At 60.4% G+C, this 57,671-nt stretch carries 39 protein-coding genes (1 of these 39 cut by a window edge); 24 read left to right on the forward strand and 15 right to left on the reverse strand.

Annotation, left to right across the window (positions count from 1 at the left end):
- The first annotated feature begins 371 nt into the window (after window positions 1-371).
- From J3U87_RS26550 to J3U87_RS26560, 3 genes are read left to right on the forward strand one after another with little or no spacing between them, the layout of a single operon-like run.
- Window positions 372-1,163, forward strand: coding sequence for an outer membrane lipoprotein carrier protein LolA (locus tag J3U87_RS26550; RefSeq protein WP_272932523.1), 792 nt, complete (start codon window positions 372-374; stop codon window positions 1,161-1,163).
- Window positions 1,160-3,520, forward strand: a complete 2,361-nt coding sequence (locus J3U87_RS26555) for an MMPL family transporter (RefSeq protein ID WP_237378813.1) — start codon at window positions 1,160-1,162, stop codon at window positions 3,518-3,520. The genes J3U87_RS26550 and J3U87_RS26555 overlap by 4 nt, the downstream gene beginning before the upstream one ends.
- The gene (locus tag J3U87_RS26560; RefSeq protein ID WP_237378814.1) at window positions 3,517-4,137 is read left to right on the forward strand and encodes a DUF3261 domain-containing protein; all 621 of its coding nucleotides are present in this window, start codon (window positions 3,517-3,519) and stop codon (window positions 4,135-4,137) included. Before J3U87_RS26555 ends, J3U87_RS26560 begins: the two co-directional genes overlap by 4 nt.
- A gap of 1,866 nt (window positions 4,138-6,003) precedes the next feature.
- Here the strand turns inward: J3U87_RS26560 and J3U87_RS26565 are convergent.
- Both J3U87_RS26565 and selA read right to left on the reverse strand, forming a co-directional pair.
- On the reverse strand, window positions 6,004-8,571 hold the full coding sequence (locus J3U87_RS26565; RefSeq protein WP_237378815.1) for a PQQ-dependent sugar dehydrogenase: 2,568 nt from the start codon (window positions 8,569-8,571) through the stop codon (window positions 6,004-6,006).
- Window positions 8,572-9,024: 453 nt separating this feature from the next.
- On the reverse strand, window positions 9,025-10,368 hold the full coding sequence (gene selA / locus J3U87_RS26570) for an L-seryl-tRNA(Sec) selenium transferase (RefSeq protein ID WP_237378816.1): 1,344 nt from the start codon (window positions 10,366-10,368) through the stop codon (window positions 9,025-9,027).
- A gap of 228 nt (window positions 10,369-10,596) precedes the next feature.
- Here selA and J3U87_RS26575 point away from each other — a divergent pair, with 228 nt between their 5' ends.
- The 6 genes from J3U87_RS26575 (at window position 10,597) to J3U87_RS26595 (ending at window position 16,122) form a co-directional block, all read left to right on the forward strand.
- Window positions 10,597-10,902, forward strand: coding sequence for a hypothetical protein (locus tag J3U87_RS26575; protein WP_237378817.1), 306 nt, complete (start codon window positions 10,597-10,599; stop codon window positions 10,900-10,902).
- On the forward strand, window positions 10,793-12,175 hold the full coding sequence (gene mnmA, locus J3U87_RS26580) for a tRNA 2-thiouridine(34) synthase MnmA (protein WP_272932424.1): 1,383 nt from the start codon (window positions 10,793-10,795) through the stop codon (window positions 12,173-12,175). The genes J3U87_RS26575 and mnmA overlap by 110 nt, the downstream gene beginning before the upstream one ends.
- Before the next feature lie 153 nt (window positions 12,176-12,328).
- Window positions 12,329-12,544, forward strand: coding sequence for a 30S ribosomal protein S21 (rpsU, locus tag J3U87_RS26585; protein ID WP_237378819.1), 216 nt, complete (start codon window positions 12,329-12,331; stop codon window positions 12,542-12,544).
- Between the two features lie 289 nt (window positions 12,545-12,833).
- On the forward strand, window positions 12,834-12,959 hold the full coding sequence (locus J3U87_RS35055; RefSeq protein WP_272932425.1) for a hypothetical protein: 126 nt from the start codon (window positions 12,834-12,836) through the stop codon (window positions 12,957-12,959).
- 188 nt (window positions 12,960-13,147) lie between these two features.
- Window positions 13,148-14,104: a DUF58 domain-containing protein gene (locus J3U87_RS26590; RefSeq protein WP_237378820.1), complete on the forward strand. Its 957-nt coding sequence runs from the start codon at window positions 13,148-13,150 to the stop codon at window positions 14,102-14,104.
- Between the two features lie 182 nt (window positions 14,105-14,286).
- A complete protein-coding gene (locus J3U87_RS26595; protein WP_237378821.1) occupies window positions 14,287-16,122 on the forward strand; it encodes a methyl-accepting chemotaxis protein in 1,836 nt (611 codons plus the stop codon).
- Between the two features lie 120 nt (window positions 16,123-16,242).
- On the opposite strand, the gene J3U87_RS26600 is transcribed toward J3U87_RS26595, so the two are convergent.
- Window positions 16,243-17,415 (reverse strand): DUF418 domain-containing protein, encoded by a 1,173-nt coding sequence (locus J3U87_RS26600; RefSeq protein ID WP_237378822.1) that lies wholly within the window; start codon window positions 17,413-17,415, stop codon window positions 16,243-16,245.
- Between the two features lie 345 nt (window positions 17,416-17,760).
- On the opposite strand from J3U87_RS26600, the gene J3U87_RS26605 reads away from it, so the two are divergent.
- From J3U87_RS26605 to J3U87_RS26615, 3 genes are read left to right on the forward strand one after another with little or no spacing between them, the layout of a single operon-like run.
- The gene (locus J3U87_RS26605) at window positions 17,761-19,200 is read left to right on the forward strand and encodes a sensor histidine kinase (RefSeq protein ID WP_237378823.1); all 1,440 of its coding nucleotides are present in this window, start codon (window positions 17,761-17,763) and stop codon (window positions 19,198-19,200) included.
- A complete protein-coding gene (locus tag J3U87_RS26610; protein ID WP_237378824.1) occupies window positions 19,197-19,814 on the forward strand; it encodes a hypothetical protein in 618 nt (205 codons plus the stop codon). Before J3U87_RS26605 ends, J3U87_RS26610 begins: the two co-directional genes overlap by 4 nt.
- Window positions 19,811-21,160 (forward strand): sigma 54-interacting transcriptional regulator, encoded by a 1,350-nt coding sequence (locus J3U87_RS26615; RefSeq protein ID WP_237378825.1) that lies wholly within the window; start codon window positions 19,811-19,813, stop codon window positions 21,158-21,160. Before J3U87_RS26610 ends, J3U87_RS26615 begins: the two co-directional genes overlap by 4 nt.
- Window positions 21,161-21,554: 394 nt before the next feature.
- On the opposite strand, the gene J3U87_RS26620 is transcribed toward J3U87_RS26615, so the two are convergent.
- Window positions 21,555-21,782, reverse strand: coding sequence for an EF-hand domain-containing protein (locus J3U87_RS26620; RefSeq protein ID WP_237378826.1), 228 nt, complete (start codon window positions 21,780-21,782; stop codon window positions 21,555-21,557).
- A 1,571-nt stretch (window positions 21,783-23,353) separates the two neighbouring features.
- Here J3U87_RS26620 and J3U87_RS26625 point away from each other — a divergent pair.
- Entirely contained in the window at window positions 23,354-24,283 is a 930-nt protein-coding gene (locus J3U87_RS26625; RefSeq protein ID WP_237378827.1) for a hypothetical protein, read from the forward strand.
- Window positions 24,284-24,542: 259 nt separating this feature from the next.
- On the opposite strand, the gene J3U87_RS26630 is transcribed toward J3U87_RS26625, so the two are convergent.
- The 5 genes from J3U87_RS26630 to J3U87_RS26650 all read right to left on the reverse strand — a co-directional run bounded on the left by J3U87_RS26630 (window position 24,543) and on the right by J3U87_RS26650 (window position 31,110).
- Window positions 24,543-25,730, reverse strand: coding sequence for a hypothetical protein (locus J3U87_RS26630; RefSeq protein ID WP_237378828.1), 1,188 nt, complete (start codon window positions 25,728-25,730; stop codon window positions 24,543-24,545).
- A gap of 381 nt (window positions 25,731-26,111) precedes the next feature.
- Complete coding sequence (locus tag J3U87_RS26635; protein WP_237378829.1) at window positions 26,112-28,259, reverse strand: two-component system response regulator; 2,148 nt, start codon at window positions 28,257-28,259, stop codon at window positions 26,112-26,114.
- A gap of 319 nt (window positions 28,260-28,578) precedes the next feature.
- Complete coding sequence (locus J3U87_RS26640; RefSeq protein WP_237378830.1) at window positions 28,579-29,256, reverse strand: DUF2490 domain-containing protein; 678 nt, start codon at window positions 29,254-29,256, stop codon at window positions 28,579-28,581.
- Between the two features lie 267 nt (window positions 29,257-29,523).
- Window positions 29,524-30,330 carry an SRPBCC family protein gene (locus J3U87_RS26645; protein ID WP_237378831.1) on the reverse strand — a complete coding sequence of 269 codons (807 nt, stop codon included), beginning with the start codon at window positions 30,328-30,330 and terminating at the stop codon, window positions 29,524-29,526.
- Between the two features lie 198 nt (window positions 30,331-30,528).
- Entirely contained in the window at window positions 30,529-31,110 is a 582-nt protein-coding gene (locus tag J3U87_RS26650; protein WP_237378832.1) for an ArsR/SmtB family transcription factor, read from the reverse strand.
- 458 nt (window positions 31,111-31,568) lie between these two features.
- On the opposite strand from J3U87_RS26650, the gene J3U87_RS26655 reads away from it, so the two are divergent.
- From J3U87_RS26655 to J3U87_RS26675, 5 genes are all read left to right on the forward strand, one after another.
- Window positions 31,569-32,774 carry a lamin tail domain-containing protein gene (locus J3U87_RS26655; RefSeq protein ID WP_237378833.1) on the forward strand — a complete coding sequence of 402 codons (1,206 nt, stop codon included), beginning with the start codon at window positions 31,569-31,571 and terminating at the stop codon, window positions 32,772-32,774.
- 238 nt (window positions 32,775-33,012) lie between these two features.
- Window positions 33,013-33,177, forward strand: a complete 165-nt coding sequence (locus J3U87_RS26660; protein ID WP_237378834.1) for a hypothetical protein — start codon at window positions 33,013-33,015, stop codon at window positions 33,175-33,177.
- A 187-nt stretch (window positions 33,178-33,364) separates the two neighbouring features.
- The gene (gene fabD / locus J3U87_RS26665; RefSeq protein WP_237378835.1) at window positions 33,365-35,764 is read left to right on the forward strand and encodes an ACP S-malonyltransferase; all 2,400 of its coding nucleotides are present in this window, start codon (window positions 33,365-33,367) and stop codon (window positions 35,762-35,764) included.
- A 196-nt stretch (window positions 35,765-35,960) separates the two neighbouring features.
- Window positions 35,961-37,217 (forward strand): DNRLRE domain-containing protein, encoded by a 1,257-nt coding sequence (locus J3U87_RS26670; RefSeq protein ID WP_237378836.1) that lies wholly within the window; start codon window positions 35,961-35,963, stop codon window positions 37,215-37,217.
- Between the two features lie 249 nt (window positions 37,218-37,466).
- Entirely contained in the window at window positions 37,467-38,921 is a 1,455-nt protein-coding gene (locus J3U87_RS26675) for a hypothetical protein (RefSeq protein WP_237378837.1), read from the forward strand.
- 159 nt (window positions 38,922-39,080) lie between these two features.
- Here J3U87_RS26675 and J3U87_RS26680 read toward each other — a convergent pair whose 3' ends face one another.
- On the reverse strand, window positions 39,081-39,986 hold the full coding sequence (locus J3U87_RS26680) for a DMT family transporter (RefSeq protein ID WP_237378838.1): 906 nt from the start codon (window positions 39,984-39,986) through the stop codon (window positions 39,081-39,083).
- A 791-nt stretch (window positions 39,987-40,777) separates the two neighbouring features.
- Between J3U87_RS26680 and J3U87_RS26685 the strand changes: the two genes are divergently transcribed.
- From J3U87_RS26685 to J3U87_RS26700, 4 genes are all read left to right on the forward strand, one after another.
- Complete coding sequence (locus J3U87_RS26685) at window positions 40,778-43,306, forward strand: serine/threonine-protein kinase (RefSeq protein ID WP_237378839.1); 2,529 nt, start codon at window positions 40,778-40,780, stop codon at window positions 43,304-43,306.
- A 184-nt stretch (window positions 43,307-43,490) separates the two neighbouring features.
- The gene (locus J3U87_RS26690) at window positions 43,491-43,961 is read left to right on the forward strand and encodes a (2Fe-2S)-binding protein (RefSeq protein ID WP_237378840.1); all 471 of its coding nucleotides are present in this window, start codon (window positions 43,491-43,493) and stop codon (window positions 43,959-43,961) included.
- On the forward strand, window positions 43,958-46,174 hold the full coding sequence (locus J3U87_RS26695; RefSeq protein WP_237378841.1) for a molybdopterin cofactor-binding domain-containing protein: 2,217 nt from the start codon (window positions 43,958-43,960) through the stop codon (window positions 46,172-46,174). The genes J3U87_RS26690 and J3U87_RS26695 overlap by 4 nt, the downstream gene beginning before the upstream one ends.
- A 33-nt stretch (window positions 46,175-46,207) precedes the next feature.
- The gene (locus J3U87_RS26700) at window positions 46,208-46,915 is read left to right on the forward strand and encodes a DNA alkylation repair protein (RefSeq protein WP_237378842.1); all 708 of its coding nucleotides are present in this window, start codon (window positions 46,208-46,210) and stop codon (window positions 46,913-46,915) included.
- 24 nt (window positions 46,916-46,939) lie between these two features.
- Here the strand turns inward: J3U87_RS26700 and J3U87_RS26705 are convergent, their stop codons facing one another.
- The 4 genes from J3U87_RS26705 to J3U87_RS26720 all read right to left on the reverse strand — a co-directional run bounded on the left by J3U87_RS26705 (window position 46,940) and on the right by J3U87_RS26720 (window position 53,032).
- Complete coding sequence (locus J3U87_RS26705; protein ID WP_237378843.1) at window positions 46,940-50,110, reverse strand: hybrid sensor histidine kinase/response regulator; 3,171 nt, start codon at window positions 50,108-50,110, stop codon at window positions 46,940-46,942.
- A 243-nt stretch (window positions 50,111-50,353) separates the two neighbouring features.
- Window positions 50,354-50,956 (reverse strand): hypothetical protein, encoded by a 603-nt coding sequence (locus J3U87_RS26710; RefSeq protein WP_237378844.1) that lies wholly within the window; start codon window positions 50,954-50,956, stop codon window positions 50,354-50,356.
- Between the two features lie 352 nt (window positions 50,957-51,308).
- A complete protein-coding gene (locus tag J3U87_RS26715) occupies window positions 51,309-52,157 on the reverse strand; it encodes a queuosine precursor transporter (RefSeq protein ID WP_420038327.1) in 849 nt (282 codons plus the stop codon).
- A 95-nt stretch (window positions 52,158-52,252) separates the two neighbouring features.
- Entirely contained in the window at window positions 52,253-53,032 is a 780-nt protein-coding gene (locus J3U87_RS26720; protein ID WP_237378846.1) for a sporulation protein, read from the reverse strand.
- A gap of 276 nt (window positions 53,033-53,308) precedes the next feature.
- On the opposite strand from J3U87_RS26720, the gene J3U87_RS26725 reads away from it, so the two are divergent.
- A complete protein-coding gene (locus J3U87_RS26725; protein ID WP_237378847.1) occupies window positions 53,309-53,938 on the forward strand; it encodes a protein-L-isoaspartate(D-aspartate) O-methyltransferase in 630 nt (209 codons plus the stop codon).
- A gap of 1,727 nt (window positions 53,939-55,665) precedes the next feature.
- On the opposite strand, the gene J3U87_RS26730 is transcribed toward J3U87_RS26725, so the two are convergent.
- The gene (locus J3U87_RS26730; protein ID WP_237378848.1) at window positions 55,666-56,037 is read right to left on the reverse strand and encodes a VOC family protein; all 372 of its coding nucleotides are present in this window, start codon (window positions 56,035-56,037) and stop codon (window positions 55,666-55,668) included.
- A 463-nt stretch (window positions 56,038-56,500) separates the two neighbouring features.
- Between J3U87_RS26730 and J3U87_RS26735 the strand changes: the two genes are divergently transcribed.
- Window positions 56,501-57,671, forward strand: the 5' portion of a protein-coding gene (locus J3U87_RS26735; protein WP_237378849.1) for a CRTAC1 family protein. 1,001 nt of this gene lie beyond the right edge of the window; 1,171 of the gene's 2,172 nt are visible here — the first part of the coding sequence; it begins with the start codon at window positions 56,501-56,503; its stop codon lies beyond the right edge, outside the window.

Consider the following 57,671-nt stretch of genomic DNA (forward strand, 5'->3'; position numbering starts at 1 on the left):
AACAAAACAAAATTCGGAACATCGAGTCGCCAAAACCGGCGGAGTGGGGAAGCGGTAGGTGAGAGGCTCATTCCGGGCGGTGCTTCGATGCAACGGAGCTCGCTGAGGATCCGCCAAGCGGTGCCGGTCGCAGCGACGGTAGCGCGACCACGGTCCGGTAGGCGTCGTGCTTGGGCTAACCACCTGCGGGCATGAGTATTGCGAAGGCCGAGAGCGGCATCCCGTAGTCGAGTACCGGGTGCCGCCACGGCCCAGGCAATGGTGTTCCGCCGGTTCTGGCAGGGCACCGGTTGCGATGTTACAATCGTCTGCCGATCGCGACACCCACGTCGAAGTGTTGCAAATCTGGAGGTTTCCCATTGATTGCACGGATGGCATTTCGCTCGAAAGCAGAAATCCGGGAGCCCGACTCATCCTCGGCATCGTGCCGACACGCCGGCGCATCCAGGACATGGCCAAGGCTCGCGCGGCTCGGGTTCCTGCTTCTGGTGCTGAGTATCGGTTTGGTTTCGGCCTTCCCAGGAGATGATCTCCCGCCGTCGACGGCGTCAGAGGTCGATCTGTATCGAGGAGAGAAGGTATCCGGAGACCACGAGGCTTTTCAGCGCGTCGCTCGGCGATTACAGGCTGTTCGCGTGCTTCGGGCCCACTTCGATCAAACCAAGAAAATAACGGCCTTGCGGCGCCCCCTGCTGTCCAGTGGGCGGTTTCTGTTCTCGGCCGATCACGGCCTGTACTGGCACACCATCAAGCCCTTCGACAGCCTCTTTCTCGTCACCCAATCGGGGATCACCCAGCGCGAGGACGGTGAGACCACCTTGAACATCGCCGCTTCCGAGCAGCCCATCGTGCACGGTTTCACCGAGATCTTTCTCGCCCTGTTCGGGGGGGACACCTCGGCGCTGCAGCGTTCGTTCGATCTCTATTTTCAAGGGGACCAGGAGCATTGGACGCTTGGATTGAAGCCCAAGGACCGCGTCATGAAACGGCTCATCGATCACATCACCTTACGTGGTGTGGATACCGTTGCGCGCATCGATTTTCACGAGACCTCGGGTGATGTGACGCAAATCAGCTTGTCCGATGTGCAAACCGAACCGCCGCAGCTCACGGAGGCCGAACTCGACCTGTTTGGACTCCAAGAGGAGATGCCCCGACGGTGAAAACGCGCTTTTGGATTTGGAACGCGATCGTCCTCCTGCTGGTTGCGGCGCTGGTGGGCTCGATTCTGCGGGGCGTGCGCATCGAAACCAATATTTTGGCCCTGCTGCCCGCGACCGAGCAGGACCCCGTCGTGGAACAAGCGTTGCGCACCTATGCCGAGCACGTGGGGCGTACCCTGGTGGTGCTGGTTGGCCACGAACGCGAGCGGACGGCCCGGGCCGCAGCTACGTTGTTGGCGGATGAACTGGCTGGAACCGAGGGCATCGCCGAGCTGACCTTTCGGATCGACGAGGATCTGGAGCGCGCCTTTTTCGAACTATATTTTCCCTATCGCTTCGGCCTGTTGGACGGTCAGGCGCACACCTGGCTGACGGCCGCACCGCCGCAAACCGGGCGCCTGTTGCGCCGCGCCGAGCGCGCTCTGTATTCACCGCTCTCCAGCGCCTGGTCGCGTCTCCTGGAAGACGATCCGCTGTTGTTTCTGCCCCATTTCTGGCAGGCATTGCCGCGTCCGCCAGGTTCGTTCACACTGGACGACGGCTTGCTGCGCGGCACTCACGAAGGCAGAACCTACTACCTCATGACGGCCAATTTGGACGGCAGCGCCTTTTCACGCAGGATCCAGCAGGATGTATCGGGTGCGCTCGACGACCTGCGCCGGCGCGTGACCTCCGAACACCCGGGTAGCGACATCCTGGCCACGGGGGTCGTGCTCTACGCAGCCGATGGCGCCGCATCCGCAGAATCCGAGGTGTCCACCATCGGCGTCGGCTCGCTATTGGGCGTCGTGCTTTTGGTCTTGTTGATCTTCCGTTCGGGTCGCCCCATTTTGTTGTCCCTGCTGCCGATCGCGGTGGGGCTGCTGACCGCCTTTGTCGCCTGTTTCGCCGTATTCGGCGAGATTCACATGCTGACGCTGGGTTTCGGTGCCAGCCTGATCGGCATTTGCATCGATTATTCGTTCCACTTTTTCGCCGAACAACTGACCGCGGAAGATCCCTGGACGCCGGCCAAGGGGTTGCGCCACATCTTTCCCGGGATCACCTTGGGCGCGGTCACCAGCGTCTTGGGCTATCTGGGGCTCTTTGTGGCACCCTTTCCCGGCCTGCGCCAAATGGCGCTTTTCTCGTCGGTCGGCCTGATCGCCGCCTACCTCACGGTCGTGTGTTGGTTCCCCGCGATGGCGTCGCCACAACCGGGTTTCCGCCGCCCCTGGCTGTGGTACCGCTGTCGAGACTTCCTGGATGGCTGGCAGCGATTGCGCGGCCGCCGGGGTCCGAGGGTGCTTCTCGTGGCGCTGGTACCTGTCGCGTTGATCGCCTCCTTTTCCCTCACGCCGAACGACGACATTCGCATCCTGCAACAGCCTTCCTCGGCGTTGCGGCACCAGGAAGGGGTGATTCGCACGCTGAGTGGCGGGGTCGACACCAGCCGATTCTTGGTCGTGCGCGGTGCGACGCCCGAAGAAGTCCTGCAACGCGAGGAAACCCTGCAACCGGATTTACAACGGCTGGTGGCCGAGGGTGCCCTGGGTCACGCCCAGGGGATCACCACCCGGGTGCCTTCCGCGCGACGTCAAAACGAGAACCTGGATCTCCTGCGGCAAGCCCTGTTTGCCGGGGAAGGGGAGCCGGAGGCGATCACGCCACTGGCGGCGTTCACCGAGCGCATGGGTTTCGACCCGGCGGTGGCCGACGGTGTGAAGCACGCCCTTTTCACCCGGGAACCCGAGCTTCTGACGGTGGAGGCATGGCTGGCGAGCCCGGCATCCAAGGCGATGCGGCACCTTTGGCTGGGAGAGATCGAGGATGCCCACGCCGCCGTGGTGTTCTTGAGCGATGTGCACGATGACGCGGCGCTGGCGAAGCTGGAGGCCCGCCGCGAAGGGGTCGCCTACGTGGACAAGGTGCGCGATACCAACAACTTGTTCCAGCGATACCGGGTCCTGGCCACACGGCTGGTGACCCTTTCCTACGTGGCGATCTGGCTCCTGTTGATGTGGCGCTACGGTCTGGCCTACGGATCCCGGGTCATGTTGCCGCCGGTATTGGCCGCGTTGGCGACGTTGGCGATCATGGCGATCGCGGGCAAGACCCTCAACCTGTTTGGGGTTCTGGCCTTGTTGCTGGTGCTGGGCATCGGCGTCGACTACACCATCTTTTTCGCCGAATCCAGAAAGGAACACACCACGACCATGATGGCCATCTTCCTGTCCGCCTGCACGACCGTGCTTTCCTTCGGGCTCCTGGCCCTGAGCCGCACGCCGGTATTGCACCTGTTCGGTTGGGTGGTATGGTGCGGGATCATGTGGGCGTTGCTGTTGGCGCCACTCGCGGGAGGTCGGAAATCACCATGAACGCCTCACGAGGAAGGTACCGATCGGAACGACTGGATCTCGCGTGGCGCTTGGTGATCCTGGCGTTTTGGCTTCTGTGCCTGTCGGGGTGCGCCGTCAAGCGCGACACCTCCGCGCGCGTACGTCTCGATCGAGGTGCCAAGATCGATTTGTCCACCTTCGAAGGATTCGGCGAACCCTTTGCCGGCCTGCAGCGGATGGTCATCCAACCGAACTCTGGCGATCCGTTCCGCATGCAGTTGGCGGTGGAGGTGGAGGGAGACCGACATGCCCTGGTGGGGCTGACCCCAATCGGCAATCGCGCCTTTTCCATCGTTTTGGAAGAAGGCCGGCTGCGGTACGAAGCGTTGCCCTTCTTTCGGTTACCGGTACCGGCCCGCGAGCTGTTGGGCTGTTGGGTGTTGGCGCATTACCCCGAAGAAGCGCTGCGTGCCGAAGCCCTATCCGCGAAGTGGACACTGGAGACGTTGGCGGAGGAGGGACGCGAGTTGCGTCGCTTCGCCGATCGACACGGGGTGGTGTTGGAGATCCGGATCCAGGGCGACCCACCCGAGCGGTCGCGTGTGCGGGTGATTCACTATCGAAAGGGTTACCGAATCGACTTCACGTCGCGCTGATTCCCGGGTGTGCCAAAGCGCCGGTGCGAAGAACCCGAATGGGTGTCAGAGACATCGAAGCAATGTTTGGAGAAGAAGTGGGTTACGCTCAAGAGCGAAGCCGAATATCTCCCTCGCGGCGCACCATCGACGTCGGAACCTTCACAGTTCTCGCATCGCGAGAGGGGCGGGCCGGCACATCGAAGTGACACGAGTCGGGAGTCCCCGCATTGCGAGAGGGGCGTTTGGCCGGTAGGTTGGCCCGCTGGGCCGACGCGTCGAAGCAATCCAAGCAACAGAAATCAATTGCGCCAAAGAGCGAAGCCGATTTTCTCCCCTGTACCACCGAAGTCGTAACGTCCAGGGTCCCCGCATCCGGAGAGGGGCGTCAGGCCTGTAGGTGGAGCAGCCTGCTCCACCAATCGAAGCAACACCAGAAACAGCAGCAGGTTATGCCCAAAAGCGAAGCCCCGAACCTCCCTGAGCCCTCACCCACGAAGTCATCAATCTCCGCAGCTTAAGAGATTCGTCGCGCCGTTAAAATCCGGGCTGCGTAAGCTGGCTGCTCCACCAATCGAAGCAAGGTCTGGAGCAGGGGGGCTACTTCAAAGAGCAAAACCAATTGGGCCCCTGACAGAATCCGCCATCCCTGACGGGCCCAACCGGCTCTGCACCACGCCTCTCCATGGAGTCGGGAATTTCGCAACCCGGCGACTTCGGTGGCAAATCCTTCAGCGAAACACACTGCTTCGCTCCTGAACATTGCACTTCATCGCGGGTTGCATCGCTTTGATTGGTCGGGCACGGCCGGTATGGCTGGCGGCCCAACCTACGGGCCCGACGCCCCTCCCGCGATGCGGGTACTTTGAACTTGGCGACTTCGGATCGGGGGCGCGAGGGAGATTTCGGGCTTCGCTCTTTGGCTCAATTGATTGTCATTGCTTGAGTTGCTTCGATTGGTTCACCAAGCTGGTGAACCTACAGGCCCGACGCCCCTCCCGCGATGCGGGTACTTTGAACTTGGCGACTTCGGATCGGGGGCGTGAGGGAGATTTCGGGCTTCGCTCTTTGGCTCAATTGATTGTCATTGCTTGAGTTGCTTCGATTGGTTCACCAAGCTGGTGAACCTACAGGCCTTACGACCCCAATTGGATGCGGGTGCTTTGGACTTCTCGACTTTCGATTGGGGTCGTGAGTGAAATGATCGGCTACGCTCTTTGGCGCAATTGATTGCTGTTGCTTGAGTTGCTTCGACGCGTCGGCCCAGCGGGCCAACCTACAGGCCAGACGCCGCTCTCCGGATGCGGGAACCCTGGACGTTACGACTTCGGAGGCACAGGGAGGGGGAGAAAATCGGCTTCGCTCTTTGGCGCAATTGATTGCTGTTGCTTGGATTGCTTCGACGCGTCGGGCTGGCAGCCCAACCTACGGGCCAGACGCCCCGCTCCGGATGCGGGAACCCTGGACGTTACGGCTTCGATGGTGCAGCGGGAAAGAGGCCTTACGCCGCTCTCCGGATGCGGGAACCCTGGACGGTTCGATTTCGGTGGCACAGGGAGAGGGAGAAAATCGGCTACGCTCTTTGGCATGACCCCCTGCCGTTTATTACGTCACTTCGATTGGTCGGGCTGGCAGCCCAACCTACGGGCCAGACGCCCCGCTCCGGATGCGGGAACCCTGGACGTTACGGCTTCGATGGTGCAGCGGGAAAGAGGCCTTACGCCGCTCTCCGGATGCGGGAACCCTTGACGTTACGGCTTCGATGGTGCAGCGGGAATGAGGCCAGACGCCGCTCTCCCGCTGCGGGAACCGCTTCGCTGGCGCGTGGCGAGGTTGGCAACCGACCTGATCCTAAAAAGCCCCGAACCGAGGTCCGGGGCTGGGTCCTCAACGACAATTGCTGTTGATGTAGGTGACCAAGCTCAGGATGTTTTCGTCCGGCCAGTCGCTGGCGAGCAGCATCAACCCCTCACTGCAGCCGGCACTGGGATCCAATTGGCGGATCCAGTCGCGAATCAACGCCTGATCCGCCAGATCCATCTGCTCGAACGGCCGCATCCGGTTCCCGAACTGCGGGCTCCCGCAATTGACTTTCTCGAACAGGTAGCTGCGGTCCGCTCGGCCAGGAGTTACCAGCGTCAATCCCGGTACGAAGGAACTGGGCTGCTCGACCAGGTTGTCGAAGCTGTTCGTCAACAGGTTCAGGCCGCCGTTGTTGCTGCCCGAGGCATCGTGGCAACCCGTGCAGTTGTTGCTCCAGATGGGCTGGATTTGGGAGGCGTAGTCGATGTTGGGCGTCTCCGCGATGCCGTCCAGATCGTCGCAGGTCGCACCGCCAGAATACTGCCCGATGGTGTAGTCGATGGGGTGGGCCTGATTGCTGGTGATCGACGCGTCGTGGGTCTGGGAGGGGTAGGTTCCCGTATTGGTGTCGCCCACCAGGTCGAAGAAAAAGGTCGCGTTGCCCGAACCGCTCGGCACGGCGATGTGGTAGTAACCCAACCCGTCGGTGGTGCGCCGGTGCGCCACGCCCGTGGGCGTCCCGACCAGCAAGTCGCGCCCTCCTGGCAGGGCCAGCGGCGACTGGGCGTCGCCCCGCGCGGTGCCGATGTCGATCACGGCCGGTTCACCTCGTGGCGTGAGGGCGCGCCCCGTGATCATCGTGTCGGAAAGGTAGAAATCGAGGGTCGCCGCGAACCCGCGAACGGTGGGCTGAACCGGAATCCCGATCCAGGCCGGATGGAAGCTGTCCGAACTAGGCTCCCCGGCGCTGACGACGAGGCCGTCACCCAGGAGTGATACATCGTGCGTGGTGTCGATGATTCCACCGGCTGCGATCGCCACCCGGTTCGCGTCGGGTCCGGTCCCGCCCGTGACCGGAGCGGGGGTGACGCCGTCCGTTTGGTAAAAACGAAGCTCGGTGGCCTCCGCAATGCCGTTTCCGTTCAGGTTGCGGCCGTCGAAAATGGTGCCGTCGAGCGTGATCGACGCGACTTGGTAGGCCAGCACCTCCGCCTCGGCCGTGTCCTTGAGCCCCGTGTTGCTGGTCACCTCGAGCGTCGCCTGATACCGGCCAGGCTGGGTGTAGGTGTGGCTGGGGTTCTGGGAGGACGATTGGTTGCCGTCACCGAAATCCCAGGACCAGTCCGTGATCGAACCGCCGCTGACCGTGGATTGGTCGGAGAATTGGACGTTCAGCGGGACCACGCCCGTGGCGGGGCTCGGATTGGTCGTGAAGTCCGCGTCCGGCGGCGTGCCCGCGATGAAACGCACCCGGCGCAGGGCGTAAAACCCGCCCAGGGCCTCGTCGACGCCCGTGTCGCTCAAGTACAGCCAGCCGTCCGGTCCGAACTGGAGGTCGACCGCGACCACGTCGTCCACGAAAGGGCCGCCGCCATCGATGGGAATCTCCACCAACGTGTCCAGGTCGGCACCGGTCAGGCTCCAGCGAAAGAGACGCGGCGGATTCGGCCACCAGTTGCCGGTGTACAGGACCGGGCCATCGGGTGCGAAGGGGCCGCCGTCGGCGATCGCGATCCCTACCTGGGAAGGTGGACGGGCCGCCATCACGCGGTGGTTGGGATCCGGCGGATCCAGAAAGCCACCATTGTCGCCGGCGGCGCTCCAAGCCCCGTTGGAGCCCATCTTGACCCAGGACAGGCGGTCGGTCGAGTTGCCGTTTTCCGAATTGTACAGGACGTCTTCGGCCGGTGTGCCGGGGTGGAAGGTGACCCGGAACGGGTTGCGAAAACCCACGGCCCAGACGCGAGAGCGGATGCTGTTGGCGTTGCCGTCGTAGAAGGGGTTCGAGGCGATGCCGCCACCGTCCACCTTGTTGACGCGCAAGATCTTGCCTTCGTAGAAATCCGGGTGCTGGACGTTGGGCGTATCGTCGGTTTCTCCCAGGTTGTTGTCGTCGCCCAGGGCGATGTAGATGAACGCGGGTTCGTTGGGGTGAAACTGGATGTCGCCCCCATTGTGGAAGGTGTGCACCTTGGGCAGGCTATCGAGGATCACGGTCTCGGAGCCCGGCGACATCGCCGTGTGCGAGGCATTGGCCGTGATGCGTGTCAGCCGCTCGTCGTTGTTGGTGGTATAGAACAAATAGATGTGACGGGTCTGATCGTATTCGGGATCGACCGCCATTCCCAGCAATCCGCTTTCCTGGGTGGCGTCGATCTGGGACCGCAGGTCGGCGAACGTCGTGGGATCGTTGAACCCACCCGACCCGTCCGGTGTGAACAGCAGGATCACGCCGCGCTTTTCACAAACCAACATGCTTCCGTTGGGGAGAAATTCGATACTGATCATGCCGTTGCCGAAGTGAATCGCGTCGACGACGAAGTTCGGATCGGAAACGGTCTGAGCCCTGACGACGGTGGTCAGGTCGAGCGCGATCCAGAGGATCACCGCCCATACCTTCGCCGTGCTCCCGCGACCAAATAATAATGTCATTGTGTTCTCCATATCATGCTCTGGCCGGATTCCCGGATCGTTGGATCTGATGGGGATGATCCCGGGTTCCGACACCATGGGGTTTTCCTGCAACTGATACTGACGTAGCGCTAGTTCCGAAAATGTCGGCATCGATTCGAGTACTGGGGGGTATGTGTCATTTGGACTGAAAATGATGCAAACATAGCGAGAATTTAGGGGCGAGGGTAGAGAAAAAAACGACTTCTTGGTGAGGAACTGGTGGAAACCTGAAGGAAATGTGATCCCGCCAACGAAAAATGCCGCGACGGGCGTGCGCGGCATTCGGTTTTGGTATGGGTTCCGGCGGAACCCGAACCCCTTCCTTTCGAAGGTTGGTTTGCACGGATTCGCGGTGGCTCGGGCCCAATCCTTGCGCCTTCCAAACGATCTGCCTTGGGATGATGAAAGGGTTCGGGGCGACGTCCACCCGGCTCAGGAACGCCAGGCCTCGTTCACCTTGGCGATCAGCAGGGCATCTTCCTCCGGGAAAACCGCCGAAAGATTCAGGACGAACCGGTCGTCGTGAATCAGGCCCAGAACCCCTGGCTCCCCCAGACGAAGGCGGCGCGCAAAGGCCGTTTTCTTGGGGAAGCGCGCCGTGAGCGAAAGGGTCGGTCGCCGTTCCTGGGGGAGACTTCCGCCACCGACGAAGCCAAAGTCCTCGACCAGGGACCAATCGCCGTTCAGACGGTCGCGGATCACGCGAGCGCGCGCCTTCAAATCCTCCGGAGCGACCGTGGCCAAACGCGAAAGGGGGAGAGGCACGCCCGCCGCCAGATCGCGCAAATGATGGCAAACGATGGAGATCGTCAACTTGTCGGCCCGCACCAGACGCATCATCGGATGCTTGCGCAGACGTTGAATCCACGCGGCTTTGCCCAGCACGATACCGGCCTGAATGCCGCCCAGTAGCTTGTCACCGGAGAACATCAGGACATCCGGCCCCGCGGCCAGGGACGCCTCGATGGTCGGTTCGGGAACGGCGGGGAAGGTCAGCGCCTCGCTCAGGCCGCTGCCCAGATCCAGGACGACGGGGAGACCGTGCTCGCGGCCCAGCGCCACCAAGGCCGCCAGATCCGTTTCTTCCGTGAACCCCTCGATGCGGTAATTGGAGGGATGGGTCTTCAACAGGCAACCCGTACCCGAACCGATGGCCCGGGCGTAATCGGTCGCCCTTGTCTTGTTGGTGGTGCCCACTTCGCGCAGGATCGTGCCCGCGAAGCTCATTATCTCCGGCAGACGAAAACTACCGCCGATTTCGATCAACTCACCGCGGCTGACGACGGTCTCCCTGCCGCTCGCCAGTGCGGCCAACGCAAGGCACACCGCCGACGCCGCGTTGTTGACCAGCGTGGCGTCTTCCACATCCCACAGGGTCCGCGCCAGTGCCGCGAAGTGGCGATCGCGATGGCCGCGTTTGCCCGAGTCTCGATCGAGTTCCAAGTCGGTGTATCCGGCCACCTCTTCCAGCGCGGATCGAACCGTTTCGCGACGCAAGGGGGCTCGCCCCAGGTTGGTGTGCAGCAGGATGCCGGTGGCGTTGATCATCGGACGGGGGCCGGGACGGGTCACGGGTGCGAGCACTTCGCGGATCAGGTCGGCGGTCGTTTGTGGCCGAGGCGTCTCGCGCATCCGGGCGGCCACCATGCGGGCCAGGCGCGTGACCAGCCGTTCGTTTTGGCATTGGGCGCCCAGATGGCCCGCCACCTCTTCCTTCAGCCGGTTGATACTCGGAATGGTCGATCGGGGATCGGGGGCCGCGTCGTGCTCTTTCATTGACAGTCCATTTGGCCGAGACTTATACCTTTACATGACATGAGGGCTTCCGCGAAGGGGAGAATCGCCGGCCCTTACCACCGTGGTTTTGGTGCGGAACGGGTTGGGTGAGCGGAACCCAAGCGGGGACGGACACCGGCCGGGCCGCCTCGTCGTAAGAAGGGACGCGCCCGCAAGATCAACGCAAAAAAGCGCTCGTTTTAGGGTATAGTGGAATTGGGGTCGAATATGGTCTTGCTCATCGCATTTGTCGCCTTTTTGGTAGCAGCTACTTATATCATCAATTCTACCAACCCGGAAAAGCGGAAGTACAAAAGTTTCAGTGGTGGCGGCGACAACCCCTTTCGCGGCCGCTATACCAAGCCACCCAAGCGGACGAGCAATAAAACGATCGACAAGGGTTCGATGATTCGCTGTCACAATTGTGCGTGTTTCTTCCCCGAGACACGGGTTGTCAACGAAGTGGTCGAGGGCCATATCCTGGAATTTTGTTCCGAATCCTGTCGCCACAATTTTCACCTGCCGCGCCAATGAAGGCACGGCCCCGAACGCCGACGCGGAACCCATCGGTTCCGGCCGTTGCAAAGCGTCCCCAAAGCGCGTAGAAAGAGGCTGGGGGAGAGGCGTTTCGCCCGTCACCGCACGTCAGCGGTGCCATCAGTTCGAAAGACGAGGAGTTCACATCATGGAAAAACGAAGGATCGTGGTCGGATTGTCCGGCGGAGTCGACTCGGCGGTGGCGGCCCTGCGGCTCAAGGAGCAGGGTCACGACGTCGTCGGCATTTTCATGAAGAACTGGGAGGATGACGACGAAGGCTGCACCGCCGAGGACGATCATCGCGATGCGCGGCTGGTGGCCGATACGGTCGGCATCCCGTTCTACACCTTCAACTTCGTCAAGGAATACTGGGACCACGTCTTCCAGCATTTCCTCCAGGAATACGGCCGGGGTTACACGCCCAACCCGGACATCCTCTGCAACAAGGAAATCAAGTTCAAGTGCTTTCTGGAGAAGGCCTTGGAGCTGGATGCGGACTGCATCGCCACCGGCCATTACGCGCGCGTGCGTTTCCACGACGGCCATTACCAGTTGCTCAAGGGCGTGGATCCCAACAAGGACCAGTCCTACTTCCTCTACACCCTGGGCCAACGCGCCCTGAGCAAGGCCGTGTTTCCGCTCGGCGAGCTGCACAAGACGCAGGTTCGCGAGTTGGCCAAATCGGCCGGGTTACCCAACTGGGACCGCAAGGATTCTACCGGTATCTGCTTCATCGGCGAGCGCAAGTTCAAGGACTTTCTCCAGGGCTACCTGGGCACCAAGCCCGGCGACATCGAGGATCCGGCGGGCAACGTCGTGGGCCGTCACGACGGCCTGATGTACCACACCATCGGCCAACGCCAGGGCCTGGGCATCGGCGGCCCCGGCGATCCCTGGTACGTGGTGGGCAAGGATACCGACCGCAATGTGTTGTTGGCGGCCCAAGGCAAGAACCACCCGCTGCTGTTCGCGCCGGCCCTGTCGATGAGCAGCCTCACCACCTGCAGCGAGCGACCTCTTGCGTTGCCGCACCGGTGCGCCGCCAAGATTCGCTATCGTCAACAGGATCAGGCGTGTACGCTGGTCGCCGGGGCCGGCGAGGGCCAGTGGAACCTGGTGTTCGACGAGCCCCAGCGCGCCGTCTCGCCCAAACAGTCGGCGGTGCTGTACGACGGCGATGTCTGTTTGGGCGGCGGCATCATCGACCAACCGCTGGCCGAGGTGCCGGCCGAGCTGGCGGAACGGGTCGAACGGGTGCCCACACGCTGAGAAACGCGCTTTCGCCGATTTGCTATTTACCTCAAAAAGAGCTTGTTATCTCGTTGCCATTCTTGGTATTCTGCTTGGGTGCGTCGTAGCGAAAGCGCGCCGTACTTTCCAGCATCATGCTGCAAGTTGAAATTAGAAAGGGTGTGACACCTTATGCCAATTGTTGTTTTGCAAGGTCATGAGACCATTGATGAGATCGTCAAACAGTTCAAACGCAAGTGTGAACGTTCCGGTCTGTTTTCCGAAATCAAGAAGAGAAAACATTTCGTGAAGCCTTCCGAGGTTCGTCGTAAAGAGAAGCTCGAAGCCAGAAAGAAGATTCTGAAGAAGCTTCGCAAAGAGCGTCAACGCATGAAGTATTACAACTAAGACGATCTCCCTGGAGCCGATTTCCATGATCGCTCCAGCTTGCGCAACAAGGCGTGTCCAACGAGAGGCGGTAGGAAACTACCGCCTTTTCCATATATGCGGCCGGGGACGCCCCAGTCACCGACTTTGCCCTTGACTCCTCCGCTATATGGCTTTAAGGTTTGCTGGATGGATTTTCGGATCGGCCGGGCGTGGTTCGTCCGCGTTTTTCTCCGGGCCGACGCCGCCACAATCCGGTTCGCCGAGCGAGATCCTCGCAACGCAACCGACAAGGGAGTCTGACCAGACCATGTGGTACTTTTTTTCTCTGTTGTTGACTGTTTCGCCTGTCATTTTGGGCCTGGGCGCCGTCGTGGGCCATTTCGTGGCCGATGAGTTTTACGAATATCCGCTTTACGACAATTACGAAGACTGAATGCGACCGAGCCGGCCTGTTTCGGGTCGGTGAAACAGATCATTTGGCGAGGTTTTCCCGCCCGAAAGCACCTTTGAGCCAAAGGTGCTTTTTCATTTTTCGGCCCGAGATCTGTCTCTTTCGGCGCAGATGCCGTAGAACCATTGTGACGCTGTTCCGAGCCCTTTCCCTTTGAAACGAGGTGTTGCGTGATCGAAGCCGAGCTGATCGGTAATCGGTGGGCCCTGACCAAACCGGGTCGGCTATATCTTCTCGCGATCCTTTTGACCTTTCTGATCAGCTACCTGGTGAACCACAACCTGCTGTTCATGCTGGCCAGCACCTTTCTCGCGCTTTTTCTGTACAACCTGGCCATGTTGAAGGTCCAGTTCAACAAGTTTCGTTTCCACATCAAGAACCCTCCCGAACTTTTCGCCCGGCGTATCGGCACCTTCGAGATCCACATCGAAAACGCGAACCGCCTGTTGCCCGTGACCCATGCCTCGATTCAGGTGGAAGTGGAGGGCTTCGACGAACCGCTGACCGCACCGTTGGCCCAACTCAGGCCCGGCCGGGAGGCGGCACTCACCTTTTCCCTGGAGCCCGAAAAGCGCGGTTGGTTGGTTCTCAAATCGGTGGTCGCCGAGTCGGCCAACCCCTTCGGCCTGGTCTCCCGCAAGCAGGTTTTCAAGTTGGAGCAGCGGCTGTTGGTGTTTCCCGAAGTGTTGGACCACGTGCCCGAATTGGTGAGTGCCGAGGACACCCAACGCGGATTCGTATCGCAGCAGACCGGGGACTATCAGTACCTGGCGCCCTATCAGCCCGGTGACGACGTGCGCATGATCCACTGGAAGAAGTCGACCCTCTCCGTTCGACCGGTCATCAAGAAGGACCTGGTGCGCATGCGGACCGCCGATCCGCGCGTGTTCTTTCCGGATACCTGCAACCACTTCGAACAGGCGATCAAGGTCCTGACCACTTGGGTCCTGCGCTACGAAGGGTTCGAGGAATGGGCCGTGTACACGACCGAGGGATTGAAATTGCCGAACCATCGCGATCAGATGCTGACGATCCTGGCCCTGATCCAGCCGGTCTCCTCGGCCGGTGCCGTCGAGCTTCAGCGCCGCGGTTATCGGCTGTTGTTCGCCTCCCACATCCCAGCCTAATCTCTTCGTGATAATTGATTTGGTCGAATTTTGGTAAACACCCTGAAAAAATAATGGATAACTTATTCGACCAGGTCTGCGGAGTAGCCCGGGAATAGGATATACTGTCCATCTGGATCGCGTTTGCGATTCGCGGTCTTCGTCCTGTCTCGCTAGGCGTTTTCTTCCACTGGGGAGTGCTCATGTTCGCCAATCGGTCCATTCGTTGGAAAGTCCTCACTCTGGTCGCATCGGTTTTTTTGGTTGTCACGGCCGCCACCAGTTGGCTCTCCATCCGCGATCAGAGCAAGTACGTTTTAGAGAATGCGGAAAAACACGTGGATGACTTGGCGGATGGTTATTTCGACGCCTTGAACACCATGATGCTCACCGGCACCATCGCCAGGCGCGACATATTGCAGCGGAAGATGCTGGCGAATCCCGAAGTGATCGGTGTCCGGACCATTCGCAGCGACGCCCTCAACAAGCAGTTCCCTGCCCAAAACGAGCACGAATCGGCCCAGGACGACTACGATCTGCGCGCCCTGGATGGGGAAGTGGTATCGATCCTCCACGAAGAAGAGATCGGGCGCGTGATCACGATGATCAAACCGGCGATCGCCAAGAGTGAGATCGAGGGCGAGGCGGTGGCCTGTACCTCGTGTCACCTGGTCCCCGACGGCACGGTTCTGGGCGCGGTTCGCATCGATTTTTCGCTGGCCGAGCGCGATCAGGCCACCCGCGGTCACGTGATTCGCGGCATCGTGGTGGACCTGCTCCTGTTGACGCTCGGGTTGCTGTTCCTGGCGGTGGCGCTCAACCGCATGATCTTGATTCCGCTGAAGCGCATGCGCTCCGTGGTCGGGAAAATTGCGGACGGCGATTTGACGCCCCGGCTCGAGGTCAAGGCCAACGACGAGATGGGTCAAATGGCCCGCTGGCTCAACAATTTCGTGCACGGCTTGGGCCAGGGGATCTCCGGTATCCAACGCGATGCCCTGATGCTGGCCGACAGCGCCGACGATCTGGTCAAGGTTTCCCGGGGCTTCTCCGAGGGCGCGGCCGTGGTCGACCAGCAGGTTCGCGAGGTGGCCAAGGCCACGTCGGACATGGGGCGTCGGTTGGACACCGTGGCCCAGTCCACGGGTGAAATCAACGGCTCGCTGCATACGGTGTCCAGTTCCTCTCACCAGGTGACCGAGAACATGAAGCACGCCGACGGAGCGGTGCGCGAAACCGACGACCGGCTTTCGTCGCTGGCGGTGGCGTCCGGGGAGATGTCGGACACCATCGGCCAGATTTCCCAAAACGCGGGGCTCGCTTTGGACGTTTCGCAGCGAGCGGTGGATTCCGCCTCGCGTGCCCAAGTCCAGATCCAACATCTCAGCGCCGCGACCCACGAGATCGATTCGGTCATCGCTGCCATCGAGGAAATCGCCGAGGTCACCCAGACACTGGCCTTGAATGCCACGATCGAGGCGGCACGGGCCGGCCTGGCCGGGCGTGGTTTCTCGGTGGTGGCCGCCGAAGTGCGCGAGCTGGCGAAAGAAACCAACGCAGCCACGGCCCGCATTCAGCAATGTGTGACCGACATGGGCAAATCGACCCGAATCGCGGTCACCGAAATACAGAACATCAACGCCGTCATCGGCGAGGTCAACCAGCGCATGAATCAAATCGCCACCGCGGTCGACCAACAGAATCAGACCACCCGCCAGAACGCCGACGACATTCAATTGGCCTCGTCGCACATGAACCAGGTGACGGACAGTGTCGGCCAGGCCTCGCGCGAGATGAACCGCATCGCCGAGAACCTGACCCGCATGGTGGACCGAACCGAACGGGTCTCGGGCAACGTGGGCAAGATGGCCAAGGGTACCAAGGCGATCACGGGCAATATGGACCGCATGGCGGAAACCAGTAGCGGCAGCCGCACGGATGCCGATCGCCTGCGCGAATCGGCGGGCGAAATGGCGAAGATGGCGGCCAGCCTGCAGTCGCTGGTGGCCAAGTACCGCGTACCCGAGGAACAGAACTAACCGCGGCGAGCCGATCGGCTCGCCGAGGTATCAGGTATCAGGTTGCCATGCGGGGAGTGCCGGGATCCACACTTCGCGGGATGATCGCTGGCAGCCTGCTCGTTCCAGCCAAACCACCGCTCACCCGGCGATCTTGCGCATCAACGCCTCCACCGGTCCCCGCTTGAACCGCAGACGCCAGAGGTGCGACGCCACCACCGCCACCGCGAAGAAACCCAGGGTCCACCAGAAGGCGTCGAAAATCGTGCCCTGGCCGATCAGGCCCAGTTCCTCCTGGGCACCCATGCCGATCACCACATGGGCCACGTACAGCGTCAGCGCAAGCTGGCCGGTGTGTACCAGCGCCCGTTTCCACAACGCCTGCGGGAACCGCTCGCCGAGCCACACGCTGAGGCAGATGACGACCGTGGCCGTGCCGCTCGCCGCCAACAGGTAGAACGGCATCGGCGGGATGATCTCGGTGCCCAACAAGGCCTGGACCAGCTCCAGCTCGACCCCGCTCAAGCCTTTGCCGAAGGTCCTCACCAGCACCAGCGATCCACCTTCGACGACCACCGCGACCAAGGCGCCGACCAGCATGATCCTGCGACGCAGGGCCGCATCGAGCAGGTCCTGCCGCCCCAGCCAGATACCGTAGAGCAGGAAGGCGGCCCATGGAATCACCGGGTGAAACCCGTTGAAAAACAGATGCTTGAACAATCCCTTGGCGGTCCAGAAGTTTTGATAGGTCAAGGTGGTCCAGTCCCAATCGCCGAAATAGTCCAGGGGGAACAACAGAATCGCGAAAGACAGCGAGAGTGCCGTGATGGCGGCGAACAGGGTCGCGCTCGATGCGCGGATCAAGAGCACACCCAGGGTCATGTAGAGGCCGTAGAAGTGGAGAATGTCGGCCGGCCACAAAGGGGTATACAGCATGCCGCCGACGAAGAGAAACAGAGCCCGTCGCAGAAGGGTGATCCTGGCCCGGCCGAGGTCCGTCGGCTCTCGACTGGCCCGGGCCCGTGCGGTCATGAGGCTCATTCCGACACCCGCCAGAATGACGAAGGTCGCCGCCGCGCGTCCCTCGAACAACGAGGCGAATCCGGTCAGCCAGACGCAGGCGTTGGATCCCTGGGCCACCAGCACCACCTTGTAATTGACCAGAATCATACCGAGCACGGCTAGGGCTCGCGCCACATCGTAGCCCTCGATGCGGCGCTTGGCGGGTCTGCTTGGGTGTACCGGGTCGAGGGGGGAATCGGGCATTTCGAGAGCGGGGGCGGAGGCAGGGGGTTCCGAAGGGGAGTGGCTCATGAAGGCTCCAATCGAATGGGGCGTTTGACGAACGATGGGATCGAATCGAGGGGGGATGGACGCATACGTAACCTGGGTACGTGCAGTAAGTTGCTTCCACCCACCACATCCCTTGAAAAACGAGGGGTCCACTTCACGCGCCTTCTCCTGGTAACGACGGCCAGGAGTGATCGTGCAGAATGGTAACAAGGTGGAAGATACTTAAATATCACGATTTGTGTGTTGGGTCACCGCCCGTGGGGGCGAATGCTTATTCATTAACTGGAAATGGGGTACAATGCTCCACTTTTCCGGGCGCACGCGCCCAATCCCCGTTTTCCGGTTCGATCTCGTGGAGGAATCACCATGGCCTGGCCCCGGCCGCGATCCTTGCTGCACCTGCTTCTCGCCGCCTTCGTGTTCGTGACGTTGCCCTTGTTGACCGCGATCTATCAGGCGGGCCTGTCCTTCGACGATTTGACCCACCAGAGCCGCAACATGGTGTTCACCGGCATTCAGGCGACCCGCCTCAGCCAGCGCTCGCGTGAATTGTTGTTGGACATGGAGCGCCGGGCACGCCAGTACCACATACTCGGGAAGGCCGATCTACTCGCGCTCTATCGCGCCGATCACACCGAGTTCCTCGGTGTCCTGACCCAATTGCGGAGCCTGCTGCGCCAGGCCGACCAACAACGGCGACTGAACGACCTGCGAGACGGTGCCGAGGCAGTCGTGGCGACCTTGGCGGGCGAACCCTTCGACAGCGAGGTGGTTCGCAAGAGCATCGAGCGGTTTTCGCGAATGGGCGATCTGGCCGCCGTCACCGCCGAGGACAGTGGCGCGCTCGTCGATGCGGAGTTGAACTCCCTGCAGGCGGCGGTCGAGCGTACCCAGAACACCCTCGTTTTCCGCTCCCTGGCCCTGGTTCCCGTAACGTTACTGTTGATTTCGTTGTTCACGTTCCTGATCAACCGCCCCATTCACCAGTTGGATCAAGCGATTCGTCGGCTCGGCACCGGCCATTTCGATCGCTCCATCGCCGTGGCCGGCCCGCGCGACTTGGAATTCCTGGGCGAGCGCCTGGATTGGTTGCGTCTGCGCCTCAACAGCCTGGAGCAGGAGAAGAATCAATTCCTGCGGCGCATGTCTCACGAGCTCAAGACGCCGCTGTCCAGCCTGCGCGAGGGCGCCGAGCTGCTGGCCGACCGGGTGGCGGGCCCCCTGTCGCCGGAGCAGACGGAAGTGGTGGACATTTTGGACGCCAACAGCCGCAACCTCCAAAAGCTGATAGAGAACCTGCTGGATTTCAACTTGATTCAAAAGGGTGCCCAGCTCCAGGTGGCGTCGCTGGATCTCAGCGAATTGGTTGCCGAGGTCGTGGCCGGACACCGACTCACCGCAACCAGCAAGCTGTTGCGCTTCCAGCTTCCCGAGCAGGCCTTGGACCTCGAGGGCGATCGCGCCAAACTGCGGACGGCTCTGGACAACCTGATTTCCAACGCGGTCAGCTTCTCGCCCCAGGGAGGATGGATCCGGATCACCGGGAGCAAGGATTCCCAAGGGGTGGCGCTGGAAGTGGCCGACCAGGGACCCGGTATTCCGGAAGCTGAAAGAGGCAAGGTGTTCGACCCCTTTTTCCAAGGGAGTACGCCGCGCAAGGGCCATCTCAAAGGCTCCGGAATTGGCCTCTCCATTGCTCGAGAATGCGTCTTGGCGCATGGTGGAAAGCTTGATATCGTCGACCGTGCTTCGGGCGCTTGCTTTCGTTTGGAGCTTCCGTTTCACCCATTCAAGGAACACGCATGAAGTGGATCGCTACTTGTACGCTGCTGATCGGCCTCGTGGGTTGCTGTCCCCGTCGCGAGGCGGCCTCCCTGCCGGAGCAGGTCGCCCCCCCGGAACCCGTCGCCGAAGACTGGTGTGACGACGCCTTCGCGCCACTGGCTTCGATGCCTGCCGATCCCCACGCGACCCACCCGGACGACTTTCTACCTTTGGACGATTGGGTGGCCTTTGCGGGACGCGCCGCCGCCATGGGCGAACGGGAACGCAAGGTGGCGCTCTTGGATGCGAAGGCGGCCTTGAAAATGGAAGATCACTTCGAGAACCGGCTTCGTCTGGTGGTTCTGGCGGGCATGCTGCCTTCGGCGCGCAACTGGCAGACGGTTCGCCAAAACCTCGATCTGCTCGGCGAGGATCCCTGCCTGCCGGAACAGCTACGGCCCTGGCTGCAGGTTCTCGAAACGCGCGCGCGCCAATCGCAGAACCTGCACAACGAATTACAGCGCCTGCGTCGCTCCCGCGACGAAATGCGACGCCAACAGGCCGACCTCGAGAAGAAGATCGAGGCCTTGTCGCGCATCGAAACCGAGATGAGCCGCCAGCAGACGCCGGTGGAGGAAAAGGAGCAGGTGCCGTGACGGAAACGACGCAACAACGAATTCTCCTGGTGGACGACGATCCCAGCCTGTTGCGCCTGTTGTCGTTGCGCCTGAAGTCCGAGGGGTTTCGGGCGGAAACCGCGGCGTCGGGTCGCGAAGCGCTGTCGTGCTTCCAGACCGCGCACCCGGATCTGGTGATCACGGACCTGCGCATGGACGAAATGGACGGCTTGTCCCTGGTGGCCAAAATCCACCAAATGGCGCCGACCGTGCCGATCATCATGATCACCGCCCACGGCACTATTCCGGACGCGGTGGCGGCAACTCGGCAGGGCGTGTTCAGCTTCCTGACAAAGCCCATCGACAAGAAGAAACTGCTCCAGGATATCCGTCAGGCGCTGAGTTATTCGGGCCGCAGCCAGCCAGCGAGCGGCGAGGCGGAAGAAACCACCATCATCACCCGCAACGGCGCCATGCACGAGTTGTTGGCCCAAGCCAGGCAGGTGGCGCAATCGGACGTGAACATCCTGATTCAGGGGCAGAGCGGTACCGGTAAGGAACTGCTCGCGAAAGTGGTTCACGACGCCAGCCCCGTGAAGGCAGGACCCTTCGTGGCGGTGAATTGCGGTGCCGTGCCCGAGAACCTGCTGGAATCCGAGCTGTTCGGTCACGAAAAAGGCGCCTTCACGGGTGCCATCCACCGCAAGCTGGGCCTGTTTCAAACGGCCCACGGCGGCACGCTGTTTTTGGACGAAATCGGCGATATGCCGCTTGCGCTTCAGGTCAAGCTGCTGCGGGTCCTCCAGGAGCGAACGCTGCGCCCGCTGGGCAGCACGCGCGATATTCCGATCGAGGTGCGCGTGCTGTCGGCCACCCATCGCGATTTGGAAAAAGCGATCGAGGAGGAACGGTTCCGCGAGGACCTGTTCTACCGGCTGAACGTCGTCTGCCTGCGGATCCCGTCCCTGGCCGAGCGGCGCGAGGACATTCCGCTGCTGGCGAACCATTTCCTGAAACGCGCCGTGACGCGGACGAACAAGGATGTGACCGCGTTTGCGCCGGACGCGATGGACCTGCTGGTGGCGGCCTCGTGGCCCGGCAACGTGCGTCAGTTGGAAAACGTGGTGGAGCGTACCGTGGCCCTGACCGCCTCGCCGGTCATCGCCTTGCCATTGGTGGAACAGGCCCTGCGCGACAAGGCGCCGCAGTTGCCCACCTTCGCGGAAGCGCGGCAGAAGTTCGAGCGGGAATACCTGGCCCAGTTGCTTCAAATCACCAACGGCAACGTGTCCCAGGCCGCCAAGCTGGCCAAGCGAAATCGGACCGAGTTCTACAAGCTGCTCGCCAAGAACGATTTGGATCACACGCAATTCCAAAGGGATTGAGGGCGTAGCGTTTGGCCGAAATCAGCGGCATTCGAGGGCGTCTCTTCACCACCGAGGTCACTGAGTTCGCGGAGATTGTGTAGGTGCTTTCGCTGGGGGTTTTCTTCGATAGGGAAGGGGATGAACGAAGAAAAGCCCGTGAGTCGACTGACCCACGGGCCTTGGATTGGCGTGCGCTCTTAACGGAGTAGATGGATCTGAGGCGTGGAATCATCAGATCCGCTAAAAGCGACGAAAAAATGGGCCACCCACCCGGAGGGTGAGTGGCTTCACGGTGCAAAACGGTGGATGGGGCGGAGCCCATCCGTTCATTGTGAAGGGGATGCAGCAATTCATACCGCGGCGAAGGGGTTGATTCACCGCCGATCGATATCAATCCGACCGTGGTGGTGGATTATTTGGAAGGCTCGTATTTGGCGAATTCGTCGCGGGAGAGTTTGCCGTCTTCGTCGGCGTCGAGGTTGATGAACTGATCGTTGAGGCCTTTGTCCTTGGCGGCTTCACTCTGGGAGATGTAGCCGTCTTTGTCGGCGTCGAGACTGTCGAAAGAAGCGTTTTCGGCAATGGCGGTGAAGCCGGCGATCAGGGTCAAGGCAGTCATAAGTTTCAGCATGTTCTTCATGTAATCCTCCAGATAGTTCTCGAAATACTCTTTAAGTGATGAATGTGGGGAGCATCCGAGAATCGGTGATGCTCGTCGTGCCTCTTAAAGAACAAGCGTCGTGCCAAAACTGTAAATTATTTGATATAAACAGTTTGTGATGATTTCCTGAATAACCGTTCGAGAAGACGGGCAAATGGGGGGCCGGAACGTCGTCGTGCCCCGACAGAAAATCGACTGAGAATACATAACTGTATTAAACCAAGTGCTTTGAGTTGTCGTCATTTGGCGACGGGTCAATCTTCGGATGAGCGAAACAGTGGCCAACACTTCCCGAGGATCACTTTCATTTATCTGAAAATAAATAAGATAGGGCTTGTGTTTCTTTGGCCGCGAATCACCCGACGCCACTCAGAATTTCCTGAACACAACCCGATTTGGGGATCGGAACCAAAGTGAAGATCTGATATTCGTGCCATCCGCGTGATTCGTGGACAAATCCCTTCAAACGAGCGGCGCGTCCTGGTTGGGGCTTTTCGTGGATCGCGTGCCTTTCGCGGACTGAGACAACGGTCGCGTTTTCCCTGTTTTCGGTGGACAAACAGGTAGGATCGGCGTAGTGTTCTGGCTGGATTTCGGGATAGTGCATCCAGTGTCACCGAATCAGGCGATACACGTGCATCTCGAACATTCTGGTGGTGTGGGTAATGTCACGTGGAAACGTACCGACACCGAGACGGCCCTGTTCCAGGTGGAAGAGACATCGTCATGAAAAACGATCGCAATTCCCAAAACTCCAGAAATCTCCGTGGCATTTGCGCTGAAGTAAAAAGCCACTTGATTTTAAAAGGCTTACCCAGGGCCCAAAAAGAAAAAGGGACCCTTTCACTTTGTTTCACAGACACATATCCCATTGAAATCCGGAGGTGGTGTTTCGTGGATGTTCCTGGTATCCAGATTTCTACATGCGAAGTGGAACTCGGCGGAAGGGTCCCCAACTTGCCCTGATTTAAGAAAGGACCCGTGGGAGGAGTGGTTGGAGAAATCCCACGAGTATGCCCTACAAGCTCTTGCCCGGTGTGAAGCGGCTGTCAGGGAGACTGGCCCGACTCGTTTCACACGAGAAAGAGGGAGTTGTATCACAGGAAAGCCGTGTTCCGAAATTGTGACCCTGACAAGATCGGTCGAACTGGTACGAAACAAACGGCTCCTGAAAAAGCCTGTCCTTACGATAAAGCCTGTTTTAATGAAAAAAAAGGCGAAATTTCTCGGGTTTGCCGTGAAATTGCCACCCGAGAACGGACACCGGTTCAAATCCGCCTGCGAGGCCCCTGGAAAAACTTCGGATCGCGGCCATCCGAGACTTGACAGTTATGTTAAGATGACATTGGAAAGCAATGTGTTTGTAGGCGATCCGTTGGGTAACCTGTTTAAATCCAGTCGAAATTTTGATCCGAGAATGAACCACCTCCTGTGGAGCCGCTGATTTTTTTCGGTGTCGGCATGTTTTGCCGCATATTTTCAGGAGATTTGGTCCGGTCGAGCCCATGCCATCGATGCAGGTTTCCCGTGGGAATTGGAGCGAGTCGGGTATGAAAACGTGGTTTGCAGGTGGCATCTGTTGTTTGTTGCTCTTTCTCCCCATAACTGCTTTTGGGCAAAAATCCGTTGCTGAAGAAAAGAAAGCATATAGCGAGGGGATGAAAAAGCTCCTGGAGGACGGCCCAGACTCGGCTGAAAAATTTTTCGAAGAGAAATCCCTAGAGTCTGGTGATCCTAGGCAACTTTATGGTTTGGCGTGGGCCGCATTCTATCAACGAGATTTCAAGAAAACAGGGCACATCCTTGAAATGCTCTTGAACAGCGACATCAATTTACACTTTCAGGCTAGCTGTCTCTTGTTGCAAGGTCATCTCCATATGGAGCTCGAACGTTTCGAAGCCTCAAAACAAGCTTTCCTTGAGTCGATCGATCTCTATGGCGATTATCAGGCATACGGCAATATGGTTCGAGGTTACCTAGGCCTTGCTGAGGCATTGTTTCGTCAACAACAGTTTCAGAAAGCTGATTTCTATCTAAATCGAGCTTTCACGGTATTTACCCAAAAGGAAATTAACGAGGCTTTGCTGGGGCATTTCTACCACCTTAAGGCTCAAATAGCCTTCGAGAAGGGGAATTACCATGGCGCAGTCAGATACGTTAAAAAGGGGATTGAACAGCACAAAATTGATGGTCACATACGTTTGCTAGCCGGGAACATGGCTGATCTCGGCGCTTTCTATTTCTTTACCGGCAATCTTACTGAAGCTCGCCTGGCTACCGAGGAAGCACGTGCCATAGTCGAAGCTAATGATGATGCCGAAGTACGTCCTTGGATTGAGCTAAATGATTTGCTGATTAAACGCTGCACGGGTTTGCCCTACGATGAGCATCTTGAACGAATTACCGCGTTCCAGAAAGTGAAGTACAGCTTCCGACTGAAGCGGATGGTTCAGTTCGCTTTGGCTTGGGAGTGTCCATAAAACCCTTGGGAGGAAGTTTAAAATGCAAATCTCCGGCGTTAGTTCGCTCTACGCGAACGTTCAGTCTCAGTCTATCTCCGTACAGGCTCTCGAAACCTCAAGGCAACCTGTTGAAAGCCAGGTGAATACAACAGGTTCTCCTTTTGGGGCGATTCAGGACACCGTTGAAATAAGTGCTGCTGCCAGGCAATCATCGCAACTCGAATCCGATGGAGGGCCAATTCCTCCTCCTGATCCCGTGAATGACGATAAACCCTAATCATGGATCCGCCGGCGGTAGGATTCCCGAATAATTGCGCAGCGCGGGTGGATGATCTTGATCGCTAGGTTGCTGGTCGAGGTCGGTATCTGCTTCATTGCGCGGTTGCTCCTCACTGACGTGGGTCACCTTGACATGCGTGGCCACCGGCGTGGGGGTCCGATTCGGTTCGTCCTGGAAGAGCGCCAGCAATCCCAGCGCGGCCAATCCTGCCGCCAGCCATAACCACAACGCACCCGGTCGAAACGAAGGACCCTGCCGGGCCGACGCGATCGTCGGTTCCGGCGGGGGTTGAAAAGCACCAACTGGTTCGCGGTCCTGCGGTTCGACCACCTCAACCCACTCGCCGTCGCCCGGTGCGATGACCTCGAATCGAGGTGACGGCGAGTCAACGGGTGGGGTCTGCCTTGCCGCCGCGGCCGCACGTTGATCGGCCAGGTGGCGTGCCTCGACCTCGGCCACGATCAACGGATAGGCGGGCGAGAGCCGTGCCAGGCGACTGGCGTTGTCGGCGTAGGCGTACCAGAACATGGAAATCGGGCCGCCTTGCATAAGCCGGCGGGCTTTCGGCGCCAGTGCGTCCAGCTCCGGGTCGTGACGCAGGCCGGCGAGGTAGCGAAACAGGCTGATGCGGCTGAAGGAACTCAGGCAGCGGACCCATTCGAGTCCGGTCCAGCACGGTTCCTGTTTCTTGTCGGTCCACCCGTTCTGCCTGGCCAGGCGCAGGAACCGTTTGCGCTGAAAGTCGCGCTGCCGCTTGCGCGTGTGTTGCGGGCCGCGCCACAGGTCCAGCATTTCCGATAGGGAATAGGTTTCAAAGGGCTGGAGCCGAAAAAACAGGACGGCCGAGTGCAGGGCGCGCTCGAGGGCCAATTTGTCGATCTCGTGAAACCAAAGGGCGCGTGGGTAACTGACCGAACGGTGCATACCGCGGCCCGACACCGTGAAGGCTTCGAAACGGCGTACCCAAGTCAATCCGAATTGTCGACGCAAGCGTTGGCGAAACGCCGCATCGCTCTCATTTTCCCATTTCGCGCAATTTGCGAACTCGTGGGCGCGGGCGAAGGCCCCGATCGTGTCGGCCAGTTGATCGCGCTCCGTGGGAAAGCCGAGTTCACTGATCTGCGTCGGCGTGCGCAGAACATCTTGTTCCATGGCGATAATGAGGAAAGCCGCACGTAGGTCCAAATGTTCCTTCCTGCCCGAAAAAAAAGCCCCAAATTACGATCTCATTCATCAAAATGCCAGAAAAATCATAGTCTCGCAACCCTTTCCTTTTTTGGAAAGTGGCTGAACTTGGAAATGAAGCACCGTTCTGTTAAAAAAATGACGAATAGTCGTTCAAGTTTGCATGGATGATGTGGGTTCGACTGCCGGTTTTGCAACAAAACCGGGACATTTTGGGTGGTGACGGTTTCCTGCGAGCGCCGTGGCTTGGCGTGATGTTTTCTGGCATCGATGAATTCGCTTTAGTATACCAGGCTTGCGGTTTTTTCCGTGTACCGGAAATCACGGGTTTATCCACGAGTTGGGATTTTCGGTTGCCCGCCTGGCCCGATACCGGCCGTTTCAGTTCTCCTGCTGCTCGCCGTGCTCGATATTCTCGAAATACTTGGGGGTCAGCATCGGCGCGATGTCTTCGGGTGCGGCCGGTCGGGCGAGCAGATAACCTTGAATGATGTCGCACCCCATGTCCTTGAGCAGGCGCAGGTGGGCCGTTTTCTCCACCCCTTCGGCGATGACCTTCAGGCCCAGCCGCTGGCTCATGGCCACAATGGCCGAGGTGATCGCCAGCGCGCCTTCGCTTTCCAGGATGCGGAACACGAACGAGCTGTCGATTTTCAAAATGTCGATGGGGAACTTGGTCAGATAGGCCAACGACGAGTAGCCGGTACCGAAGTCGTCGATGGCGATCTTCACGCCCATGTTGCGCAGGCGTTTCAGGATCTCGATGCTTTCGTCCACATTGACCATCATCAGGCTTTCGGTGATCTCCACTTCCAGGTACTGGGGATCCAGGCCGGTGTCCTTGAGTGCCTGGGCGATGATCTCCACGATCGGCTGGTGCAGGAACTGTCGGCCCGACAGGTTGACGGCCATCGTGATCGGCGGGTAGCCGGCCTGCTGCCAGGTTTTGTTGATCTCGCAGGCCTTTTGAATCGCCCAGGCCCCAATCGGCAGGATCAGGCCGTTTTCCTCGGCCAGCGGGATGAAGTGACCGGGCGAGATCATGCCCTTTTCCTGGTGGTTCCAACGGATCAGGGCCTCGGCGCCGATGATGCGATGGGTGGCCAGTTCCATCTGGGGTTGAAAGTAGAGAAGCAACTCCTCTTTCTCGAGCGCCTTGCGCAAATGGGATTCCAGGGCCAGACGTTCCTCGGCGCTTTTGTCCAGGGCCGGGCTGTAAAACTGGTAGTTGTTTTTCCCCAGCTCCTTGGCGTGGTACATCGCCCGTTCCACGTTCTTCATCAGCAGGTCGGGATCGTTGCCGTGGTGTGGATGCACGCAGATGCCGATGCTGGCGGTCACGTACAGTTCGCGTCTGGCCAGCAGGTAGGGCTGTTCCAGAATGCCGAGGATCCGCTTGGCCACGTCCTCCACCTGCTCGCGTTGGACCAGGTTGTTGATGAAGAACAGAAACCGCCCGCCGCCGGCATGACCCAACAGCATCGGGGTGGCCATCGGATCGTTGGGTGTGAACAGATTGCCGCTCAGGCTCTTGAGGCGTTTGGCCACCTCGAGGATGAGCTGGTCGCCGAACGCGTGACCGAAGGTCTCGTTGATTTTCTTGAACGAATCCAGATCGATGAAATAGATGCCCATGTAGCATTGCTGAATGCGCGAGGTGAAGCTCTGCCGCAGCGATTCCTTGAAAAACACCAGGTTGGGCAGGCCGGTGAGCGAATCGAAATAGGCCAGACGGCGGATTTCCTGCTCGTTCTTCTTGCGGTCGGTGATGTCCTGAATGATGCCGCGGATTCGGGTGGGAATGCCTTTCGAATCGGCGGTGACGACCACTTCCTGGTGCACGTACCGTTCGCTGCCGTCCGTGCGGATGATGCGGTGATCGCGCGAAAAAGGGGTGGCGTTCTGAAACACCCCCTGCATCAGGTTTTCCAGGCCGGGTCGATCCTCGGGGTGGACCGTGCTGAGCAACTGGTCGAAGGTACGCGGCACGTTCGGTGCGAATCCCAGAATGTGGTGCAGTTCTTCGGTCCAGAAGATCGCCTTTTCGCTGATTTTCCAGTCCCAACTGCCGATATGGGCGATTTTCTGGGCCATCTCCAGGCCCTGTTCCTGTTCACGCAGGGCGCGGAAGGCGCGGCTGGCCCGCAGGGCGTAGATACAGCGTTGGGCCAGGATCACCCAGGAGATCGGTTTCGTCAGGAAATCCGTCGCACCGGCTTTGAAGGCTTTCGAAATGGAATCGTAGTCGTTCATGCCGGTGATGATGATGATCGGTACGTCGCGGCTGAAGGGGTCCTGACGCAGTGCCTTGCAGGTCTGGTACCCGTCCATCAGCGGCATGTTCACGTCCATGATCACCAGGTCGGGTTTCAACAGGTTGAATTTATACAGCGATTCCTGCCCATTGAGCGCAATATCCACTTTGAATCCGTGGCGCTCGAGGGCAGTCCTGCAGAGTTGGCGGGTGAAGTTGTCGTCGTCGACAACCAGCACTTTGCCCAAGGTTTTCTCGGTTTCGGAAGGCAGCATAAACGAACCTGGAACCATGGGATGGGTAGGCAGATTAAGGGATTCGGTTTTAGTATCCTGGCTTGGTTGAGATTTTTAGTATTGATTGTTTCAGGTCTGCATTCAAGTCAAATCTTTTGTCGGGTTTGCGCCAGGATTACTGGAAAAACCGCGGGTGCCGCACCCCGAACCAGCCGGCGGGGAAGGGAATCGACGCGTAGCCTCAACGCCGCGGGTGACCCCGCTCGGCGGCGAATCGTTCGGTAACCCGCCTTCCCGGCTCGGATGTTCGACGCGCCAACGGCGCAAAACCCGGTTTCGTCAACTGAACCTGATCGAGTCAGAACGACAGGCTGGCGCCCAGGATGTGGTGATCGCGCGAATTGGCGCGGACGTGCTGGTACATGTAAAAGAGACTGAGAGTCTGACCTTTGCGAAGCGGCATCGAAATCCCGAAGGGAACGAACCGGTTCTGGTCGAATTCGCCGTGGGTCGTATCGAAGAAGTACTCGTTGCTGAAGAAAACCTTGTTGATGCGCCCGAACGAAACGGGACGACTGAACTGGGCCCGGTTGCGGATGCGGTCGTTGTTGGGGCGCCCGTGCCGGTCCAAAATCTCCAGCCGGGCACGGTGCTGGTAACGCCATCGATGCGCCAGTTTGAAATCCAGGCCCACTTGGCCCTCGTAGCGGTAGATTCGCGCGAAGCCGTCGCCGCTGCGGACCTGCAATACTTTGACCGCGGTGGCGAATGTCAACCAAGGGTTGCGCTTGTAGCTGAGGGTCGGCCCGAAAATGTAGGCGGACCAGCGGCCGTCCTCCGTACTGTAGCGAGGTTCGGCGTAGATACTCAGATTGAGATTCCGATAGGACCCCATTTTTTTGGTGACGAAGGGCCAGAACTGGTAATCGTCGGCCGCACGGGTCGGCAGGCCGGAACAGAGCGAGAAGGTGGCGAGAAGCGTGATCGTGATTCGCGTAATTCGAACGATGGCCATGTTTCGTTTGAAAAAATCCATGTCGCAGATGATCGCTCCTGATCGATACCTCGCTTGTGAGGAACCGCGGAATTCGGCGGGCACTGCCCGTCGCACCCACGCCAGAACCGGTGGTTCGAAGTGCGTCGATGCGCCGAAAAGCAGAAAACCGGAAGGCGGCAATGCGTGAAAGCCGCCCTCCGGTATCCCAAAAAGCTATTGTGACATGGATGGTTCACGGTGGACAGTGTGGATTTTGCCGGGAACGAGGATCGGACGCGCGGTGTCGCAGGCGAAATCCCAGCGAATTTAGAGCAATTCCGCCAGCCGCTGTTGCCATACATCGGCAAACTGGTTGACTTCGTTGGCGTTGCCACCCCAGCGGGCGAGACTCAGGACGACGATGTCGGCTTCCATCTCGAAACGCAGCAAACCACCGTAGGGTCCGTTCAGCGTGCCCGCCCAGGAACGCGGCGGATTGACCAAAAACACCTTGCCGGCATAGACCTCTTGCGGTCCGACTTCCAGGCGAAAGCTGTCGCCTTCGCTGAGCGCATGCACGCCGCCATTCTTGGCCAGGCCCTTGGGTCCGAAAACCCGCGAAAACGCGTCTCGGGGAGCCAGGTCGGTGTGGTGGGTGACCAGCCGCAGGTGGCGCGGCGTGTCCGGGTGATGGTCCAGGTAGTGGCGCAACACGCGCAATTCGTAGGGCCAACCCCGCGAGATCCCCGAGAATTCCTGATCCCAGTCCTCGTCGCGGCCGAATCCCGAATGCACCAATCGCAAGGTGGTACCGCCGTTGCGGCCTTCCAGGTAGTAGTCCATGGCGAGCACCACCTTTTGGCCCTGATGGTCCTTTTCTTCGATCAGGCCCAGGTGCTGATTGGGTTTCCAAGTCGCCACACGGGTCCGGAACCCCCAACCCTCGACGTCCCAGGTCATTTCGAACTGGCCGCCCTCGGTCGGTTCCACCTCGGCGTTGTTGGAGAACCAGCGCGAGATTTCGGTGGGGTCGGTCAAGGCCTGCCACACCCGTTCGGGGCTCTGTTTGAAGTCGATATCGATGGAGAAGGTTCTGGGATCGGGGAGTGAGACAGGTTCCTTTTTGTCGGTCATCGAAGTCCTCCTAATCAGTGTCATGGTGATGTGAAACGAAGCGGTTGCGCCGGACTGCGGTACACGGAAGTGCGGGCGAACCCGTGGGCACGAGGATCCCGTTCGTCCGGTATTCGCGACCCCGGTGGGCAACGAAAGGGGACGGAACCTCGCGGGATGCGGAGCTGGGGGATCGGCGATTCCGGGGAAGGCCGCTGGTCAGTCGGGAATCGAGGGGTACAAACCCACCTGGCAGGCGTAGGTGCGCCCGTTGGGCGCCGCCTCGTCGTGATAGCGCGCGATGAGGGTTGCCAGGGCTTGTTGAAGATCCTCCGCGAAGCCGGCCCGATCGGCCGCCGATGCGAAGCGAATCTGGGTTTCCAGCCCGAGGGTGGCGATCGGCTTGCCCGCCTCCGCAGCGGCTTCGCGCAGCGCGCCCAGCTCGCGGATGGTACGGCCGGCCATGGCCAACAGATGGGCCGAGGAAAACCGATCGCGAACCTCCTCGGGCGTGGTGCCGAGATCGGCCAGGATTTCGGGAGAGATGACGTAGGTCCGAGCCGTGGCTTGGAAGACGCGTTCCAGGCAGTTGCGGGCCCGGCGCTCTTCGACGAGGTTCAGCAGGCCGGCCTGATCGAGGGCGCGCAGGTGGTAGTTGATCTTTTGGCGGGGGAGTTCGAGGCGTTTGGCCAGGAGGGTCGCGGAAGCGGGTAACCGAAGCTGGGCAAGCAGCTTGGGTCGATCGCCCTGAAGCAGGGTGGCGGCCTGTCGACGGTCGCGAATGACACGAAGAGCGTCCATGTGGCAATCCTTGTTTGAATTGAACACGATCTTAAAATAGAAAAAAATATTTTTCAATAAAAATCATCTAACTATAGAACAGATCTTTGGGCATTACTTCTTCGCGGTTTGGGATACCGAGCGGGTCCCGCGGTCCCGTCTCGAAAAAAATCCCTGATTTTCCATGAGCACTGGCTAGAATAAGTTACAAGTTTTCACCGTTCTAAACATGCTGATGCCCTTTTCAAACTCGAACCGTGCCCATTCCGATTCGGTGTTCTCGCGCCCTTGGTCCACCTTCCGGCAAGGAACGAGGCGGTACTTCCCGTCTCCGCTGGTTCCGGCCGGGATCGACCGACGCGTGAGGACCACCCGCGATATGGTGCGAGTCGGGTCACACAGGATCGAACGGCCGGGGCCGGTTTGTTTCGTATGGCGCGTCCTGCCGGTGTCTCGCGGCCGAAATCAAGGAGTAAAAAATGGGTCTGCGCATGGATTTTCGGCGAGTTGTGGTTCTATGTGGTACATGGGTCGCGTTGCTGGGCCAGATCGCCACGGCACAAGTGGTCATCAACGAAGTGTTGTCGAATCCCGACGGCCCGGACGGGCAATGGGTCGAACTGGCCAATCTGGGTGAAACCGAAGCCGACCTGAGTGGCTGGTTTCTCTGCGACCGCAGTGTGAACCCCGCGTACGTTTCATTGGGAGAGAACCGAACGATTCCGCCTGGCGGGATCGTGGCGGTGGACTTGAGCGGCACGGGCCAGGATTCGGCCACCCTGTGGGTCCTTTCGGCTCCGTGGACGATCGGCACCGTCGACGGCGAAATGGGCCTGTACGTGGACAACAATTTCGGCAGCCCGGCCTCGATACGGAGCTATATGCAGTGGGGGAGCGGCAACCATCCGCGCGCCACGGTGGCCGTGGACGCCAATATCTGGACCGATGCCGCCGAATTCGTGACCGCACCTGCGGCGGGTGCATCGCTCTCGTTCACGGGGACCGGCGGTGGCCCCTTCGGCCCCAACGACTGGGAAGAATCGGCCGAGCCCGACCTGGGCCTGCGGAACGGCACCCCGACCATCGTGCTCAACGAGCTGCTGATCAACCTGGACCAACAAACCGAGCAGTTGGCCGAGTTGAAGAACATCGGACTGACGACCGCGGACGCCAGCGAGTGGTGGCTGTGTAACTTCGACGGAAACCCGCGTTACGTCCAGTTGGGCACCGACCGCACCATCCCCCCAGGCGGATTCGTGATCATCCACATGAATTCCACCGGAACCGATACGGCGACCGATTGGTTCCCCAATCAGGCCTGGGGGGTCGGCGCGCTCGACGGTGAATTCGGACTCTACGCCACCTCCGACTTCGGCAGCGCCGAGGCCATTCGCGGGTACGTGCAGTGGGGCTCCGGCGGCCACACGCGCGCTTCGGTGGCGGTCGCCGCCGGAATTTGGGGCGATGCGGCCGATTTCGTAGAGGCCGTGGACATGGACCATTCCATGGAGTTCTTCGTGGGAGACGGCTTGCCCTACGAATCCGGCGACTGGGTGGAACAGGCGATTCCGACCCTGGGCGAGGAAAATGGAGGAGCCTGCCTGGAAACGTTTCTGGCGTTGGTGGCAATGTGGCCCGAGAACAACGTGAACGTTTTGGATCTGGTCGCCGAGGTGTGCCTGTAAGGCGCGCGTCGTCGCGGACACCCAACCCGCACGTCGGGTGACGCATCGAACAAAGGAAGTCGAAACATCACGGCCGGCGCCCCCGGCAAGGCGCGCGGCCGTTTTTTCAGGGCCTGGACCGGGCTCCCGATCCGGATCGACTTTGCCCCCACGGACGGTTCCCTTCGGTTACGATGGCGCCAAAGTCTTCACATCACCATCTCGCCCATGGGTCGACCGAAACGATGGGTCGCGCGCCATGGGGAAGGATTCGACCAGGCCCGTATTGGACGGCTATCCCAATCTCGGCGGCACCAACGAGCGCTTTCGCGCCCTTCGCAACCTGCTGTCCCATGCCGGCGTCACGTCCTCCCAGGATGGTGCACCATCGAGCGACGCCCTGCACCGGGCGATGTCCGACTGAGCCGGGCCGAGAGGCTCGGAATGGACGACCCTTCTCGCCAAAGGCCAGCGCCACGCCACCGCGCTCACCGCTTTTTTGGGCTTTCCAGAAACGGGCGGATCCTCTTTAATAGACCGAACATTCAAAGTTCCAAATCCGAATCGTCCTCGCCGTCCTTGATCTATCTCGTTATATTGGAGATGTTTTCATGATTGCGTACGTTTTTCCCGGACAGGGCTCCCAACACAAGGGGATGGGCGCCAACCTGTTCGAAGCGTTTCCCGAGCTGGTCGCCAAAGCCGACGAGATCTTGGGTTATTCGTTGCACGAGCTGTGCCTGCAGGATCCCAAAGATCGATTGAACCTCACCCAGTTCACCCAGCCCGCCCTGTTCGTGGTGAACGCCCTTCACTACTACCAAAAGTGCCGGCAGCAGGAAGCCCCGCCCCAATTCGTGGCCGGGCACAGCCTGGGTGAATACAACGCCTTGCTGGCAGCGGAGGCCTTCGATTTCGAGACGGGCCTGCGCTTGGTGAAGAAACGCGGGGAGTTGATGGGTCGCATGGCAGGGGGCGGCATGGCGGCGGTGGTCGGTCTCGAGCGCCACAAGCTGATGCGGGTCCTGGAAGGGGAGGGCGCTCGCGATGTGGACATCGCCAACGAAAACGCGCCTTCGCAGCTCGTGATTTCCGGTCCCCTCGAACGGATCGAGGGATTGGTGGCCCCGATGGAAGCGGCGGGCGCGAGGCGTTGCCTGGTTCTGAAGGTGAGCGCGGCCTTTCACTCGCGCTACATGGCCGAGGCGGCCGAAGAGTTCGGCCAATTCCTGCGTGGCTGGCGTTTTCAATCGCCAAAAATAGAGACGCTCGCCAACGTGAGCGGCCGACCTTACGCGGGCGATATTCACGAGAACCTGGCTCGCCAACTTCGCGAACCGGTGCTCTGGACCGAAACGATCCGTTACCTGCTGGCCCGCGGGATTTCCCAAATCGTGGAAGTCGGGCCAGGACAGGTGCTTACCAGCCTGTTCTACAAAATCAAACGCGAGGCGGAACCGCTGGACTTGAGCGCGGAGACCGACCCCCTTTCCAAGGGAAAAGTCCCGTCTCCCAGCGTCGAATCCAAGGAAGCCGTCTCGGTCGATCCCGAACGGGGTGCCACCACTTCCCGGCGCGGGGCCGATTCCCCAACGCCGCCACCCACGTCACTCGTCGAGACGTCGGGTGCCGTCAAGACTTCGGGACCGGGCTCCGGGTTAGGACCGGAGTCGCTGGGCAGCGAGGCCTTCCGCCAGGCGCATGGGGTTCGCTACGCCTATATGGCCGGCTCCATGTTTCGCGGCATTTCCTCACCGGACATGGTCATTCGCATGGCCAAAGCGGGACTTCTCTGTTGCCTGGGCACGCGTGGATCGAGCATCGAAACGATCGACGCGGCCTTGACCCGCATCGGCAAGGCCCTCGGCACCGCCAAGAACTACGGTGTCAACCTCTTTGCCGACATCGAGGACCCGGATTTGGAAATGGCGCTCGTGGACCTGTACCTTCGCCACGACGTGCGCACGATCGAGGCTGCGGCCTTCATGCGCATCCAGCCCGCGCTGGTGTGGTTCCGTTTCAAAGGTGCCCACCGCGCCCGCGAGGGACGGCCTCACACCCCGCGGCGCCTGATCGCCAAGGTCTCCCGGCCCGAAGTGGCCGAGGCCTTCATGTCGCCGGCACCGGAGAAGCTCCTGGAAAGCCTGGTCCAAGGTGGACGGTTGACCCGCGAAGAGGCAGCTATCGCCCGTACGTTGCCGGTTGCCGACGACATCTGCGTGACCGCGGACTGCGGCGGCCATACGGACCGGGGTTCGATTACCACGTTGCTGCCCGCCATCCTCCGCCTGCGCGACGCCCAATGCCGTAACCACGGTTACGCGTCACCCATTCGGATAGGCGCCGCCGGTGGTATCGGGACCCCGGAAGCCGCGGCGGTGGCGTTCCTGATGGGGGCCGACTTCGTGGTCACCGGTTCGATCAACCAATGTACCCCGGAAGCCGCGATCTGCGACCAGGTCAAGGATATGTTGCAAGGGCTGCAGGTGCAGGACACCGCATATGCGCCGGCCGACGACCTGTTCGAGCTGGGCACCCAGGTGCAGGTCGTCAAGCGATCGGTCTTTTTCCCGGCCAGAGCCAACAAACTCTACGAACTGTTCCGCCATTGTGGCTCGTTGGACGACATCGATTCGGACACGCGCGAATTGTTGGCCCGGAAATTTTTCAACGAGGATTTGGCGTCCGTCTGGACGAGGGTATGCGACGCCTTGGCTCGGCGACGGCCAAGCGAAGTCGACCGCATTGGGCGAAACCCCAAACACAAAATGGCCGCCGTCTTCAAAGCCTACCTGGACCGAGCGGCGCAGTGGGCGATCCAGGGCGAACCGGGCCAAAAGGTCAATTACCAAATCTACTGCGGTTCGGCGATGGGTGCGTTCAACAGCCACGTCAAGGGCGGGCCCCTGGAAGATTGGCGGCATCGTCACGTGGACGCGCTGGCCGAGCTGATCATGCAGGGCGCGGCCGAAACCATCGTCGATCGCTTCCAACAGCTCATGCCGCGCTGACCGCACCCGGGATCGTTCCCGTTCCGCGTCCGCAAGCCCTTGGATCGGCGTGAGCGCTACCCAGCCTGGCGGTTCCGCTACGCCCGGGCGACCCCGCACCGATTTCGACTGCTATAATGATTCTCGTTCTTCCCAACACCATCAATCGGCCTCCTCAGGTATGTTCACCTCGTCGAAGGTCCCGATAGGAGATCCCATGCTCCCCGTCTCCCACCATTTCCCCATTGCAGGCGTGAAACTGATTCTCTGCCAAGTGTTACTGGTCGCCCCCCTGGTCGGGCAAATCGAAATCACCTTGACCCCTTCCCGTGACAACACCCTCTACGAGTCGCCATCGGGTGACCTGAGCAACGGGGCCGGCGATCATTTCTTCGCCGGCACGACCAATGGCGGCCTGGTGCGGCGCGGCCTCGTGGCCTTCGATATCGCCGGCAACCTTCCTCCAGGCGCCCAAATTCAATCGGTTCAACTCCGGATGAACGTGTCCCGCACCGTTTCCGGCGCCGTCGACGTGGGCCTACACCGGGTGACCTCCGATTGGGGTCAGGGCGCTTCGGACGCGGACGGCGAAGAAGGTGGTGGCGCAACGCCCCAGGCCAACGACGCCACCTGGATTCACACCTTCTTCCCCAACCAGTTTTGGGACAACCCGGGTGGTGATTTCGCGCCCACCGCATCGTCCTCGATCGCGGTGAGCGGCAACGGCGAATATACCTGGGGTTCCAACCCTGCGTTGGTCGGGGACGTCCAGGCCTGGGTGGACGGCGGCGCACCCAATTTCGGTTGGGTCCTCGTGGGTGACGAGTCCACGAGCCGCACGGCCAAACGCTTCGATTCGGTGGAGAACCCAACCGCAGCCCAACGGCCGCAATTGACCATCGTGTACGATCTGCAGGCCCGCATCGGGCTGGCGCTCGACGCGGCGGTCACCGGTCTCGAAGAAGGTGCCTTCGGGGTCACCCTGGCATACCGGGTGGTGAACCGTGGCGATGCACCGCTGGAACAAATTCAGGTGCAGAACGACCTGGCTCAGGTCTTCGCCGGAGCCGACTTTTCGCTGTCGCAAGCGCCCCAGAGCACTCGCTTCTCGGTGAATCCCGGTTTCGACGGCGACCAGGATATCGACTTGTTGGACGGAACCGATGAGCTTCCCCCCGGGGAAGAGGGCTCGGTGGTGTTGGAACTGCGGGTCGAGCCGACGGGCACCCAAACCCTGTTTTCCAATTCGGCACAGGCTTCGGCCACTTCGTCGACGGGCACTTTCGTGTCCGACACCAGCCAGAACGGGACCGACGACGATCCCGACGGCAACGGCAACCCGGGCGACAACAGCGAGGCCACCCTGCTGGTGCTGGCGAATGGCGTCGTGCCGACCTTGGGGACCGCGGGCCTTCTGGCCCTGATCGGCGGATTGGTGGTGTTGGCCGTGCGTCAGCGGAAGGCTCGTCGCTGAATCCTCGGTTTCGCTCGGGCGGCGCGGGTTACGGAGGTCCGCTTTCGGAGGTCCGCTTTCGGAGATCCGCTTCCGGCTGCCCGCTTCCGGCGGGGCATCGGACCCATGCGGTGAACCCCGCCCGCCAACGCGCAAACGACAGACGCTCGGTGACCGCAGTCACATTTTCTCCTTCGGAGTGGGGGGATGCGGATCCCAGTTCCGTTACTGGGCCGCATCCTGAATTTCCCTTCCCAGGAGGAAACCCACATGTATCGTATCTTGCCGTTGTTTCTTGTCGCGATGATCGGTGCCGTGCCCGGTGTCGCATGGGCCCAAGGCGAGCCCGACCCCGTCCTGATGGTCGTCGCCAATCAAGACTTCTACTATCCCGATTATTCGTTGCCCCGCCAGGCGCTCGAAGCCGCTGGGCTGTCGATCGCGGTGGCCGCGCCGACCACGGATACGGCTTACCCACACGGTCCCAACGATCCGACGGTCACGCCCGACATCTCGCTGTTCGATGTGGATCCCGCCCAATACTCCGCCATTCTCTTCGTGGGGGGCTACGGCGCCTCCAGTTTTCAGTACGCCTTCCAAGGAACCTACCAAAATCCGCTCTACAATGGCGATGCCGCGCTGAGAAACCAGGTCAATCAGTTGATCGACGATTTCCACGACCAGGGCAAGAAAATCGGCGCCATCTGCTACGGCGTCACGGTTTTGGCGTGGGCCCGCATCGATGGGGTCAGCCCCCTCGATGGGCACGATGCGGTGGGTTACTTCGGCAACTCGCCGGGCTTCACCCTGGAGGGTGAATACTACGGGGTTCCGACCGCCTGGCACGTGGAAGCCAACGGCGGCAATTTCCTCCCGACCGGCTCCGTCGGTGACCCCACCACTTCCCAGGACGACGTCCTCGTGCTGGACGACTCTTTCGTGCTCGGCGAGAGCTTCAATTGCGGCACCTACTTCGGCGAGGTCTTCGCCGCCGAAATTCAGGATTGGTTTGCCAACCTGCCGGATCCGTCCCTTCCCGTCCTCATGGTCCTGGCCAACACGCATTTCTACTACCGAGAGTACAGCGAGACCCGCATCGGGTTGGAAGCCGAAGGTCGCGAGGTCGTGGTCGCCGCAGGCCAACAGGCCTGGTGTTCGCCGCACGCCAACAGCGGTCAAGGCGCCGAGAGCGGCATGGTCTGGCCCGATCTGGCCCTGGCCGATGTCGTGGCCGACGACTACGCCGCCATCACCTTCGTGGGTGGTTGGGGTTCCTCGCACTACCAATACGAATTCCCCGGCTCCTACAACCACCTCTACTACGGCGACGACAGCCACCGCGACCTGGTCAACCAACTCGTCAACGATTTCGTGGCCCAGGACAAATACGTCACCGCCATTTGCTTCGGCGTGACCGTGCTCGCTTGGGCTCGGGTGAACGGAGTGAGCGTCTTGGATGGCAAGACGGTCGCCAGCTACCCGTGGGGATCGCCTTCCTGCGAAATCGACGGTGTCTCCTACGGCGGCAACGTCGTGCCCACCAGTTGGCACATGGAGCAAAACGGCGCGATCCAGCTCCCGGCGCAGTCCATCGGAGACCCGACCACGGCGGCGGACGACGTCTTCATCGACCTGAGCAACGGAATCCGAGTCATCACGGCACAGGATTACGACAGCGCGCTCCAGTTCGGACACACCCTCGGCCAGGAGCTCAATGCCGAATAACGGCCCTGTCTCGCTCGACGCATCCACCGAAGCGTCGGGCGGGATTGGGACAGTCCCCGTCGATACGCGTCTGAAAAGCTTGGCCCTGCTCCGATGTTTCCGGGGTGGGGCCGATCTTTCCTTGGTGCCATCGGTTGGTGTGGCTTCCGGCCCGTCGACTCAGAAGAAAAGGGCGATCCCGCCGATGGCGGCGAGCACGCCCAGGACGGCGCGCAGGGACACGCGTTCCCCTTGAATCATGGCCAGGGGGATGCCGAAGAGGGGACTGGTCACCAACAGTGTTTGGGCGATGCCCGCACTGGTCGTTTTCAGCGAGATCTGTTGCAGCCACAAACAGAGAAAGGTACCGATGAAGGTGGCGAACACCAGGATCAGCCAGGGGCGACGAACATCGGTCCGTTTGGCGGCCACCTGTGCCTTGGGCTTGCCCCGCCACCAGATCAGCAAGGGCATGAAGGCGATGCCGGCCACGAGGCGCAGGCCGGCGCTGCCCAGCGCGCCGATATCCGTCTTGGCGAACGCTGCCGAAGACAACACCGCACCGCCCGCCTGGCAGGCCGCGGCCAGGAACCCGAAGATCGCGCCGTGAAACACCAGGCTCCGGTCCTCCACGGAGGCTTCCGGCGTGCGTTCGCTGATGACCCAGGCCACCCCCACCATGGTGATGGCCATGCCCAGCCAGGCGCGCCAGCTCAGCGCATCCTTCAAAAACAGGAAGGACAACACGGCCGCGATCGGCGGGGCCAGGGTCTCCATCAGCAGGGCGCGCCGGGGACCCAGGCGATTCAACGCCTCGAAATAGGCCGTGTCCCCCAGGCCGATGCCCAGGATCCCGCTGGCCAACAGGAGGAAGACCGCCAGTCCCGAAAAGCCCTGCATGGATTCGTTGCTGAAGGGCAGGGCGACGCCCACCAACACCAGGGCGATCAGTCCCTTGAGCAGATTGAGTCGAATCGGTGGAAAGTGACCGCCGATCTTGGCGTAGTAAAGGGTCGCGATGGCCCAGAGAAAGGCCGCGGCAAGCGCGGCGACCTCACCGATCGACTGCTGGAAGATGGAAACCATGAGTAGAGCCCTGGATGGATTGTGGCGCGGAATGCATCGCGCGAGGCGACAGAGGGGCCTGGCCAGCCAACCCTAGCACACTCTGGGGGGGGCGATCATCGCCCCGATTCATTCATAGACAGCGGTGCCGAGGGCAACGGGATCCATAGGTGGTGCGGCCCGTTCGTGCGTTCCATCATCGGTCGATGTCCCTACCTGTCCCGACCGATGGTGTCGGCGAACTCGGGCTTTTAGAAAATCGTAGAATAGACTGAATACACACCGTAAAAATTATTCAATCGAGAATTATGTCAAACTTTGTTACTTTAAAAACAATTTGGGCCTTCTCGGTAATACCGATTACAATCAAACTCGCTGCATCCGCTGTCGCTTTCCGAACGTTACCCGATGATATCTTTCATTGCCAACTCCTTGAAAGAACGGAACCTAGCCTTGCCCATCAACATTCATCCCGCTCTTTTTCAACCTTAATGGATTTTATGCCGAACATGTTGCTAGATACTTCGAAAAAAGAGAACCCCCATACCCGCTCGCAAAAACTGTCTTGAACACGAATGCCGCGTCCTCGTTTCCGAAAAATGCCTTTGCCACAAACCGAGAGGGGATCTTTACCATTTGGCCCATGTATCCCATTCTCTTTTTCGAGGAACCCTAGTTGGTGAGATTCGCCACAGAAGAGTCGGTAGGTCCGATGTCTCGCGTCCGCGTATCCGGGTGGAATGCGTGCCCAAACCCGTCGGTCGTGAAACTCGGATCGCCGCGGTTTCGAATGTGACCTTAGGAAAAACCCCATGACCACCCTGGACCACCCAAAAAATTTCGCTTCCCTCGATTGGACTCCGCGCGCCGTGAAAGTGGTGTCCGAAGAGGCCTGGGACGGCCAGACGTTCGGTCGAATCAGCCAGATCGGCCCCTACCGGGTGACGCGGGAATTGGGGCAGGGAGGAACCGGCCTGGTCTTGCTGGCGACGCGCGATGACGATACGCGCAAGCAGGTCGCGATCAAGGTCCTGAAACGCGGCATGGATACGGTCGACATTCTGCGGCGCTTCTACCAGGAGCGAAAAATATTGGCGGCCTTGAGCCATACCAACATCGCGCAATTGTACGACGCGGGGACCACCGATTCGGGCCTGCCCTTTTTCGTGATGGAGTACGTCGACGGCGTCCCGATCGATCAATACGCCGATCGCCAGGGACTTTCGGTCGGCGACCGGCTCAAGCTATTTCAAAAGGTGTGTGGCGCCGTGAGTTTCGCCCACCAGAACCTGGTCATTCACCGCGACCTGAAACCGGCCAACATCCTGGTGACCAGCGATGGCGAACCCAAATTGCTCGATTTCGGCATTTCCGGGCTGCTGGATCCGGAAACGATGACGCCCAAAACGGCCACGGTGCTGGACGAACGGATGCTCACCCTCGAGTACGCCAGCCCGGAGCAATTGCGCGGCGAGCGGCTGGGCACGGGCAGCGACGTGTATTCGCTCGGCGTGATTCTCTATCAGCTCCTGACCGGCAACCGCCCTTTCTATTTCCCCGGACGCGATCCCATGGAAGCCGAATCGCGGATCGCCAAAACGCGGCCGCTCAAACCGAGCGACGCGGTGCAGCGGCGCCTGATTATCCAAACCGGCAAGACCCAGGCAAAAAGAGGGTGGCGCTTCTGGCAGCGAAGCAACACGGCGCGCCTCAATCGCGGTCTCGTCAGCGACGTGGACAACATCGTCCTCAAGACGCTGGCCTACGAACCGCGGGACCGCTATCCGTCGGTGGAACACCTCACGGCCGACATCCGCCGTTACTTTTTGGGTTTGCCGATTCACGCCCGGCCCTTGAGCATGTCCTACCGGCTCGCCAAGTTTTGGTCGCGCAACCGCTGGACCTTCGTGACCGTGGGTCTGTTCTGTGGCCTCCTGATCGGTTTCTCGGCCTTCGCGCTCCACCTGGCCCGTCAAACGGAGGAGGAACGCGACACGGCCGAAGAGGTCGTCAACTTCATGGTCGAGTTGTTCAGCATCAACGATCCCGACCTCGCTCGGGGACAGACGGTCACGGCCAAGGAATTGTTGGACAAGGGGGCCGAACGCATCGCCAACGATTTGAAGGACCAGCCACGGGCGCGCGCCAACCTGCTCTCGGCCATGGGCAGGGCCTATGCCGGACTCGGTTTGTATCATGAAGCCCAGCCCCTCCTGGAAATTGCCTTGGAAGATCGCCGCAAGGCCTTCGGATTGGACAGCCTGGAGCTTGCGCGCGCCTATTACGACGTCGGCAACGCCTACTTCGACACCAGGATGTACGACAGCGTTTTGCCCTACTACACCGAGGCGTTGCGCATTTTCACCCAACGCCTCGGCCCGGATCACGACCAGGTCCTGGAGGTGCGGAACCAGATCGGGTACCTGTATCAGTGCCTGGGCAATTACGATCTGGCCGAGCAATATTATCGCGATGTGTACGAGATCCGTTCGAGGGTGCTCGGGGACGATCATCCCAGCTTCTTCCACAGCCTCAACGCCTTGGGCATCATCTACATGGTGAGCAACAAGAACGAGGAGGCCTTGGACGCCTTCTCCCGCGTGCTGGAACACAATCGCAAGGAGTACGGCCCCCTGGCCCGCAACACGATCGCGGTCACCGGAAACCTGGCACTGACCTACTACCAGATCGGCCAGTACGACAAAGCCATCTCGCTGTACCGGCGCCAGTTGGAGGGGAGCCGAAAAATCTATGACAACAACCATCCCTACCTGAGCGCCGCCCTGCAATTCTTGGGGAACGCCCTGCGCGCCAACGGCGAATACGAGGAAGCCCAGCAACTGCTGGAAGAGTCCGTGGAGGTTTTGAAACGGACCATGGCATCCAACGAGCCGAGTTTCGCTACGGCCAACCGGATCCTGGGCCGCCTCCATCACGATCGCGGCAACTGGGAGAAGGCTGAGAATCTCTATCGCGAGGCCCTTTCCGTTGCGCTGAACTCTTATGGTGAAGGGCATTACCTCGTGGCGCGGGTGCAGATGAACCTGGGTGAGCTTCTGTTGGACCAAGGCCATCCCGACCAGGCCGAACACATCCTGCGCCAGGCGCTGGCCTCGTTTCAGTCGCAATTTTCCGACAACTATTTTCGCACCGCCAACACCCGCAGTGTGCTGGGCGCCAGCCTGGCCGCCCAAGGTCGCCTGAAGGAGGCCGGCCCGCTGTTGAAGGACAGCTATGAACGCTTGCGCGAAGTGAACGGCGAAGGCGAGTTCACCCGCAAAGCGCGTGTTCGCCTGCAGATTTTCGAATCCCAATTGGAAGAAGCGCCCAACAAAATGTGACGCGCCATGACACCGGTTTTTTCCGATTCCGTCCTCGTTCCCCGCTAGAATAGGGAGCAAACGACCTACGTCCAGCCTACCGCCGTTTTTCTTCGGACCCATCGGAACTCCCCACCCGACCCACCTCGTACGATTGGTCCCGTGTCGGTAGGCTGTGCGTCACCAGTCGAGCGAGGAGCGTTTCGTGACAAACAAGAATATCAAGGTCAATGGAAAGACACACTCGGTGGAGGCGGATCCCAAGATGCCGCTGCTCTGGGTGTTGCGCGATCTGCTGGGGCTTACCGGAACCAAGTTCGGTTGCGGCGCGGCCCACTGCGGTGCGTGCACGGTGCATCTCGACGGCGTGGCCGTTCGATCCTGCGTACTGCCTCTGGAAGCCGTGGGCGACGGAACCATCACCACGATCGAAGGCTTGTCCGAAAAGGGCGACCATCCGTTGCAACGGGCCTGGATCGAACACAACGTGCCTCAATGCGGTTACTGTCAAGCCGGCCAGATCATGAGCGCGGCGGCTCTGCTGGCTTCCAGCCCCGAACCCAAAGACGAAGACATCGACACGGCCATGGCCGGCAACATCTGTCGATGCGGCACCTATCAGCGCATTCGTGCCGCCATCAAGACGGCTGCCAAGGAAACGGGGGCCAAACCATGAACGGCATCACCAAACTGAACCGACGTCAGTTTCTCCAGGCGGGTATCGGATCCGGTGCGGCCCTGGCCCTGGCGGTTTCGGCGCCTCCGGCCAAAGCGGCGCTGTTCGCACCGCCCGGAGAACCCAAACCGGCCTTCGCCCCCAACGCCTTCGTTTCGATCGGCCGCGACGGCCAGGTGACGATCACCGTGTCGCGATCCGAAATGGGCCAGGGCGTGCGTACCTCGATGGCGATGTTGGTGGCCGAGGAACTCGAGGTGACCTGGCAGCAGGTGCGCATCGAGCAGGCCACCGGCCATCCCAAATTCGGAAACCAGAACACCGATGGATCGCGCAGCGTGCGCACCCTGTTCCAACCGTTGCGCCAGGCGGGCGCGGCCGCACGCGAGATGCTGGAGCGGGCGGCCGCCAAGTCGTGGTCCTGTCCGCCAGAAGAATGCCGCGGCGCCGGTGGCGAGGTCCACCACAAGGACGGCAAGCGCCGTCTGGCCTACGCGAAACTGGCCGAAGCGGCCGCCGCCCTGGAATTGCCGGAGAATCCCAAACTCAAGAAGCACGCGGACTTCAAGATCATCGGCAAGGACATCAAGGGTGTCGACGTGCCGGACATCGTACACGGCAAGGCGCGCTACGGGCTCGACGTGACCGTACCCGGTATGGTCTACGCCTCGGTGGAACACGTGCCGGTGGTCGGTGCGACGATCGAATCGTTTTCTGCCGACGAGGCCAAGAAGGTTGCGGGCGTCCTGGACGTCATCAAACTGGATTCGGCCCAACCGCCGGTGGTCTTCAAGCCGCTCGGTGGCCTCGCCGTCGTCGCCGAGAACTCCTGGGCGGCGTTCAAGGGCCGCGAAAAACTCGAAGTGAAGTGGAACGCCGGACCGAACGGCGCCTTCGATACCGAAGCCTTTGCCAAGTCGATGTCCGAAACGGCCAAGAAACCGGGCCACGTCGTACGGACCGAGGGTGATGTGGACGCCGCCTTCGCCGCGGCGGACCAAATCGTGGAAGGGGAATACTACGTGCCCCTGTTGGCCCACGCCTCCATGGAGCCGCCCGTCGCCACCGCCTGGGTCAAAGCCGATTCCTGTGAGGTCTGGGCCCCGGTCCAGGCGCCGCAACGCACGCGCACCATGGTGGCCCAGATGCTCGGATTGGAAGAGGATCGCGTCACCGTCCACGTGACCCTGTTGGGCGGTGGATTCGGCCGCAAATCCAAACCCGATTTCGTTCTGGAGGCCGTCGCGGTTTCCAAGGCGGTGGGCAAACCGGTCAAGGTGACCTGGACCCGTGAGGACGACATCCGCCACGACTACTACCACAGCGACAGCGTCCAATACCTGAAAGCCGCCCTGGGCAAGGACGGCAAGCCGACGGCATGGCTGCACCGAACCGTGTTTCCCTCCATCGGCTCCACCTTCAGCCCGGAAGCCAAACACGGATCCGAGGGCGAACTCGGCCTGGGCTTCTCCAACAACCCCTATGCCGTCCCCAACGTGAAGCTCGAGGTCGGCGAAGCCGCCGCCCATGTGCGGATCGGCTGGCTGCGCGCGGTGTGCAATATCTTTCACGCGTTCGCCATCAACCGCTTCGTCGACAAATGTGCCGCGACGGCCAAGATCGACCCGCTGGCCTATCGCCTCGATCTGCTCGGCGAACCTCGGGACCTGGTGTTCAGCAAGGAAGAGGAAAGCAGTCCCTACAAGCTGAACACGGGACGCCTGAAGAAGGTGCTTCAGGTCGCCGCCGACAAGGCCGGCTGGGGCAAGTCCACGCCCAAGGGGCAGGGAAGGGGCATTGCCTGTCACTACAGCTTCCACAGCTACATCGCCCAGGTGGTGCATGTGGAAATGAAGAACGGCGATCCAATCGTTCGCCGGGTCGACGTGGCCGTCGACTGCGGCACGGTCGTCAATCCCGACAACGTGCGGGCCCAGATGGAGGGCGCGGTGGTGTTCGGCCTGACCCTCGCCCTCAACGGCATGATCAGCGCCCGCGAAGGCCGCGTGCTGCAAGGCAATTTCGACACCTATCCCATGCTGCGCATGCCGGAAATGCCGGAGGTTCAGGTTCACCTGATCGAGAGCGACGCCCTGCCGACCGGTATCGGCGAGCCTGGCGTGCCTCCGTTGGCACCCGCGCTGGCAGCCGCGATCGAAGCCGCCAGCGGCGTGGCCGTGGATCGACTCCCCGTGCGACCCGCCCGCGTGTGAGGACGCCATCATTCACAATCCAAGAGGTTCAGGATGCAACTATCCGAAGTGATGCAGGAGTTGGAAGGCTACGCCAATCCCAACACGAAGCGGATCTACACCAATCACGGTGCCCGCGAGCCGATTTTCGGCGTTCGGGTCGGTGACCTGAAAAAAATCGTCAAGAAAGTCAAAGCGGATCACGAGCTGAGCTTGCGCCTGTTCGAAACGGGCAACGTGGACGCCATGTATCTCGCGGGCTTGATCGCCGAACCGAAACGCATGACACCGGACCTGTTGCGGACCTGGGCCCGACAGGCCTACTGGTACATGGTTTCCGAGTACTCGGTCGCCGGCGTGGCGGCCGAGGGAAGCCACGGTTGGGAACTCGGTCTCGAATGGATCGAGGCTCCGGAGGATCACGTTTCTTCCTGTGGCTGGGCCACGCTTGGGGCGCTGCTCTCCCTGCGCCGCGACGAGGACCTCGACCTGACGGCGATCAGCGGACTGATGCGTCGTGTCGAGGAAACCATCGCCGAGGCTCCCAACCGAACCCGTTACACCATGAACAATTTCGTCATCTGCGTGGGCTGCTACGTCGCGCCCTTGTTGGACGAGGCCCGCGCCGTGGCGGCACGCATCGGCAAGGTCTCGGTGGACATGGGCGGCACGGCCTGCAAGGTGCCGTTCGCGCCGGACTACATCGAAAAAGTGGTGTCGATGGGGCGCGTCGGAAAAAAACGCAAAAAAGCGCGCTGCTGAACCGAACCCGAACGGTCGCCGGGCTCAGGTGGCATCCTGCCCGGCGACACTCGTGGTCTGGTTCGCCACCATGATCCCGACCGGCTCGAGTGCGCGAATCAATTCCTTGAGCGTGACGGGCTTGGGAATGTAGTCATCCATTCCGGCGGCGATACACCGGTCGCGATCGCCGCTCATCGCGTTGGCGGTCAGGGCCACGATGTGTTGGCGCGATTCCTTGGAGCGCTCGATTTCCCGCCAGCGGCGCGTCGCCTCGTAGCCGTCCATGATCGGCATCTGACAGTCCATCAGCACCGCCGAGAACACCTTGTCGTGCATTTTCTGAAGTGCTTCGCGGCCGTCCTTGGCGCGGCTGACCCGGCATCCCAGGCGTTCGAGCAGGTGGGCGGTGATGGTGAGGTTGACCACGTTGTCCTCGACCACCAGCACGCTGGGGCCGACGATGCGGCCGACCGTCGCGGCCTGGCCCGTTTGGGGCTCGGCCGAGTCGGCCACCGGGATCTCGGGCTCGTCCTCGAGGATCAACTCGATCAGGCGAATCGGGTCGATCGGTTTGGCGAGAACCAACCCCCACTCGGACTTCTGGGTGGGGACCTTCTGATCGCCGTGCAGAAACATCAGCCGGCTGGTGCCCAGGCCGGGATCGCGCACCATCAGGGTGTCCAGCCAGGAACCCAGGCGATCCTTGGGCACGTCGTCGGAGTCGATCAGGTAGTACGGACGCAGGATGGGGTCGCGATCGGCGAACTCCGGTCGTTCGGAACCTTTGTAGGCGTGCCAGGAGATCGAGGCCGCATCCAGGTAGGTGCCGATGATGGCCCGACGGTCCGGGTCGTCCATCCACAGGGCCACCTGGCAGTGAGACATGCTGGGAAGCTCGGCGCGATCGTGGTTGGGATCGCGTTCCATGTCCAAATCGAACCAGAACCGGGAACCCTCGCCAAGTTGGCTGGCCACTTCCAGGCGCCCGCCCATCATTTCCACCAATTGCACGGATATGGCGAGTCCCAATCCGGTTCCGCCGAACTTGCGCGTCGTCGAGGCGTCGACCTGGCTGAACTTGTCGAACACCTGCTCCAACCGTTCCTTGGGAATGCCGATGCCGGTGTCCATGACTTCGAAGTGATAACGCACCCGTTTGCGCCCGATGTCGATCGGGAGCACCGAAATGCGGACCGACCCCTCTTCCGTGAATTTGGCGGCGTTGCCGGCCAGATTCACCAGCACCTGCCTCAGACGACCTTCGTCCCCGACGACCCCGAGTGGGCACTCCGGAGGCAGGTCCACCAAAAGCGACACGCCCTTGGGTTGGGTGCGAACCTTGATCAATTCGGCCACCGACCAGATGGTTTTGGCCAAATCGAAGCCCTCCTCGGCCAGGTCCATCTTGCCGGCCTCGATTTTGGAAAGGTCCAGGATGTCGTTGATGATGTTCAGCAGGTGCTCCGAGCTTTGCTGGATGATGGCCACGAATCGCTCCTGGTCCTTGGTCAAATCCATTTCCATCAGGATCTCGGCACCGCCCAACACGCCGTTCATGGGGGTTCGGATCTCGTGGCTCATGTTGGCCAGGAACTCGCTTTTGGCGCGGTTGGCCGCTTCGGCCGCTTCCTTGGCGTGCAGGAGATCGCTTTCCATCATTTTGCGATCGGTGATGTCGCCGGCGACCATCAGGATCAGTTTGTCCTGGCGCAGCAGGGATGCGTTCCAGAGAATCCAACGGTAATTGCCGTCGCGGTGGCGCACCCGGTTCTCGAAGTCGTTCAAATCGTCACCGGCGTGAACCTGGCGCCATGCCCGTATCGTCTTCTTGCGGTCGTTCGGGTGGACCGCCGAAAGCAGGTGTTTGGGATTGAACCAGCTCGACGGCCGACCCAGGATTTGTTCGGCCGCGTCGTTCACTTCCCGAAAGGTGCCGTCCAGATCGCAAATGAACAGCATCTGCGGCGAATTCTGGAAGAACTTCACGCGTTCGCGCGAGAGCTGCTGCATGCGCAGGGCGTTGGAGCGAAATACCGAAAGCGAATCCAGCATGTCGCCGATCTCGTCGCGGTACTTGCGATTGGGCAATTCCACCGCGGTCGATCCCGCGGCGAGCATCGTCATGCTCTCGGTAACCTGCTGTACCGGTTTGAGCACGCGGTGGTAGATGGTGAACAGGAACACCAGCGACAAGATCGCCAACACCGCCGCCAATACGATGGCCGCGGTCAACTGCCGATCGGCCTTGGCCGCATCGCGAGTCAGCAATTGGCGAATGGGCTGGCTGAGCGCCCGCTCCACATCCGCGATCCCGGCCAGAGCGGCCGAAAGCTTTTCCATCCATTGGGACGTCGAGAGCGAGCTGGGCTCTTCGAGCAATGCGGCGGCGTAGATCCGGCGGCGATCGACTTCCATCTTGTCGAACTGGTCCAGCATGTTCGTTTTGGCGCGTTGGACCTCCTGGTTCCGCGAGAGCAGCCCCTTGCCCTCCAGGGATTCGAGCAGGGCGGTTCGATCGTGATCGGCCCATTCGCGGATCAGGGTCAGGCGATGGAGTTCGCGATGGCGGTCTTCCGCTCGCGCATTCATGATCCACATCAACAGCACGCCTTCCCGGACGGTGGTGTCGAACAGTTGGGCGGCGGCGTTCTTGGCCAGCAGGTTCTGGCGAATCAATTGTTGGCCGGAGTCGCGCGGTTGGACCAGTTCGGTGCGAATCATGCGGAGGTAGTGGAACAGTTTGCCGAACTGATCGAGCCACGTGGCCTGATGGATCCCGTCCCGCGCCAACAGTCCGGGACGTAGCGCGTGCAGCTCCATGTACGAATTGCGGAAACGGCGCACCAGGGCGACCACCTGCTGGTTGTCGTTGGTTCCCGCGACGCGGATGATTTCGTTCAAATCCCGAATGATATGCCGGTCGTTTTCGCGCTGGATCTTCATCAACTTCGGGATGATCTCGTGGCGTTCCTCACCCTCCGAGACCATGGTCAGCATGCCGACCGTCACTTCCCGTCCCAGGGCCTCGTCCATCTCGTGGACCACGTCGACGATTTCGCTCACCTGTTCGAAGTACAGGGCCTGTTGGCGCGCCTCGTTGCTCTGGCCGGCGAGCATGATCGAAAGCAAAATGACCAAGCTTCCCAGGGAACCGGTCACCATCAGCAGTAAGTAACGGACATTCAGCCGGAAGAAAGACCGGTTCAGGGCCATAACAGTTTCCTATGATCCGGGTTGGTGAGCATGAGATGCCGATTGACTGCTGTACGTGCCAGGCCAAAGCAGATGACGGGTTGTCGTGAAACAGGAACTTGCCCAGAAATGGAGACCCCAATCCGATAGCTATGGGTTATTAGGCTATTCTAACGGAAAAATGATAGTCGACAAAGATCTGGGAGGGGAAAAAAGCCACATGATAGCCCCGTCCTCTCAAAATCGCGAATTTCCCCGAGATGCTCAAAGGTACTGGGCTGCGAATTGAAAGGCGGCTTCAAAATCAATCCGGTTCCGCTTCATAATTTTCTTGTTGATCAGAATATCGATTCCGCTCTCCGTTTGGATGGACAGCACACAACCGTTGGCACGTACGCAACTGGGATCGGTACTCAGCGTGAGAAGGCCGTAGAGGGCGGCCCGTTCGGAAATCACGGTATAGAAGGGCTTCAAACCGTGCGTCAGGTAGAGCACCTGAATGTGTTTCAGGCTCTGGTTCAGGTTCGTGAGGGGAATGAGCAGGGGTTCGAGCTTTCCCTTGTCGCTTTGGGGCGCCGCATCGAGCAGTTCGGCCAAGCGTTCGGCTTCCTGGCTGGAAACCTTGTTCTCGGGATCGAACACAATCGCAAACGTCAGCGGTGATTTGGGTTTGATGCTGCGCACGTAATCGAGGGTGCGGATCAGGAGCCGCGCCTCGCGGGCACTGATCTCGCGGGGATCGGGCGGGCCCTCGCGGGGAGACAGGGCTCGCGTGTACGCCGGTGTGTCGGTCGATGCGTCCAGTGGAACCGGCGCCGCGTGAAGCGTCGCGAAGACAGCCAAAACCAAGATCGAGAAACCAGTCATAGACCCGCCCGGGAGCTCGAACATCGAGGAGCATACAGAAACGTGAAAGGGTGGCAGTTTCCGTATTTCAATCGATCGATGTCTCTATTTTACGATTTTTTATTTCGAATCTAAAGGGAAGGGGTGTGCTTTATGAAAAATAACAATATGTGTAATATGAAATAAATATACACCAATTCGTCGCTGAGGAAATACGGCTAAATGCGTTCCGACGATCCTGGCACGGGGCGACGTTCCGACCCAAAACGAAATCGCGGGCCAATTGGATCTGAAGGCAGGTGCCTCCCAAGGCGGCCTTCGCGGCAGCCGATCCGATTCGCCCGGTCGTGGACAACGCGCGAAACGCTCGCGATCAGCCCGTGGTTTCCTCGCGATCGATGTGGTGCTCGGTCCTGGGATCGATTTGTAGGTATCGACCCAGATAATGAACCCCGGCATAAAAGGGGAGTGTGTCCAAAAGCGCGACCGTCATCTTGAACAGGTAGCCCGACCCGATCAGCACCAACAGCTCCACAAATTTCTTTTCACCACGGAAAAAGGCACCGCCGAAGGTGATCATGATCACCATGGTGCTGTCCACCAGTTGGCTGACCAGGGTACTGCCGTTGTTGCGCAGCCAGAGGTGTTTGCCTTTGGTCAGTTTTTTCCAGAAGTGGAACAGGGCGACGTCGCAGAATTGGGCCGCCATGTAGGCGAACATCGAGGCCACCACCGCGCCGGCCGTACAGGCGTAGATGATGTAAAAGAGGGAACCGCTGCCTTCCAGGACGGCCCCGTTGGGTAGGGGCACCGGCTCGGTGAGGGAGAGCATCTGCCAGGGCGGTGGATTCCAGGATCCCTCGGGCAGCCACTCCGGCCGTGCGGCCTCGCTGATCGGCGGCAAGGCCTGCCCCAGCCAGACCGTACCGATGACCACCAGGTTCACGATCAGGCCGGTGAACACCAACCAGTTGGCGCGACGGCGACCGTAGAGTTCACTGATGAGATCGGTACAGAGGAAGGTGAGCGGGTAGGGGAGAACGCCGACGGCCAGTGCCAGGGGGCCGATGTGAATGAAGCGGGTGATGCCGATGATGTTCAGCATGGCCATCGACCCGAGGAAGATGCCGGCAAGCAGCAGGAAGACACGTTCGCGGCGTTCGTGGAGTTCGGCGGAGAGGTGGGGACGTTGAACGGGCGTGGTGGATGGCGACACGGTGATCGAGCTCCCAATCAGAAGATGGCACGACGATGTTGTCGGAAGTGTGTCAGCATCCTACCACGAGCCCGCCTTGTGACGGATTCGGTCGCCGCCGATCAACAAAAATTGTTGATCATCTCGTAGAGGTTGTCGGTCAGGTCGTCCAATTCTTCGGGAATGACCTCGAACCGAACCATGGATTCGTCCCGACCGAGCGCCTCGTCCATGAAGCCACGGAACCCACGGGCGCGACGGTCCACTTCCATGAGGACTTCCAGGGTTTCGCCTTCGCTGAAGAACACGATTTCCACTTCGTCGAGCCGCCCGCTGAACGGACCCCCGTGGGGTTTGAATTCGAATTCCTGGAGAAACGGCAGGCGGTTTTTCCAGTGGCTCGCCTCTTCGCAAGCGGCCTCGCGCAGCACGAAGCCCAATTCCTCGAGGGACCGGAACACGGCGCCCTGAAGGTCGTCCGGCTGGACGTGAATGTAGTCGCGGTCACCGGGGTCCACGGCCTTCTTGATGTCCAGGCCTGTTTGAATCCAGACTTTGGTGCTGCCCATGGTGAGCGGTGTGTCCAGCGGGAGTTCGAATTCGAACGGAATCTCTTCGATTTGGCCGGGCTCCACGCTCAGCGTTTCGGCCAGGCGGAACTTGTCGAGGACCGCCACCGCTTCGACCGTGGTTTCCTCGTCGTCGGGACCCTCGCGTTCTGCCAGATAGGTGCTGTGAATGGATAGGTAGATATCGTCGATTTGTTGGGCGACGCCGCCGCCCTTGATTTGTACCACTGCCTCGATCATTTCACCGGGCGCAAAGGTGTCGCCATCGAGAATGGTATCGACCTTGGCCGAACCGATTCCGATACTGGAAAAAACGCGCTTGAAAAAAGACATGTACCAACCTGCCTCGTGTCGTCAGTATTAGGGTCTTAGTTGTCGGGTGGATGAGTCATAACCGTGGGGACGGTTTCATTGTAGTCAATGTGATCGCTATGTTGGGCGCAATTTATCGGCCGTGGGTGTCGCGAAAGTCATCCTCCGAACTCGCCGAGGCAGGATTCCCGCAAAACGGTGAACCCGCTCGCTGGTTCCGAACTTGACATCCGGGTTAAAATAAAATGCCGTTACCGACAACGAAAACTGGGCGCCGAGCGATGGGGGGGAGGCAGTTTGACGCTAGCAACCAAAATCATGGTGGAGTCACAAATCAAGAGTAGAGGTGTGGTGGACCCTCTGGTTTTGGCTGCCATGGAACGCGTGCCGCGCGTGGAATTCGTTCTTGAGGAATACAAACAATTCGCCCATGCCGACTGCCCGCTGCCGATCGAGGCCGGCCAAACCATTTCCCAGCCCTACATGGTTGCGGCGATGACCGAGATGTTGCAGTTGGGCCCCGAGTCCCGCGTGCTCGAGATCGGGACGGGCTGTGGCTATCAATCGGCCGTCCTGGCCGAGATCGTGTCTCACCTGTACACCGTCGAGATCGTCCCGACCCTTGCCCAGAGCGCCAAGTCGACCCTCACCCGGCTGGGCTATCGCAACATCTCGTTCAAGGAGGGCGACGGGTACTACGGGTGGGCCGAGAACGCGCCTTTCGACGGCATCATCGTGACGGCGGCACCGACGGAGGTGCCCGCGCCGTTGATCGCCCAATTGCAGGTGGGTGGCAAGATGATCATCCCCGTCGGTCCCAATTCCGGGATTCAGTACCTGCACACCATCGAAAAGTTGGAGGACGGCGGCATTCGGCGGACCAACGCCATGGCGGTGCGGTTCGTGCCATTGACGGGCGATCACTGAGTGAACCGGTAGCCCGATCTTCGAGGTCGCCATCGAAGCCAGCCCAGCGAGGCGTTCCCGTATGATGAGAGCGGCGTCGGGCCAGTAGGTGGAACAGCTTGTTCCACCAATCGAAGCGACTCGAGCAGCGACAATCCATTGCGCCAAAGAGCGAAGCCGGTTTTCTCCCCCTACCGAACACCAGCAAGGCAGCAAAGTTCAAAGTCCCCGCATCTCGAGAGGGGCGAAATGCCAGTAGGTTGGCCCGCTGGGCCGACGCGTCGAAGCAACCCAAGCAACAGCAATCCATTGCGCCAAAGAGCGAAGCCGCCCTTTTCCCTCACGACCCCCATCGAAAGTCGTAAGGTCCAGGGTTCCCGCATCGTGAAAGCGGCGTCGGGCCAGTAGGTGGAACAGCTTGTTCCACCAATCGAAGCGACGTCCGTTTCGGTCAGGTATGGAGCCAAAGAGCGGAGCGATCCGTTCTCCCGTGCAGGTCAAAATAGGGATAGAAATCCTCTCGATCGTATCGGTACATCGCGCCGGAGGAGCTTCGGCTGGTTGAGCAAGCTGCTCAACCTACAGGCTTTACGAAACTTGGGAGCTTATGGGAGCCTCGTGCCGGTTGGCTCCGACGAGCTGCCGATCTTAGGGGAATGGATCCCCGACCCGAATTGGGACGACCCATCGTAGAGCGCGATCCGGGAATTCCCGCATCCTAAGATGGGCGTCGGGCCTGTAGGTGGAACAGCTTGTTCCACCAATCGAAGCGACGTCCGTTTCGGTCAGGTATGGAGCCAAAGAGCGGAGCGATCCATTCTGCCGAGGAGGTCGAAGCCGGGATAGAAATCCTCTCGATCGTATCGGTACATCGCGTCGGAGGGGCTTCGGTCAGGTATGGAGCCAAAGAGCGGAGCGATCCATTCTTCCGTGCAGGTCAAAGCCGAGATTGAAACCCTCTCGATCGTATCGATACATCGCGTCGGAGGGGCTTCGGCTGGTTGAGCAAGCTGCTCAACCTACAGGCTTTACGAAGCTTGGGGGCTTACGGGAACCTCGTGCCGGTTGGCTCCGACGAGCTGCCGATCTTAGGGGAATGGATCCCCGACCCGAATTGGGACGACCCATCGTAGAGCGCGATCCGGGAGTTCCCGCATCCTAAGATGGGCGTCGGGCCTGTAGGTGGAACAGCTTGTTCCACTAATCGAAGCGACGTCCGTTTCGGTCAGGTATGGAGCCAAAGAGCGAAGCGATCCGTTCTCCCGTGCAGGTCAAAGCCGAGATTGAAACCCTCTCGATCGAATCGGTACATCGCGTCGGAGGAGCTTCGGCTGGTTGAGCAAGCTGCTCAACCTACAGGCTTTACGGAGCTTGGGAGCTTGCGGGGACCTCGTGCCGGTTGGCTCCGACGAGCTGCCGATCTTAGGGGAACGGATCCCCGACCCGAATCGAGTCGACCCATCGTAGAGCGCGATCCGGGAATTCCCGCATCTCGAGAGAGCGGCGTCGGGCCTGTAGGTGGAACAGCTTGTTCCACCAATCGAAGCCACTCGGCTGCGAACAAACATAAATCCAAAGAGCGGAGCCTCTTCTTCCGTGGAAAGGCGCCAATTCGAAGCTGTGTCATTAGGAAGTTCCGGCATGTCGAGAGATTCGCTGTGCCAGGCCCGAACCCCGAAAGCGTGCCCATCCAGCCAATCCGCCCCTGTCAAGGACGAATGCTCCATCGCCGGATGGGCACTTCCCCGTTAATTGGGGCTGTGCAGGGCGACGCGATTGCCTTCGGTATCGACGAATTGCGCGATGAAACCGTGTTCGCCGATCGAGGTGCGCGGCAGGATGACCTGACCGCCGGCCTTGCCGATCTTCTCCAGGGTTTGATCCAGTTTGCCGTTGGCTCCGAAGTACACCAGGGCGCCGTCACCGCCCGGCTTGTGCTGCTCGGTTTCCACCAGAGCGCCGCCGGTGATGCTTTGGTCCGCGGGGAAAAAGGCCATGCGCATGTCCGGCCAATCCACCGGTTGCAACTCCAGGTCGAAGACCTCGCTGTAAAATTTCGAGGCGCGATCCAGATCTTCGGTGGGGATTTCGAACCAATTCAACAACTTCGTTTGAGACATGAGAAACCTCCGGAATATTCTAGCGAGTACCCATCCGGAAACGGCGCTTGAGCTACGTTCATGCCACTGTGGAAAAATGACTTGTGACATTTCGGGAACCATCGTAGGGCGACGGTGTCGGTCCCGCACCACCTGGAGACGATCGAGAGATGGCGGCGCTTCGGGATAGGTACTCGCTATACCCCCTCGACGATCGAATCTCGGCGATCGAGACACCGCTCTTCGATTCCCTTGAAAAAAATCTCCGGTCCCGGTGGAACGGGGCCTGATTGGTTGCATTCGTTGGGAAAGTGCCGTTTTTTTCGCGCTCCGGCCGATTTTTACGAAACCCTTGGCTTGCCATGTTGCCGAATTTCCCGCATGATGACTGCCAATTCACCATCGAATGTTCATTTTGTGTGCATGTGGTTCGGAAACCCCTCCCCACCAGTTCGTTCCGCCACATACCATTGGAGAGAATCCCATGACGTGCTTGCTGCTTGCCGGCTTTCTGCTGTGGCAGGGAACCGGTGAATCCTGGACCTTCACCGAGGTGACCGAATCGGCGGGAATCCGGTTCGAACATCGTTATTCGGGGAACACGGAGCCCGAATACATCTCCGGCGGCGTGGCGGTCGCCGATGTGGATCGCGACGGCGACGAGGATTTGTTCTTCGTGTCCGGTAGCCAAGGGGCGAACGCGCTGTACCGCAACAATGGCGACGGCACCTTCACCGATATCGCGGAGGCGGCCGGTGTCGCCCTGCCAGAACGATTCGATTGCGGCCCCGTCTTCGCCGACTTCACGGCGGACGGTTGGCCGGACCTCTTCCTGGGCGGTATCCAGGGTTCGAAACCCTTGCTTTTGGCCAACAACGGCGACGGCACCTTCCGCGATGTCACCACATCCACCGGCATCACGGCCCAAGGCGACACCTTCGGCGGCGTATTCGGCGACATCGATCGCGACGGCGACCTGGACCTGTTCCTCGCCTTTTGGACGACCCAGCACGAAGGCTACCTCTGGCGCAACAACGGCGACGGTACCTTCACCTCGATCGACGAAGCGGCCGGTATCGCCGAGGCCCTGGTGGGCGTGAACGCCTTCGCCCCCGGCTTCGCCGATCTGAACGGGGATCACTGGCCCGACCTGGTGGTGGTCGCCGATTTCAAGACCAGTACCTACTTTCTCAACCAGGGCGACGGCCGCTTCGTCGAGGGCGATCGCAGCCCGATCACCGACGCCAACGGCATGGGCTCGGCCCTGGGCGATTACGATAACGACGGCGACCTCGATTGGTTCGTCACCTCCATCAGCCCCGTCGAAGGCAACCCCAATACCGGTTCCACCGGCAATCGGTTGTATCGCAACCGGGGAGACGGCACCTTCGAGGATGCCACCGACGAGGCCGGCGTCCGCGAAGGCCATTGGGGTTGGGGTGCGACGTTCGGGGACCTGGACAACGACGGCGATCTGGACCTGTGTCACGTCAACGGATTTTTCGGGAACTTCGCGCAGGGCTACGACGTGGATCCCAGCAAACTGTTCGTAAACGTGGGAGGCCGGTTCGAAGAGCGCTCCGCGAGCCTCGGGTTGGTGGACACCGCCCAGGGCAGGGGCGTGGCCTGCCTGGACTACGATCTGGACGGCGATC

Origin of the sequence: Sulfidibacter corallicola (assembly GCF_017498545.1) — a bacterium.
GTDB lineage: Bacteria > Acidobacteriota > Holophagae > Acanthopleuribacterales > Acanthopleuribacteraceae > Sulfidibacter > Sulfidibacter corallicola.

Coding starts and splice junctions, on each gene's coding strand:
- J3U87_RS26660 (WP_237378834.1), top strand. CDS start 33,013: ATGGGGAAGGATTCGACCAGGCCCGTATTGGACGGCTATCCCAATCTC.
- fabD (WP_237378835.1), top strand. CDS start 33,365: ATGATTGCGTACGTTTTTCCCGGACAGGGCTCCCAACACAAGGGGATG.
- J3U87_RS26620 (WP_237378826.1), bottom strand. CDS start 21,782: ATGAAGAACATGCTGAAACTTATGACTGCCTTGACCCTGATCGCCGGC.
- J3U87_RS26720 (WP_237378846.1), bottom strand. CDS start 53,032: ATGTCTTTTTTCAAGCGCGTTTTTTCCAGTATCGGAATCGGTTCGGCC.
- rpsU (WP_237378819.1), top strand. CDS start 12,329: ATGCCAATTGTTGTTTTGCAAGGTCATGAGACCATTGATGAGATCGTC.
- J3U87_RS26565 (WP_237378815.1), bottom strand. CDS start 8,571: ATGACATTATTATTTGGTCGCGGGAGCACGGCGAAGGTATGGGCGGTG.
- J3U87_RS26710 (WP_237378844.1), bottom strand. CDS start 50,956: ATGACTGGTTTCTCGATCTTGGTTTTGGCTGTCTTCGCGACGCTTCAC.
- J3U87_RS26550 (WP_272932523.1), top strand. CDS start 372: ATGGCATTTCGCTCGAAAGCAGAAATCCGGGAGCCCGACTCATCCTCG.
- J3U87_RS26730 (WP_237378848.1), bottom strand. CDS start 56,037: ATGTCTCAAACGAAGTTGTTGAATTGGTTCGAAATCCCCACCGAAGAT.
- J3U87_RS26575 (WP_237378817.1), top strand. CDS start 10,597: ATGGTCTTGCTCATCGCATTTGTCGCCTTTTTGGTAGCAGCTACTTAT.
- J3U87_RS35055 (WP_272932425.1), top strand. CDS start 12,834: ATGTGGTACTTTTTTTCTCTGTTGTTGACTGTTTCGCCTGTCATTTTG.
- J3U87_RS26560 (WP_237378814.1), top strand. CDS start 3,517: ATGAACGCCTCACGAGGAAGGTACCGATCGGAACGACTGGATCTCGCG.
- J3U87_RS26695 (WP_237378841.1), top strand. CDS start 43,958: ATGAACGGCATCACCAAACTGAACCGACGTCAGTTTCTCCAGGCGGGT.
- J3U87_RS26700 (WP_237378842.1), top strand. CDS start 46,208: ATGCAACTATCCGAAGTGATGCAGGAGTTGGAAGGCTACGCCAATCCC.
- J3U87_RS26635 (WP_237378829.1), bottom strand. CDS start 28,259: ATGCTGCCTTCCGAAACCGAGAAAACCTTGGGCAAAGTGCTGGTTGTC.
- J3U87_RS26600 (WP_237378822.1), bottom strand. CDS start 17,415: ATGAGCCACTCCCCTTCGGAACCCCCTGCCTCCGCCCCCGCTCTCGAA.
- J3U87_RS26650 (WP_237378832.1), bottom strand. CDS start 31,110: ATGGACGCTCTTCGTGTCATTCGCGACCGTCGACAGGCCGCCACCCTG.
- selA (WP_237378816.1), bottom strand. CDS start 10,368: ATGAAAGAGCACGACGCGGCCCCCGATCCCCGATCGACCATTCCGAGT.
- J3U87_RS26675 (WP_237378837.1), top strand. CDS start 37,467: ATGTATCGTATCTTGCCGTTGTTTCTTGTCGCGATGATCGGTGCCGTG.
- J3U87_RS26595 (WP_237378821.1), top strand. CDS start 14,287: ATGTTCGCCAATCGGTCCATTCGTTGGAAAGTCCTCACTCTGGTCGCA.
- J3U87_RS26655 (WP_237378833.1), top strand. CDS start 31,569: ATGGGTCTGCGCATGGATTTTCGGCGAGTTGTGGTTCTATGTGGTACA.
- J3U87_RS26640 (WP_237378830.1), bottom strand. CDS start 29,256: ATGGATTTTTTCAAACGAAACATGGCCATCGTTCGAATTACGCGAATC.
- J3U87_RS26645 (WP_237378831.1), bottom strand. CDS start 30,330: ATGACCGACAAAAAGGAACCTGTCTCACTCCCCGATCCCAGAACCTTC.
- J3U87_RS26610 (WP_237378824.1), top strand. CDS start 19,197: ATGAAGTGGATCGCTACTTGTACGCTGCTGATCGGCCTCGTGGGTTGC.
- J3U87_RS26685 (WP_237378839.1), top strand. CDS start 40,778: ATGACCACCCTGGACCACCCAAAAAATTTCGCTTCCCTCGATTGGACT.
- J3U87_RS26605 (WP_237378823.1), top strand. CDS start 17,761: ATGGCCTGGCCCCGGCCGCGATCCTTGCTGCACCTGCTTCTCGCCGCC.
- J3U87_RS26625 (WP_237378827.1), top strand. CDS start 23,354: ATGAAAACGTGGTTTGCAGGTGGCATCTGTTGTTTGTTGCTCTTTCTC.
- J3U87_RS26680 (WP_237378838.1), bottom strand. CDS start 39,986: ATGGTTTCCATCTTCCAGCAGTCGATCGGTGAGGTCGCCGCGCTTGCC.
- J3U87_RS26705 (WP_237378843.1), bottom strand. CDS start 50,110: ATGGCCCTGAACCGGTCTTTCTTCCGGCTGAATGTCCGTTACTTACTG.
- J3U87_RS26670 (WP_237378836.1), top strand. CDS start 35,961: ATGCTCCCCGTCTCCCACCATTTCCCCATTGCAGGCGTGAAACTGATT.